A 53,057-nucleotide genomic window follows, 5' to 3' on the forward strand; every position below is an offset into this window, starting at 1 on the left:
TCGTAAGCTCGCTATTCACCGTCGAGGCGGCGCGCAAGCGCGCCGCCTCGATCAGTGCCCGAATGTCGCCCAGCAGCGCCGCGGGCGCTGCGAGCGATGCTGCTGATGGCCGGCGCCCGTTCATGCCACCGCCTCCGCAAGCTGCCGCGCGCCCGTGATGGCTTGGCGGCGGCTGGCCACCAGCTCGGCCGCCTCGCGCACCGGCTTGTCCTCGGTGTGGACGTAGTGCATGAACATCGCCACGGTCTTGTGGCCCGTCAGCTTCATTCCCACTTTGGTCGGCACACCGGAATTGGCAATGTCGGTGGTCGAGCGATGACGGATGCCGTGCGTGCCTACGTGCGGCACGCTGGCGGCCTTGAGCGTCCGGCACCAGCCGCCATAGTGCTCGCCAAAGGTCAGGTGCTTGGCCGGGTCGTTCGGCGACGGCAGGACGTAAGGGCAGCCTTCCAGACGCGGCGCCGTCGAAAGCAGCCGATAGGCTTCCTCGCTCATGGGCTTGGAAATGCCGCCAACCTTGCTGTCGGGCCACACCACGCGCCGGTTCTCGAAGTCCAGCCAGCTCCATTCGAGCGGGCAGATTTCGGAGCGCCGCGCCGCAAACTCGAATTGCAGCCGGATCGCCAACGGGATGACGTAGTTCTCCAGCCCCTCCGCCTCCAGTTTCTCCAACTGGCGGAAGATCCGCACCATTTCCTCGTCCACGATGAGCCGGGTTTCCTTGCCCGGCGGGTACATCGGGACGTGGCGGCACGGATTCGTGCCGTCCGGGCGGAAGCCCCAGACTTCGGCCAAGTTGAACATCTTGCGCAGCACGCCGAAGGTCTTGTTGGCCTCGGTCGGCTTGTAGGCCAGCTTTTCCATGAGCCCCGCAATGTCGGGCCGCTTCACGTCATGCACCTTCTTGCGGCCCAGCAGCGGGATGATGTTGCGGTCGATGACGCCCTGGTAGCCGTCCTGCGTGCTGACCTTGTTGCGCTTCTTGGAGTAGTCCTCCATGAACTTTTTGCACAACTCGGCCATCGTGGGCGCCTTGCGCGCCTCGGCCTTGGCACCGCCGGGATCACCACCCCGGCGAACCTCGGCCAGCCAGTCCTGCGCTTTGACCCGCGCCTGTTCGACGGTTAGCTCCCCGTAGAGTCCCAGCGAGGGCTTGCGGGGCTGGCCAGAGTTCGTGCGGTACTGGAGCATGAACACCCGGCGTCCCGTCGAGGTAATCTTGCAAAGGAAGCCGGGCACGACGGTATCCCGTAGTTCGATGTCCTTCGCCTGGGGTTGCGCCGACTCTACGGCGGTCTTGGTGAGCTTGATCTTTGCCATGATGACTCCTTGGAACGACCCGGATTCCAGGAGCCAGATAGGAGCGGCGCGAGGGAGAACCGGGTCAAGTTTCAGAAAGCACCGGCATATGATGGAAGCGCGTAAGCTATTGATAAACCTGCTGTATCGGGCTACGTCGCAGTCCAGCGAACTACCGGGCTGGAGTCATCGTGAAACAAAAAACCCGGCTCGGTGGCCGGGTCTTTTTGGAGCTGATCTCGGCAGCGCGCACGGATCAGATGATGGTGGTGAATTTCGCTCATCCGCTCACAGTCGTCAACCCCTCTGCGAACAGATGAGCGAAGGCCGCTAGATCAACTGCTCGCGTTCGAGGATCTCGGTCACCCTCACTACGGCCTGCTCCTCCAGGGCGTCGAGAGACTTCCAGATACCGCGGCGCCACCGGCTGCGGGTCGAGTCCGGTCTCGCATCCATGTCCCACGTGTTGATGTCGTAGAACTCGTCAGGCAGGCGCAGCACATGCGTGGAGCGCTTGCCGTCCTTTCCTTTCAGCTTCGGGATTGCCCATGTGTAGACGGCCTTGGTCAGGAACAGGTGAGGGCACGGCGCGGATATCTTCGGGATGAGCCGATTGATTGCGTCGAGCCGGCGGCGGTCATGGGTTGAGTACTTGGCATAGAGCACGTCCCACTCCGCCGAAGTGAGCTCACGGTGCAGCAAGGCGTGCAGGATGCAGTCGAAGTCGAACTGATCCCTGGCGCCCAGCAGGGCGCGAAACCCTCCATCCACTTTACGCTCGATCAGCTTCTGCCAGCTTTGCCTGGCGGTGCTGTCCATGGTGTCGGCAGCAATCACCCGCACGATGGCGGGCATCACGTCGCGATAGACCGTCATGCGACCTCCAGCAGCTGCTTGTGCACGCTGTAGATGTCGGCGCCCTCATGCATGGCGGGGCGGTGCGCGACCTGGATCACCTCGCCAGTGCGCATGGCGAGCTCCAGGGTGGCGCCAGCGGACGAGTGCCGGATACGCATACTGCTCAGGTCGGCCGGATTGATGGCCAGGCCGGAAGCCTTCTCCAGAAGAATCATGGTCATGCCGCCCTCCGTGGGTCGGGTTCGTTATTGAGGCCGAAGAGGTCGCGCAGCAGTGCGTCTGCCGCCGGATGCCGGGCATTGCCCTCGGCAACCCAGCCTCGGCCGTATTCGTGAAAGGGCTTCCCGGTGCGGTCGCCGTGCCAGGAGGCGACCAGATCCAGCAGGGCAGCCAAGGCCTGGGTTCCGCCTGGCTTGGTGCTGGCCAACTCATCGGCGGCCAGCTTCAGGAAGCGGCGCTCGATCTCGGTCATCACCTTGCGAGGCAGGGCGAAGGGGGATGGCTTGTCGGTCATCACAACCACCCCTCGGGGGCTTCCTTCCCCCTCCTATGGGTAGGTGGCGGAATCGCCGTATCTAGCCCGCTGCTGCTGGCCTCATCACTATTTTGCGAATCGGCGCTACTCGCCTCTGTCTTGCCGTGGATGGCATCGAAACCGCGCTCATCCAGCCATGCGCACCACAACTCCAAGGCCTCGCGCTGCAGTCGACGGGCATGGGTCTTGATGTAGGTGGTGGCCATGTCCGGCAGTGCGTGGTTCACCAGCAGTTCGCCCACCAGGTAGTCGACGCCGAGTTCGGTCCAACTGGTCCTGGCCACCTTGCGCAGGTCGTGGCTGGTCCACTCCCCGCTGCTGATCTCGCGGAACAGTGCCGAGGCCTGGCGGGCGGACAGGGGTTGTCCATTGGCGCCGGGGAAGAGGTAGTCCTGCTGGCCCAGGGTGCGGCGCTGGTGTTCCTGGTAGCGCTTGAGCAGCGCCACCACCTGGCGGGTAAGTGGAAGCTCGTGCTGGACGCCCGTCTTCGTGTTCTGGCCCGGAATCAGCCAGATGCTCTCCGTGAAGCTGAAGTGCCGCCAGCGCGCTTTTCGGGTCTCCCCTATGCGGGTGCCATGGGTCAGCATCAAAAGCGCAAGCATCGCGCTCCTGGGTGCCTTCCTGAAGGTATCGCAGAGGTCGGCGAGGAGCTTCTGCACCAGCATGGCGTGCAGGCGGGCTGCCTTCGGCTTGATCCGCTTGGCCACGAAGTCGGAGAACTTCACCCCATCCAGCGGGTTGGCGAGCAGCAGCTTGAGCTTCACCGCCTGGCGCAGGGCGGCCAGCAGCACGCGCAGGATCTGGCGCACGTAGGCCGGAGACAGGCTCTCCATCAGCGGCCAGATCAGCTGGCGGTCCACCGCGTCGGAGTTGAGGTCCAGCAGCACCACCTCGCCAAGGGCTGGCAGCAGGTGGCGCTCGAGGGCGGTGCCCACGTCATCGCGGCGCTTGGCGGTGATGCTTCGGTCGCCGGCGACGCGGTTGCCGTACCAGGTGAGCAGGTCGCCTACAGTGCGCCAGGCGGAGGACGCCACCGCGGCCTTGCGGTCCACGGCCAGGCGTTCCAGCGCCAGCGGCAAGGCGTTCAGGGCTGCCTTCGCCGTAAGGCCGGGCCACCGGCCAAGCCGCGACCAGTCGTCAGCGATTACCACCCACCAGGTGCCGCTCTGGCGGTCCTGGCTGAAGCGGAAGCGCAGGGCTGGGTGCCGCATGTCGCGCAGCTCGCGCACATCCAGCTGGTCAGCGGCTGCGCGGAGAGCTGCGTCGGTGAACGTCGTCCGTTCGGTGCGCGCAGTCATGCATCACCTCCCGGCTGACTGTCGACGAAATTCGTCGGCGGTTGCAGGGTGGCAACAGCCACGCACCGGGAGAACACTTCTGGCGACACGTGCTGGCGGAGGGCCTCGATCAACAGCTTGTCGCGGCTGGTCTCCGTCGCGGCGCGCGATGCCTTGCGGAGCATGGCCATGTGGTCCTGCAGCCGCTGACGATCGCGGTTCATCCAGCGGAGCGCGGTGGTAGCCCTGACGAACCACTGCGGGTCCGAATAGCGGCCGGTGGCCTTCTGGGTCGCCTTGGCGGCGTCCACCTGCATGCGGATGTTGGTGCAGTCGAAGCTCAGGCGCTCCATCACGGAGGCGCACTCCTCCAGGGTCGCCGGCAACACCAGCGGCCCACGCTTTTCGTTGGTCATTCGTCGTCTCCCTGGGAGTACTGGCGGCCGCGGTAGGGGCGGCCCATTTCGACTTCGTCTTGGCTGTAGTCGCGGGTGAAGAGGTCGGTGAAGCGCGCGTACTGGCCTTCCTGCTGGACGTGGCAGCTGCCGAGCTTGGCCTGTCGGCCCTTGTCCAGGATCAGCTCGGTTACACCCGCTTGCCCCTCGTCGCTCTCCATGTCGCGATGCACGAGCAGAACCATGTCAGCGTCCTGCTCGATCTGCCCGGAGTCGCGCAGCTCGCTGGCCTGGGGTTTCTTGGCGGCGCCGGCCCGCTTGGTGGACTCGCGATTGAGCTGAGCCAGCACCAGGAGCGGGATATCAAGCTCCTTGGCCAGGCTCTTGAGGGCGGTGGAGATGGTCGCGATACGCTCGGTACGATTGGCGCCCTCTCCGGCAATCAGACCGATGTAGTCCACCACCAGTGCAGCCAGTCCGCGCTGTCGCTGCACCTTGCGAGCCTCGGAGCGAATGCGCGCCACACTGAGCGATGAGCGATCGCAGAGGTACAGCGGCGCGTCGGCGAGCTGCGCGACCGCATGGGTCAGCTTCGGCCAGTCCTCGTCCTGCATCTTCGTCGCGTCATCCAGCCGCTGCAGGGGTACACCCCCGACAGAGGCAAGAGCCCGCTGGACGAGTTCCTCCTTGGGCATCTCCAGGGAGAACACCAGCGCGACGCCAGCGGCTCGAATCGCCACGTTCTGGGCGATCTGAAGGCCAAGAGTCGTCTTGCCCGAGCCAGGCCGCCCAGCGATGACATACATCGCCTTCTTCCGCAGGCCTCCTCCCAGCAGCTCGTCGAGCGCGGCCAGCCCGGTGGACAGCTTGGGGACGATCTGGCCATTGAAGCCCGCGTCGATGCGGTCAACCTCGGCGGGCAGTAGCTCACCGATGCGCACGACGTCAGGCTCCGCGCCGTCGATATCGCGCAGATCGGCAACAGCCTGCTGCGCCTTTGCAACCACTTCCGCCAGGGCGCCGCCAGCGGTGGCAGCCTCCTGCACAGCCCGGCCGGCGTCGACGACCTGGCGCAGCACGGTCAGCTTGCGGAGATGGTCGGCGTAAGCCTTCCAGTTCGCTGCCGATGGCACGTCCCGGGTGATCTCGGAGGCATAGGCCATAGTCAGCTCGCCGTCAGGGAGCGTGCGGGTGGTGATCCCCACCGTGACCGGGTCCAAGGGCATGCCCTGGGCGTGGGTTTCGCGCAAGGCCTCGAGCAGCGCGGCGTTGTTCTCGAAGGCGAACTCCTGGGGGGTAACTGCGTCGAGAGCCTGCTCGACCAGCTGCTGGTCACCCTGCAGGCTGGCCAGCATGATCGCGCCCAGCACGCCGTGCTCAGCCTCCAGGCTGTAGAGATTCGGGCTCATGAATTCGCTCATGCGTCACCTCGGGCAGAAGTCCAGGTGAACCGAACCATGCGGCTGGAGCCCTGGCGCAGTCGATCCAATGCGCGATCGCCGATGAAGCGCGGCAACTCCTCGACGGTCATGTTGCTGACCAGGATCGTCGGCAGAACCTGCTGGTACCGGCGATCAATCACCTCGTGCAGCAGGCCGGGGCCGAAGTCTCCGGTGCTGACCTGGACGCCGACCTCGTCGATCACCAGCAGGTCGACGCTGGCCAGCTCGTCGAGTACGTCGCGCTCACTGGTCTTGGATGATTTGGCGAACGTCGCCTTGACCGCGCGAGCAATCTCGCTGGCCGTCGTGACGATGGCCGTGGCGGCGTGCTGACGGATAACGGCCTGCACGATTGCGGTGGCCAGGTGGGTCTTGCCGGTGCCGAGGTTGCCCAGCAGCAGCTGAGACCGCCCCTCACGCACCACCGCGTCGAAGTCCTCGGCGTAGCGGCGGCAAGACTCCAAAGCGGTGCGCTTGGCTTGGTCGCCGCCCACCTCGAAGTTGTCGAAGCTGCAGCCGCGGAAGCGGGGCGTAATCCCGCTCTCGATCAGTCGCTGGTTCACCAACTCGGCGCGCTTGGCTTCTCGGGCGGCTTCACGGGTGGCTTCGGCGACGTGCTGCCAGTTCAGGGCCTGCCAGCGGCACTGCTGGCAGGCGTTCGCCTTCCAGCTGCCGTCGAACTGCTCGACCAGCCAGGACTCGAACTGGCCGTGCTCCGGGCAGCGATCGAACATCGGTTCCCCGCGCTTCTTCGCCGGGGGCTTCAGGAAACTAGAATCGGCCATCGAAGTTCTCCGGGCTGGGTGCGTGCGTAGGGAGGTTGGTCAGGGTGCCGGTGGACGCAGGGAGCAAACCGGCGTTCCTGAACCACGACACCTCAAGCCCGGTCCAGGCTCGCTCAATCGCCTTGCTCAGCGCGTCGTCAGGAGTAACCCGGAGGCGAGCCAATTCGTGCAGGGTCTTGGATATGCCCTTCCAGGCTCGGTCGGTGAGCTTCGCTCGCTTGGTGCGGCGCATGGCCAGATAGTCCTTGGCCACCCCCAGCGTTAGGCCTGGCATCGAGTCGACCATAGCCTCCGCTGATACCCATTCAGGTGCGGCGTCACCCTTGGGGTGGCGTATAGCTTTTCGGTTTACTGACGGATCAATGACGGATTGGGTGCAGCTGGTGCACCCCGTTCCGTCTTCATTTGCACCCCGTTCCGTCTTCATTTGCACCCCGTCCACCTCTACGGGGTGCAGCTGGTGCACCCGGCTCATTACGATGTCGTAGACAACCGGGCGACGGTCAGAGCGGTCGATATAGGCGGCAGCGATAGCCTGGTTTCCTCGGCGAATCACCCCCAGCTTTTCAAGTGCGTCGAGCTTGTAGCGGACCGTCCGCTCCGACAGTCCGGTGTCCTCGGAAAGGCTCGAGGCGGAAGGGAAAGAGCCCCTCCCATCCTTGTCGGCGTAGTTGGCCAGGCAGAGAAGAACGTGGCGCGTGGTGGCGTCGGTAACGACCCGCTGCTCGAGCGCCCAGGTCATGGACTGGATGCTCATTTGGCGCGCCCCAGTGCACGAACTGCGCTCTCCAGGCGGCGACGAGCGTTGTAGACCTTCTGGCGCGCTCCGCTCCGGCGATCATTCGCGGCGGCCGTGAACTGGACGACACCCTGGAAGGCTTCGCTATAGGGGTTGAAATCACCTTCCGGCCGGCCGTGTGCGCGGAAGTAGGTGGCGTACATGGCGCGAATCTCGGCGCGCGCTTGCCGGAGGCCGCGCTCAGCCTCAATCAGATCGACGCCGGCGCGAGCTACGCGCTCCATGAGCTGCTTGGTCTTATCGGAATTTTTCATCAGATGGTTTCCCCGGTGTGTTTCGCCTGCGTGAAGCGGCCATCCCATGTGGATTTCATGGCCAGCTTTTGCTGCATGTAGAGCTGGTGCAGGCGCTGGGCGCCGGCCAGGAGCAGCTGCAGGTCGTACTTGATGAAGGCGTCACCACCCTCCGGCGAGATCTTCCGGGGGCGTTCGGTGAGGTACTTGTCGCGGACACGGCTGGCCACGCGGTAGCGAGGGGAGCCGTTCTCCCCACGGTTCTCGTCGTAGAGCCACCCGATGTCGAGGAGCGTGCTGTTCACCCTGGAGCAGTTCACGCCGTTCAGGCGCTTGCAGAACTGGGTAGGCGTCTCGCCGGAGAGGAACAGCGACTCGAGGCTGGCGATAGCCTCCGCCTGCTGCTGGTTCTCCAGTTGCAGGGCTTGGCGCTGCTCATACTGCTCGGCCCATGCTCTGGCCGCGTCGGCGGGGCTGGAAAAATCAGGGAGGAGGCCCTGCCCTGCCTGGCGCTCCAGTTCTTGCCAACGATCAACCAGTGCCGCGGTAAACTCAGGGCTGAGTTGGGCGACCACCACGAAGCTATCGCGCTTGCACACCAGGTAGACCGAGACAGCCTGGCCTAGGTGGTTTCTAACTACCCCCAATGGGGGAAGTTGAATGGCTGCACGTTCAGCCAGACGCTCAATGCTTTGCTTGACCTTGTCGTGGCGCGACCCAACAAGATCAGCGATCTGTTGCGAAGACATGGTGAGTGCGGTGCTGGACATCAGGTTCATACCCACCTCCCGCCGCCCTGATTGGAGGTTTCCACCATTGGTGAAAACCTGAGAGGGCCCTTATCACTGAGGTAGGACATGGCCGTCAGGCAGGACTCGCGCTTCGGGAAGCGGTAGCACTGTTGCTCGCGGTTGCGGCTGTCTCGATAGATGCCGGAAAAATTTCCTGCATTAACGCCCAGCACCTCAACGACCTTCTTCATGAAGTCGGCGTGCTCGAGCTTTGCGAAACCCTTCGACGGGAACTGCTGTCCAGCGGACTCGGCCTGGTGCTGGCGGTGAGAGTTGATGAAGTCCACCAGTTCGAGACTGGTCATCGTTGCGGCGCTCACGTTGATGATGTTCATGCATCACCTCCGGCGACCAGAGCATCAAGTCGCGATGTTAGCCGCTCGCGCTCGCAGTCGAGGATGTTGTGCCAGTCATCAGCGCTGTATGCCGCCAATGCTGCGACCTCGGCGAGATGCTCGAAGTCTGTGCTTTGCTTGAGTTGCCCCTTGATCACATGCAGGGAGGCGGAAAGCATCCTGATTCGCTCGAGACTGCACTCGATCTGCGAGATGGCATCGCTGACCACCTCGCGAACTACGTTGGCGGTGTTCATGCGGGCACCTGCAGGTCGTCCAGCAGGGCAATCAGGTCTTCCTGAGCGCACCTGGAGATAGTGAGAATTGCGAAGTGGATTGAAGCCTGGCCGTCTGGCGTGAGCCTCGGGCCTGGCTTACAACCCTCGTAAGCGATGTCTTCGGAGAGGACCCGGGCAAGCGAGCCGATGGAGTGGAGGCTTTCTTGCAGTCGATCTGCCTTGGCTTGCGAGTTGCTGCGGACGGCGTGACTAGCCATGAGCCACCTCCTCACAATCAGTGGCTACTGCCTCGACCTGAAGCTGTCCGAGCTGGACGTTGAACACGTCAGCCATGGCTTCCAGGCCTTCGCACACGTACTCGGCGGCCTTCATTCCAGCCCGGCAGAGCTGGCGAATGTGTTGCGTCGAGTCCATGTCGCGGTCGATTGCGCGGAGAACAGAGATCAGCTCGCGGGCGCTGAGCAACTCGAGCCTCATGCACTCGACAGCGTCGTACGCGACCTCAAGGGCCGACTGAGGAGCCTGCTCCTCTTGCGTGTCGGTGGTTTCCTTGGTAACTTCGGGATGTGACATTTCCTCGCTCCTTACTAGCGATGAAGTACAACCACTCGCGGCAACGAGTGGGGGAAAGAACCCGCCCGGCAAGGCGGGTTTTTTTATGGCCGATCAGAAATCAGCCATAAACTGAAAATGGTTGTCAGGTCATGGGATGCTGGCCGCCACTGTATGAATAAACAGCAGTTTCTTTTGTCTGCCCTGACCCGTCGTCGCCTGTTAGGATTTCTTCACGGTCGGCAGAGCTATCGCTCAATGCAGACCATGGGAAGTGAGGGCACAGATCGAAGCGAGTTACGGCACTGCCTGTAAGGCGCTCGATTTCAAGGGCTCTTGCAACGGGGATCGGCCTGACACCAGTGCACCACTGGCTTACCGTTGGCTTCTTCACCAGAAGCCTCCGCGCCAACTCGGCCTTGCTGCCAAGCAGCTCTGCCGCTTTGCACGCGGCAACTGAAGGTGTCATGAGGTAACTCCAGGTTGACTCTCGCGACACAATAAGGCAGTGGTTAACCTCTTTCAAGCCAATACCTAAATTATTTGGCAAAGGCTTAATAAACAGATGCTTACTGGACAAGATCTCGGGAAAGCCATTGAAGCCGCACGCCTGAAGAAGGGCGTCACCAAGAGCGCCATGGCGGCAACCTTTCAGGTGACCTCGCCCTCCATCCAGGGGTGGGTGAACACCGGCCGGATTGATAAGACAAAGCTGATCGAGGTGATTCGTTACTTCTCTGACGTGGTTGGCCCTGAGCATTGGGGGCTAACACAGGAAGACGGGTTTCTGCTGCAGCCGCTCGGCGAAAGCCAGGCCTCAGAGCCTCAGACTGCCGCGGAGATGGTCAGAGCAATGCTGGCGACCAGAGCAGGAAGAGCTCTTGGAGAGGAGGCGAAGAGGAGGCTGCTAGAACTTGCTGATGAGCAGCTGCAGTCAAAGCCGGCGGCGGAAGGGGTAGTCGTAACTGATATCCACAAAGCTCAGCCCAAGGGCGACGAAATTCACCTAGCTCATTACGACGTTCGAGGAGCTATGGGCGGTGGAAGGGTGGTTCAGGATTATCCCGAACTATTCCGTGACGTGACCGTCAGTCAGACCTATTTGCGTGAGCTGGGGGTCAGCTATAAAGACCCTTCACACCTCAAGATCATCACTGGCGACGGCCAGTCTATGGCGCCAAAGATTCAGCACTTGGACCCAATGATCGGCGATGTCAGCATTCGGGAATTCACTGGTGACGGCATATACGCGTTTGTCTGGCAGCACCACTTCTACATCAAGAGCCTACAGATCGAGGACGACGAACATTACCTGATGGTTTCCGCTGATAGAGACCTCTATCCCCCAAAGAAAATCAGGATCGACGACACCTATATACAGGCCAGGATTCTTCTCGTCTGGACAGCGAAAAGGGTCTGAGCGGCCAGCTCAAACCCGTGCAGAGCTGCGGAACCTGTCGAGCCTAGAGCGGCAAAGGTACTTCTGCATGCCCCAAGAAGGAATGCTCCCCCTCATCCGCTGAGTCAGATTGGAGCTGCAGCCATCCTAGTGTCACCGTGCCGTCGTCGTTGAAAGTCATCTCCAGACCATCCGTCTCAGCCAGAAGCTCCATAACCTCCTCCCACGCCTGATCCTCATCCGTGTCCAGGCGGTGGATCGTCACGCGCCGATTCAGCTGAGCAGAAGGCGAATTGATCATCTCCGACACCCTCAAGCCCAGGCGCTCGCGGCTGGTCATCACGCGGCGTTCGGTCTGCTTCTGCTGGTTCTGCTTGGCCATTGGCTTACTCCTCACTACTGGATATGCACACAGTATTTAACGGACCAGCAATCTTCAAGAGAGCCTACGCCTAAAATAATTAGGCAAAGCCTATATACAAAATTAAGGCATCACCATATATTTGCCTAACCGAGCAAACACTGGTGAGCAGCCGAAATGGAAACCATCACAGCACATGGATATGTAGGTCACCTTGGCCGCGGCGCGGCACACCGCGAGTTGGAATGCTTGCTGGCCGTTGCCGGCGGCCTTACCAGCAAAGAGGCAGCCAAGGATCTTGGGGTTACTCCCGGAACCATCGAGAAGCGCCTTCTCGCGCTCAGCACCAAGCTCGGCGTGACCCGGCGTGCGGCCTTGGTTGCTGAGGCATTCAAGCGCGGTGTGATCGTTCCGGCGGCATGCGTCATTCTGGCCCTGCTCGTCGGCCTGCAGCAGAACCCCAACACCATTCGCCGTCCCGCTGGCCCTCGCCGGGTCGAGACCTTCACCTCTGTTCGCCGCATCGAAGCGGCCTGGGTGGCCTGACATGGGCTGGGATCGCAATGACCCGATCAACGTCTGGGCGCTCAAGCTGCACGAAGAGATGCACGACTTCAGCGGCTTCTTCACCGGCTGGAACCTCAGCGCCGAGCGCGCCTTCGCTGAACACATCCGCAGCCTCGGCAAGGAGATCGACGAGCTCACCGTGGCCGACCTCAAGGCGGCCGCTGCGCACGCCAGTTCCATATCGCGCGACCTGATCCGGCGGGGTGTCATCTGATGGCCAAGTGCATCCTCGCCGCCCTGGTGCTTGCCTGCTGGATCGCCTGCACCTCCTTCGCCCTCTTCTACTTGGCTCCGGTCATGTTCTTCAGCGCGAGGCCTGAGATGGTTCTGATCGCCTTTCTGGTGCCGGCTCTGTGGATGATCTGCAGCGTTCTGGCGTTCATCGCCTGGGCTGATGCCGGCTGGCCGCCGGAACCCCGCTCAGCTGTTCAAATCCCCAAATCGCGCACGCGCCTCCATTACAAGGAGCTCAACGCATGAATCACCAACCCAGCAAGCACAGTACTGCGCAGGAGCAGAAGGCGCGCCAGCTCAGCGCCGAACATCTTGGCGAGTGCGCAGCCCTGAAAGCCATTTACTCCATCAAGAAGGATGAACTCGGCCTTACCCAGGAAAAGCTCGCGAAGCGGCTCGGGATGAGGCAAGGCTCCCTCAGCCACTACCTGAACGGCAGAAACTCCATCGGCCTCAACTTCGCAATTGAAGTCGCTCGCGAACTTGGGGTTAGGGTCGGCGACTTCAGCCCCCGCTTGGCCGGCCAGCTCAGCCGACTGTCCGAAGATGGCAGCGAGATGTTCGGCGACATGGATTTGGCTCATAACACGAGCCGAATCCAAGACCTGGATGAGACTCTTCACCAGGATGGCTGGTCCTGCGAACTCTCCGTCGACATGCTGCAGATGTTCATGAGCGGATGGGAGAAGGCGAGGCGGGCCGGTCTTTTGCCCGAGGTTACACAGCGTCCGGCCGGAATAGTTGAGGGAGGCAGCCAGATCGGCGCCGCAGTTGACCTGAATGCCAGCGCCCTCAAGGATTTCACTGGTGGCGGTATGGTCCATGCGCCAGCGCGTCGAGCCGGCGTTTCGCGCCACGGTAGCGATGACTCCGAATCCGTAGCGCGCCACGCCAAAACCCTGCTGGACTACTTCCAGCAGTTCCCAGGCTGGGAGGGCTTCCTGGGCGCTATGGGCGAGGCCTTCATGCGCGAGTACAGCGCGCGGACTGACGAACAGGCCGGACACTATGCAGGCATGGTGGCTGCTTTGTCTGTTCCCCTCGCTCCTCAGCTGAAAGGCGTCCTGAGCGGCGAGCAGCGAAAAGGCTTGATGCGCGTAACCATCACAACAGCCGACTTCGTGATGCGCCAACTCACCGTAAGCGTAACCGGTGACATGCCCTGCACCGATGGCCAGTATCTGCTGATCCCGGAGGCCACCGATGGCCAGTGAGCACAAGCCGGGAACCCCCAACCTGCTGATGTGGATGCTCTACCTGCTCACGATCGCCTTCCTGGTGCTCGGCGTTGCCTTCTTCTACTGCTCCATCCAGCAGCAGAAGGAAGGCCCGCGCATTGTCCGTGGCCATGACGTGACTTGCGTACTCATGGGGCAGGCTTTGCAGTGCTGGCCCGAAGTAAGCGTTACCGACCTTCCAGACCTGCCAGAGCCTCAGCGCCAGGGGCTACAGCTATGAGCGCGCATCGCGTCAAGCCAGTTGCGGCCAGCGATATCCCCGCCCTGGGCCAGGCTATGCTCGGCGGCCACTTCGGAGGCATCTACCACCTCAACGGCGAGGAGCGGGCGCTGGTGGTTGCACCCCGCGAAATTGAGTTCCCTGCCCAGTGGTGGGATCGACCCGGGGCGCGGGCCAATGTTCGGGCCGCCAAGAGCTATATCGACGGTATGGCCAACACGAAGGCGATGGCCGAGGCCGGCAGCGCGGTCGCTGCTCGCGTGCTGGGGATGCTCATCGGCGGCCAGACCGGATGGCACATACCGGCACGGGACGAGCTGCTGGTCCTGCAGGTCAACCTGTTGCAGGTGGAGCGCTTCCAGCGCTTCGGCGAGCAAGCCTTCAGTGGGGCGAGCTGCTCGGCGGAGTACTGGTCGAGCACGCAGAAGGCGTCCGGGAATGCCTGGTGCCTGCATCTGCTCCCCTGGTGCACGCCATCCACGAACTGGACTTTCAAAGAGAAGTGGGTGCGGCCGGTCAAGTCCGTCCCGATCATCCGTGAGCCCAACGCGAAGGACGTGGCCGGCAGCGGCAACATTGTCGGGCACATCCCTGTCGTGCGGCATGCCGCCGATCAGCTGCAAGCGATCCTTGAGCGCTTCATCAACGAGGACTCCGGGCGCTTCTACGGGCGCACCTCTGATCTCGCGATTGAGCTGGCCAGGGCTCAGGCGGGAGGTGCCGCATGCTGAACGCCGAGAGCCGCACCAAGCGACTGCTGGAGATATATACCGATCCGGGAATCTCGGAGCTGACGGCCCTGATCGTCCTTCGTCGAATCGTCCGCACCTTGATTCGCGAGCGCGACCGGATGTCGCTGGAGTGCGTGCAGAAGATCAGGGAGCTTCGCAAGGGGCTGCCATTTACCGAGGCGCGCATTGAGCGGATATCCCTGGCGAACAGGGGTATGCGTCGCACCTATCGGGACCAGCTCATGCTGATCGGTGAGTACATCGTCCGCGCCGATATGGCGGGCCTGGGAAACACCGACTTCGGACTGATCGCCGACGTGCTGTGCATCAACCCAGCCCATCGAGAGAAGGCCGCAATCCGCTACGAGGAAGGCGGCCTGGTTGGACTGCTCTTCACGGACCGCTACGAAGACAGCGCCACCTATCGTCAAGCGGCCGACAGAAGCGGCTACTGGTTCGAGATGGGGCCTCTCTCGGCGGTCGTCATGATCTACATGACGGACTGGATGGCGAAGAACAACGACAAGCTCCCTGACCCATTCGGGCCAGGCGGGCCATTACATGGCGTGCCCATCCACTGGACTCAGCCTGACGGCACCATTCTTCGCCAGGCACCTGCGCTGGTGGTGCATGGCCATGACGGGTCCAGCAAGGTCGTTGAGCGCAAGCCGGAGGTGATGAAATGAACGAGCCCACCCTTCTCCCGTGCCCACACTGCGGCGACGAACCTCGGGAGCTCCAGCACGACTGCAGGCTCTGCCTTCAGCGCAAGAAATGCTGCGGGGCCGACGGACAGACCTGTGCCCAAGCCCCGGCTGCATCCGAACAGCAGCAGGCGATCAGCGTTGAGGAGGCTATCAAGATTCTGCTGTCAGGTGGAACGCTGGTGTTTCGAATCCCGCTTTCGGCCAAGGGCGAGGAGGTGTGACGTGGAGGAGAAAACCAAGCCATGCACACTCACCACTCTCCTCCTGTGCCCGCACTGTGGTGGCGAGCCGCAAGAGCTCCAGCACGACTGCCAGTTCTGGATCCAGTGCACGAAGTGCCACGGGTCAGACGCGCAGACTAGCGTGCACACGTCCCAGGCGGACGCCGTCGCAGCATGGAACAAGCGCTGCACCTGTGTAGCGGGTAGCCCGGAGAGCTGGAGCGACGCCCAGGTTCTTGAGTTCCTCGCCGTGGCATTACGTCACGTGACCGTTTCCGGAACCCTTGCTCCGCAGGACATTAGAGACGGCTTCCGCTTCATGTCATCGAAAGACCAGAGCGATGATACTGCCCAGCCAGGAGGTTACTGGGTCGCCGTGCCGTGGCAGATAACCACGGACATGACGGTCGCATTCGCCGACACCTGGTACCGCAAGCGGCGCTCCTTCGACGACCCTGAAATGGATGATGCCTACACAGCCATGCTTCAGGCCGCTCCACCACTGCCATTACCGAATCAGGTCTCCCGCATTCCTGCTGGGTTGTACCGTGAGCTTGCCGCTCTTCGAGAGCTTCGCGATCAGTTCAAGTCCTACTCTCGACGCTTCCTGCGCGACGAAATGGAGGACCAAGACAGCTGCATAAGTGCGGACCAACACGCGATGGCCTCGGGACTGGCGCAAGCCCTGGCGGAGGCATTCGATAAGGAGTGGAAGGGGTCAGCACATGCTGATCATGGAGAGAGCTCAGTCTCCCTGGAGGGTGAACGATGAGCGACGTGAAGCGGTACGCGTTCCAGTGCCATCGCCGGCCTTTTGGCATGGAGACGGTCACGTTCGGGAACTACGTGCACCATGAAGACTACGCAGCCCTGCGGGTCGATCGTGACCAACTCCGAGACAAGCTCGCACTGATCAAGGGGCGGGAACCGTTCAAGTCGGCCGGCGCGGCCTGGCTCAACAGCCAGCAGCGCTCCAAGTATGGCGACGAAAGCGAAGCCGAGGAGGCATTCCTGGCGGGGTATATGGCCGCGCTCTCTGCAGCGGAGGCTCTCAATGAAGGTCGCTGAAATGATCGTTTGGATGTTCGGCCTGCTGTGCGGCGCCGTAGTCCTCTGCTCTCCGGCGGCATGCGTTGCGAACCGTCACATCCAGGTCGAGAAGGCGATTGCGGCAGGAGCAGACCCGCTTGAAGCCAAGTGCGCGATAGAGGGCATGAACGACCAGTCGCAGATTTGCCTGGTGTTGGCAGCGCGCGCAGGAGCAGGAGGCGGCAAGCAATGACCATCATCTTGCGACCCATGACCAAGCGGAACGAAGCGCAGCGGAAGAAGGCTGCAGCCATGAAGGAGGCCGCTCGGTCGAGAGTTCTCGAGCTGCACCGCAGCGGCGTAACGGCTCACCACAAGATCGCCAAGCAGCTGAAGGTGAGCCTGAGGATTGTGCGTGATGTGCTCGTGGAAGCGGGCCTTCACGAAATCAAGGAAAGGGGCTGGTGATGGAAGTCCAAGGCTACCGATTCTTCGCATGGCTGTTCGGCATTTCCTTCTGGATCATGTTCGCCATATCCATGGTCAGCCTTAACCAGCGCGACGAAGCGAGGCGCGCCGCCACTACAGATAATGGCGCCGGGGAGCGCGTGGTCATGGAGTGCGTGCCGGTCAGCCGAGGGGGATCGAGATGAACCCTATCGCAACTGCAGCGCTGGAGCGGGCGCTAGCCAGGCGGGCCGTAAGGCTGGAGAAGGTGGGCGAAGAAGCGTCTGCCGACTCCGGTCATGGCGACCAGGCCCTGGCGGGGGATCCACCTGTCGCCAGGCAGCGGCATATCCCGCTGCCTGATGAGGCGATGAGGGTGGACCTGGTTCTGCGGATTGAGGGTAGGCGTGAAGCTCTGGGGATTGTTGACCGGAGCAGGCTGATGATCCGCGGGACTGGCGACCTGTCCATCCTGCAGGACCAGCTAGAGCGAGCCGCTCATGGGCGCCCCTACAGCTACGCGGTGGGCGTCTTGGATGTAGCGAGCCTTGTTCATCAACTAATTGATAGACCTAAGCGGCGGGAAGACAGCGCCGCGCCACGAATCACGCGGACTGTTGATGTAGCGCGCCACGAGGATATAACCCCATGAGCAACGCACAGATTCTTGAGTTCGAGGACCTGCAGCGCATCACCGGATACTCCCGTCGCTCCGACGTGGAGCGGACCATGCGCGCGCAGGGCATCAAGCTCTTCCTTGGTCGCAAGGGCCCCTGGACTACCATCGACCTGGTGAACAGCGCCGGCGGCATCCAGCAGACCCAGCAGCCCGATAGCTACAGCCCGGACATCCTTGGATGAAGAGCGGAAGGAAGCGGCAGCACAACCCGCGTATACCGGGTCACATCGACCAGAGCGCGCTCCCGAACGGCGTCTACTTCGACCATCGAGGCAGCGGCACCTGGTACATGCTTTCCTTCAACGAGGCTGGCCGGCGGCAGCGCAAGAACCTGTGCGGCGCTGATGTCACGCTGTCCGAGCTCCACAAGCTGGTCGAGGACATTCACGGAGTGGACCGCGACAGCCTGCGCTACCTCTGCGAGCAGTTCCGGATCAGCGACAAGTTCACCAGGCTGCAGAAGAGCAGCCAGGACGACTACGACTACTGCCGCGACGTGCTGTTGAGCCTGCCGACGAAGATCCCAGGTAAGACCCTGGGCCACCTGGCCGTGCGCAAGTTCACGCCGCCACTGATCCAGCGCCTGGTGGACAAGATCGCCCAGGAAGGCACGCCGTCGAAGGCCGCCCACGTCCTGCGCTACCTGCGCAGGGTCATGCAGTGGGGAAGGAACAGGGGGTATGTCGACGTCAACCCGGCCCAGGGGATCGAGGCGCCGAAGGAGCGCAAGCGGCGGAGACTTCCTACCCCGGTGGTTATGGCCAGGCTGATCCAACGCGCGCAGGAGCTCGGCAAGCTCAAGCGAGGCCAGAAGGGCGCCTGCTCGCCATACCTCTGGTACGTGATGGAGATCAGCTACCTGTGCCGCCTGCGCGGAATCGAAACGGTGACGCTCACGGATGCGAACGAGACCGAAGAGGGATTGGTGACCAACCGGAGGAAGGGAAGCCGGGACAACGTCGTCAGGTGGACGCCAAGGCTGAGAGCGGCATGGGATGCCGCGAAAGAGTACAGGGCATCGATCTGGAAGGCGAAGGCCATGCCGGTGCCGATCCAGGCAGAGCAAAGGCGCCTGATCGTGGCCGCCCACGGCGGTGCTCTGCAGAAAAGCAGCCTGGACTCGGCCTGGTGGCGCTTCATTGATAGCGCCATGGAGGAAGGGATTCTTACGGAGGAGGAGCGCTTCGGCATGCACGACCTGAAGCGGAGGGGCATCACCGACACGGCCGGCACGCGAGGGGAGAAGCAGCAGGCCAGCGGGCACCGAAGCGAGGCGATGCTGGACGTGTACGACCTGAGCCTGCCGGTGGTGAACCCTTCGGCAGATTGAGTTATCCACAGGGAGCCTGCCGATTTCTCGGCGTACAATCAGACCGTAACCCATTGAAGTGCTTGCCTTTGCGGTCTGTTTGGGGCGTACAATGTTGCAACCTAAGTGATTGATTTATAGTCTAGAAGGGCTTGACTTGTAATCAGTAGGTCCCGGGTTCGACTCCTGGTGCCGGCACCAAAACATGAAAAAGCCCCGCAGAGATGCGGGGCTTTTTTGTTTTCGGGGCTTTCTGTCACCAGGGCACAATAACTTCATACCGAACATCTGTTGCTTCAAAAGCAAACTCAATTTCCGTAGCGACCGACGGCAGATATCATCACCCTTATTTAGTCGAGGTTCAGGGATGCGCATTCTCATCACCGGCGGAGCCGGCTTCATCGGTTCCGCACTCGTCCGGCACCTGCTGAACGAAACAGACCACGAGGTTCTCAACCTCGACAAGCTGACCTACGCCGGCAACCTCGAATCCCTGGCCAGCGTGGCGAACAGCCCCCGCTACCAGTTCCTCCAGGCCGACATCGCCGACAGCGACGCCGTCAACGACGCCCTGCAGCGCTTCCAGCCCGACGCAATCATGCACCTGGCAGCCGAGTCCCATGTCGACCGCTCCATCGACGGCCCGGCCGAATTCATCCAGACCAACATCGTCGGTACCTATGCGCTGCTGGAAAGCACCCGCGCTTACTGGTCCGGACTGGATGCCGAGAGCAAGGCCGCCTTCCGCTTCCATCACATCTCCACCGACGAGGTGTATGGCGACCTGCATGGCGTGGACGACCTGTTCACCGAGACCACGCCCTATGCGCCCAGCTCGCCCTACTCGGCGAGCAAGGCGGCGTCCGATCACCTCGTCCGCGCCTGGAACCGCACCTACGGCCTGCCGGTGCTGCTGACCAACTGCTCCAACAACTACGGCCCCTATCACTTCCCCGAGAAGCTGATCCCGCTGATGATCCTCAACGCCCTCGAAGGCAAGCCGCTGCCGGTCTATGGCGACGGCCTGCAGGTACGCGACTGGCTGTTCGTCGAGGACCACGCCCGCGCCCTGGTCGAAGTCGTCACCCGTGGAGTGGTCGGCGAGACCTACAACGTCGGCGGCCATAACGAGCAGAAGAACATCGATGTGGTGCGCGGCATCTGTGCGCTGCTGGAAGAGCTCGCACCCGCCAAGCCCCAGGGCGTCTCCCGCTTCGAGGAGCTGATCACCCATGTGAAAGACCGCCCGGGGCACGACCTGCGCTACGCCATCGACGCCGGCAAGATCGAACGCGAGCTGGGTTGGAGGCCTCAAGAAACCTTCGAGACCGGCCTTCGCAAGACGGTGCAGTGGTACCTCGACAATCTGGAGTGGTGCCGCCGCGTACAGGACGGCAGCTACCAACGCGAACGCCTGGGAGCCCAAGCATGAAAGGCATCATCCTCGCCGGGGGCTCCGGCACCCGCCTGCACCCCATCACCCTCGGCGTGTCCAAGCAGCTGCTGCCGATCTACGACAAGCCGATGATCTACTACCCCATCTCCGTGCTGATGCTCGCCGGCATCCGCGAGATCCTGATCATCTCAACCCCCCAGGACCTGCCCCAGTACCGCAACCTGCTGGGTGACGGCAGCCAGTTCGGCGTGCGCTTCAGCTATGCCGAACAGCCTTCGCCGGACGGGCTGGCCCAAGCCTTCCTGATCGGCGAGGAGTTCATCGGCAGCGATTCGGTCTGCCTGATCCTCGGCGACAACATCTTCCACGGCCAGCACTTCACCGAGAAGCTCAAGCGCGCGGCCGAAGGCAATAAAGGCGCCACCGTGTTCGGCTACTGGGTCAACGACCCGGAGCGCTTCGGCGTCATCGAGTTCGACGAGCAGGGCCAGGCCATCTCCATCGAAGAGAAGCCCGCCAAGCCCAAGTCCAGCTATGCCGTCACCGGCCTGTACTTCTACGACAACGACGTGATCGAGATTGCCAAGGCGGTGAAGCCTTCCCACCGTGGCGAGCTGGAGATCACCGACGTCAACAACGCCTATCTGAAGCGCGGTGACCTGCGTGTCGAGAAGCTCGGCCGCGGCTTCGCCTGGCTCGACACCGGCACCCACGACAGCCTGCTGGAGGCCTCCCAGTACGTGCAGACCATCGAGCACCGCCAGGGCCTCAAGGTCGCCTGCCTGGAAGAGATCGCCTTCCAGAACGGCTGGATCGACAAGGCATTGCTGCTGGAGCGGGCCAAGGCTTTCGGCAAGACCGGCTATGGCCAATACCTCTACAAGCTGGCAGGAGAGCAGGCATGAAGGCCATCGCCACCGAACTGCCGGAAGTGCTGATCCTCGAACCCCGCGTGTTCGGCGATGAGCGCGGTTTCTTCTTCGAGAGTTTCAACGCCCGCGCCTTCGAAGAGGCCACCGGCCTCAAGCGTGAGTTCGTCCAGGACAACCATTCGCGCTCGCAAAAGGGCGTGCTGCGCGGCCTGCACTACCAGCTGCAACAGGCCCAGGGGAAATTGGTACGGGTCACCGCCGGCGAGGTGCTCGACGTCGCCGTCGACGTCCGCCGCAGCTCGCCGAACTTCGGCCGCTGGGTCGCCGTGCACCTGTCTGCCGAGAACAAGCGCCAGCTCTGGGTTCCGGAAGGCTTCGCCCATGGCTTCGTGGTGCTCAGCGAGTTCGCCGAGTTCCTCTACAAGACCACCGACTACTACGCCCCGGCCCACGAGCGTTGCATCCGCTGGGATGACCCGACCCTGGCCATCGACTGGCAGCTCAGCGAAGCGCCCCAGCTTTCCGCCAAGGACCAGGCCGGCCTGAGCCTCGAAGAGGCCGACGTATTCCCATGAAGATCCTCATCACCGGCCACAGCGGCCAGGTCGCCCGCGAACTGCGCCTGGCCCTGGCCGACCAGGCCGAGCTGCTCGCCCTCGGTCGCGACCGCCTGGACCTGGCTGACAGCGACGCCATCCGCCGCCTGGTACGCGCCGAGCGCCCCGCACTGATCATCAACGCTGCCGCCCACACCGCCGTGGACCAGGCCGAAAGCGAGCCCGAGGCCGCCTTCGCCCTCAACGCCACCGCCCCCGGCGTGCTGGCCGAGGAAGCCGCCGCCCTGGGCGCACCGCTGATCCACTACTCCACCGACTACGTCTTCGACGGCAGCAAGAACGCGCCCTACACCGAGGACGACCCGCCCAACCCGCTGGGCGTCTACGGTCGCAGCAAGCTGGCCGGGGAAGCGGCGATCCGCGCGGTCGGCGCTGCGCACCTGATCCTGCGCACCAGCTGGGTCTACTCCCTGCACGGCCGCAACTTCCTGCTCACCATGCAGCGCCTGCTGCAGGAGCGCGATCACCTGCGTGTGGTGGCCGACCAGATCGGCGCGCCCACCTGGGCCGGCAGCATCGCCACAGCCACCGCCGCATTGGTCCAGCGTTGGCAGGACGGCCGCCAGGCCTGGGGCACCTACCACTTCAGCGCCGGCGGCGAGACCTCCTGGTTCGGCTTCGCCAGTGCCATAGCCGATACGCTCAAGGCCGAAGGCAAGCCCTGCGCCAGCCTGGAGCCCATCCCCAGCAGCGCCTATCCCACGCCTGCCCAACGCCCGCTCAACTCGCGGATGGACGGCGGCAAGCTGCTACGCGACTGGGACGTCGCCCTGCCCGACTGGCGCCTGGGCCTGGACGAGTGCCTGCGTCACCCTCGCTGAGCCCGCCGGTGTCATAATGCGCCGCATCCCCGGCGCATTCCGACACCCATGACCGCCAACGCCCTACCCTATCGTCCCCGCTGGCGCAGCCTCGTCCTGCTGGCCCTGGTCCTGGCGCCCTTGCTGTGGCCGGCCCACCACCTGGCCGAGCGTTATTACAACCAGGCCCTGGCCGAGCAGAACCGGCAGACCCTCGACCTCTACGTCGCCAACCTGCTGGGCACCCTGCGTCGCTTCGAGGTGCTGCCGCCGATCCTCGCCGACCTGCCGGCCCTGCGCAGCCAACTGGCGGACCCGAAGGACCCGGCCCGCCTGGAAGCCGCCAACCGCCTGCTGGCCGAAGTGCGCGACGAAACCGGCGCCGACGTCATCTACCTGATGAACCCCCAGGGCACCACCCTCAGCTCCTCCAACTGGGACAAGACGGACAGCTTCGTCGGCCGCGACTTCGCCTTCCGCCCCTACTACCGCGAGGCGCTCATGGGCCGCCAGGGCCGCTTCTTCGGGCTCGGCACCACCTCCGGCAAGCGCGGCTATTTCTATGCCAGCCCGGTGCGCGACGGCCAGGCGGTGATCGGCATTCTGGTGGTCAAGGTCGACCTGGACGACGCCGAATCCCTCTGGGGCAACACCCCCGAGCAGTTGCTGGTGACCGACTCCAACGGCGTGGCGATCATCACCTCGCGCCCGCAATGGCGCTTCCACGCCACCCGCGAGCTGGACAACGCCGAGCGCGCCGCCATCTCCGCCAACCAGCCCTATCCGACCCAATCCCCCGAGCCCATCCGCCTGCGTCCGGGCGAGTGGATCACCCAGAGCCGTGAGCTGCGCGAGACGGGCTGGACGGTCAGCATCCTCGCCCCGCAGGTGCTGGTGGACCGCCAGGTGCGCACCACCGACGCCATCGCCGCTGCCACCCTGCTCGCCCTGCTGCTGCTGCTCGGCCTGATGATGCAGCGCCGTCGCCACTACCTCGACCGCATCGCCCTCGATGCCCGCGCCCGGCGCGAGCTGGAGCTGCGCGTGCAAGAGCGCACCCAGGACCTCGAAGCCCTCAACAGTCGCCTCAAGGTGGAAGTACTGGAGCGCGAGCAGGCCCAGCAGGAACTGGTCCGCGCCCAGGACGAAGTGGTCCAGGCCGGCAAGCTCTCCGCCCTCGGCACCATGTCCGCCAGCATCAGCCATGAGCTCAACCAGCCCCTGGCCGCCATCCGCAGCTACGCCGACAACGCCGGCGTGCTGCTGGACCACGAACGCTACGACGACGCCCGCGGCAACCTGCGGCAGATCAGCGAGCTCACCGGGCGCATGGCCTCGATCATCGCCCACCTGCGCGCCTTCGCCCGCCGCGACCGCCACGCCCCGGAAAGCGTCGCCCTGCAACCGGCGCTGGACGATGCCCTGTCGCTGCTGGCCAAGCGCCGCCGGGCGATGGACGTGGAGCTGATCCGCGACATGCCCGAAGCCCAGCTCTGGGTCCAGGCCGGCGAAACCCGCCTGCGCCAGGTACTCGGCAACCTGCTGGCCAATGCCCTCGACGCCCTGGGCGAGAAACCCCATCCCCGGCGCATCTGGCTCAGCGCCGAGACCCACGCCGAAGGCGTGACCCTGACCCTGCGCGACAACGGCCCCGGTTTCAGCCGCGAGGCCCTGCAGCGCGCGCGCGAACCCTTCTTCACCACCAAGACCAGCGCCCAGGGCCTCGGCCTCGGGCTGGCCATCTGCGACAGCCTGATCCGCGCCCTCGGCGGCGAACTGCTGCTGGCCAACCACCCCGAAGGCGGCGCCCTGCTGACCCTGCGCCTGCGCTCCGCCATCCCCGGCGCCAACCCCCTCTCACCCGAGGACCACTCCGCATGACCCAGCCCATCGAAGCCGGCATCCAAGTCCTGCTGGTCGACGACGACCCGCACCTGCGCCAGGCCCTGAGCCAGACACTCGACCTTGCCGGCCTCAAGGTCCTCACCCTGGGCGATGCCAATGGCCTGGCCGACCGTCTGCCCGCCGACTGGCCAGGTGTGGTGGTCAGCGATATCCGCATGCCCGGCGTCGACGGACTCGAGCTGCTGCGCCAGCTCCACGAGCGCGACGCCCAGTTGCCCGTACTGCTGATCACCGGCCACGGCGACGTCCCCCTGGCGGTGCAGGCCATGCGCGCCGGTGCCTACGACTTCCTGGAAAAACCCTTCGCCAGCGAAGACCTGATCGACAGCGTGCGCCGCGCCCTCGACCTGCGCCGCCTGGTGCTGGAGAACCGCAGCCTGCGCCTGGCCCTTTCCGATCGCCAGCAGCTCAGCGGCCGCCTGGTAGGCCAATCGCCAGCAGCTCAGCGCCTGCGCGAGCAGATCGGCGCCCTCGCCGGCACCAGCGCCGATGTGCTGATCCTCGGTGAGACCGGCGCCGGCAAGGAAGTGGTCGCCCGCGCCCTGCACGACCTCTCCGCACGCCGCGACGGCCCCTTCGTCGCCATCAATGCCGGTGCCCTGGCGGAGTCGGTGGTGGAAAGCGAGCTGTTCGGCCATGAGCAGGGCGCCTTCACCGGCGCGCAGAAACGCCGCATCGGCAAGTTCGAATACGCCAATGGCGGCACCGTGTTCCTCGACGAGATCGAGAGCATGAGCCCGGACGTGCAGGTCAAGCTGCTGCGCCTGCTGCAGGAGCGCGTGGTCGAACGCCTCGGCGCCAATCAGTTGATCCCCCTCGACATCCGCGTCATCGCCGCCACCAAGGAAGACCTGCGCCAGGCCGCCGACCAGGGCCGCTTCCGCGCCGACCTTTATTACCGCCTCAACGTCGCCAGCCTGCGCATCCCGCCGCTGCGCGAGCGCGGCGAAGACATCCTGTTGCTGTTCCAGCACTTCGCCGAAGCGGCGGCCACCCGTCACGGCAGCCCGCAACGTACGCTGGACAGCTCCCAGCGCGCCCTGCTGCTGACCCATGACTGGCCAGGCAACGTCCGTGAACTGCAGAACGCCGGGGAGCGCTTCGCCCTCGGCCTCGACCTGGCGCTGGACAATGGCACGCCAGACCTGCCCGCCAGCAACGGCGGCGGCCTGAGCGAGCAGGTGGAAGCCTTCGAGCGGGCGCTGATCCTGGCCGAGCTGGGCAACCCGCACAATTCGATGCGCAGCCTGGCCGAAGCCCTGGGCCTGCCGCGCAAGACGCTCTCGGACAAGCTGCGCAAGCACAACATCAGCTTTGGCGGCGGAAATCCCGCAGAAGAACAGGACTGATCGGCGACTTTCCGCTCAAAGAAAGCAGCTGCCCACCGCCCGCGCCAGCAATGGCGGGCCTCCGGGGCGCTGGCACAGGCCTTGCTCCATGCACCGCATCTCAACGCTTAGGCGTTGACCAGGGCCCCCTCCCCGGGATGCCCGCCCGCAACGGCCACAAGCCGCCACCGGGTTTCTTTCCCCAGCGCAGCCTCGGTCCTCCCCGGCCCTGGCGGCAGGCGACGGTCCATCAGCCCATCGCCTTCCACGTCGAACCCGGCCTCGCGCCGGGTTCGTCGTTTCTGTCTCGCGGAAATCCGTCTTCCCTAGGGTCGCTCCAGCAGAAAGCGCTCCAGATCAACCGGTGTACCCGGCTCGGCGTGCAATTTCTCCCGGAGGTCGGCGAACACCCGTTCGTAGTCCCGGTGCCCAGCCAGGGGCACCATCAGGTGCGGCTCAAGGCCGTGGTGGCGCAGACGCCGGCAGGCGCTCTGCAGAAAGTTGTAGGCAACGTCGCGGTGCAACTCGAAGCACTCCTGGAAGGAACGACCGCTGATATCGCCCCTGAGATCGAAGCACACGTAAGTCCCCCAGTCGCGCTGCTCGACCTCATAGTCCAGATCGATGTGATAACCAGGCCAAGGGCCTACAGGGTCCCTGACTATTTCAAGGTGTCCTGGGCGAAACATATTCAACCTCCTGTGGAAAGTTGAAGTAAGAAACTGTCTACCTCGCTGACTTATATCCGTTCGGAATCAACTCAATCCCTGACAATTCCCATATAAGCAAATGGCATTTCGCCATGTTTCTTACAACAAATACTTACAACTTGAACTGTCACGAAAACCAACTAGTTTGAACGGGGCGCCGCCTGGGATGGCCTGCCGACCCCTCTAATTTGCTCGCTCCGAGCATGCCTCCGAAGCCGCCACGCTCCCTCCGAACTCTGTAAGGAAATTGTCCCGCGCGGATTGATAGCTAGCTATTGACCTACGTCATAACTCTTCTCCGAAAGGAAGAGCCAACTAAGCACAGTTCCTACTCCTACTGGAGGTGCAAGATGTCAGACACCACCCAAAAACTCCGACTTGGCGCACTGGTTGCGCTCGTGGTCGGTTCAATGGTCGGCGGCGGGATCTTCTCGCTGCCGCAGAACATGGCAGCCAGCGCCGATGTCGGCGCCATCCTCATCGGCTGGGGCATCACTGCCGTCGGCATGCTCACCCTGGCCTTCGTGTTCCAGACCCTGGCCAACCGCAAACCCAACCTCGATGGCGGCGTGTACGCCTACGCCAAGGCCGGCTTCGGCGACTACATGGGCTTCTCCTCGGCCTGGGGCTACTGGATCAGCGCCTGGCTGGGCAACGTCGGCTACTTCGTCCTGCTGTTCAGCACCCTCGGCTACTTCTTCCCGATCTTCGGCGAAGGCAACACCCCGGCGGCCATCATCGGCGCCTCGGTGGTGCTCTGGGCCGTGCACTTCCTGGTGCTGCGCGGAATCAAGGAAGCGGCCTTCATCAACCTGGTGACCACGGTCGCCAAGATCGTGCCGCTGTTCCTGTTCATCCTGATCTGCCTGTTCGCCTTCAAGCTGGACATCTTCACCGCCGACATCTGGGGCTCGATGAACCCCGACCTCGGCAGCGTGATGAACCAGGTGCGCAACATGATGCTGGTCACCGTCTGGGTGTTCATCGGCATCGAGGGCGCGAGCATCTTCTCCGCCCGTGCCGAGAAGCGCAGCGACGTCGGCAAGGCCACCATCATCGGCTTCGTCACCGTGCTGCTGTTGCTGGTGCTGGTGAACGTGCTGTCCCTCGGCATCATGACTCAGCCGGAACTGGCCAAGCTGCAGAACCCGTCCATGGCGGCGGTGCTGGAGCATGTGGTCGGCCACTGGGGCGCGGTGCTGATCAGCGTCGGCCTGATCATCTCCCTGGTCGGTGCCCTGCTGTCCTGGGTGCTGCTGTGCGCGGAGATCCTCTTCGCCGCCGCCAAGGACCACACGATGCCGGAGTTCCTCCGCCGCGAGAACGCCAACCACGTGCCGGCCAACGCCCTGTGGCTGACCAACGCCATGGTGCAGCTGTTCCTCATCGTCACCCTGTTCAGCGCCAGCACCTACCTCTCGCTGATCTACCTGGCCACCTCGATGATCCTGGTGCCCTACTTCTGGTCTGCCGCCTACGCCCTGCTCCTGCCCATCCGTGGCGAGACCTACGAGCAGGACGGCCGTGACCGCAACAAGGACCTCGCCATCGCCGGCGTCGCCCTGGTCTACGCGGTCTGGCTGCTCTACGCCGGCGGCGTGAAGTACCTGCTGCTTTCGGCCCTGCTCTACGCCCCCGGCGCGATCCTCTTCGCCAAGGCCAAGCACGAGCTCGGCCAACCCATCTTCACCAACGTTGAGAAGCTGATCTTCGCCGCCGTGGTCATCGGCGCGCTCGCGGCGGCCTACGGCCTCTACGACGGCTTCCTGACTCTGTAACTCGTAAGGAGACCTGCCATGTCCAAAGTCAAACTCGGCGTTCATTCGGAAGCCGGCAAACTGCATAAGGTGATGGTCTGCTCGCCGGGTCTGGCCCATATGCGCCTGACCCCCAACAACTGCGACGAGCTGCTGTTCGATGACGTCATCTGGGTCAACCAGGCCAAGCGCGACCACTTCGACTTCGTCACCAAGATGCGCGAACGCGGCATCGAAGTGATGGAGATGCACAACCTGCTCACCGACATCGTGCAGAACCCCGAAGCCCTGAAGTGGATCCTCGACCGCAAGATCACCGCCAACCAGGTCGGTGTCGGCCTGACCAACGAAGTGCGCTCCTGGCTCGAAGGCCTGGAGCCGCGCAAACTCGCCGAGTTCCTCATCGGCGGTGTCGCCGGCTCCGACCTGCCGGACAGCGAAGGCGTCAGCGCGATCAAGATGTACCGCGACTACCTGGGCCACTCCAGCTTCATCCTGCCGCCGCTGCCCAACACCCAGTTCACCCGCGACACCACCTGCTGGATCTATGGCGGTGTGACGCTCAACCCCATGTACTGGCCGGCGCGACGTCAGGAAACCCTGCTCACCACCGCCATCTACAAGTTCCACCCCGAGTTCACCAACGCCGAATTCGAAGTCTGGTACGGCGACCCCGACAAGGACCACGGCAGCGCCACCCTCGAAGGCGGTGACGTCATGCCCATCGGCAACGGCGTGGTGCTCATCGGCATGGGCGAGCGCACCTCGCGCCAGGCCATCGGCCAACTGGCCCAATCGCTGTTCGCCAAGGGCGCGGTAGAGAAGGTGATAGTCGCCGGCCTGCCGAAATCCCGCGCGGCCATGCACCTGGACACCGTCTTCACCTTCTGCGACCGCGACCTGGTCACGGTCTTCCCGGAAGTGGTCAAGGAGATCGTCCCCTTCATCCTCCGCCCGGACGAAAGCCGCCCCTACGGCATCGACATCCGCCGCGAGGAGAAGAGCTTCATCGACGTGGTCGCCGAGTCCCTCGGGCTCAAGCAACTGCGCGTGGTGCAGACCGGCGGTGACAGCTTCGAGGCCGAGCGCGAACAGTGGGACGACGGCAACAACGTCGTCTGCCTGGAGCCCGGCGTGGTGGTCGGCTACGACCGCAACACCTACACCAACACCCAGCTGCGCAAGGCCGGTGTCGAGGTGGTGACCATCAGCGCCAGCGAACTCGGCCGCGGCCGTGGCGGTGGCCACTGCATGACCTGCCCGATCCTGCGCGACCCGATCGACTATTGATTCAAAAAGCCGAACCCCGGCGGCCGCTACCCGCGGCCGCCCTTCCCGCCAGCCACGAGCTGTTCTGACGGGAACCGGATTCCGACCTGCCCAAAAGGAGAAAGACCATGGCTTTCAACATGCACAACCGCAACCTGCTCAGCCTCATGCATCACAGCACCCGTGAGCTGCGGTACCTGCTGGACCTCTCCCGCGACCTGAAACGCGCCAAGTACACCGGCACCGAGCAGCAGCACCTGAAACGCAAGAACATCGCACTGATCTTCGAGAAGACCTCCACCCGCACCCGCTGCGCCTTCGAGGTCGCCGCCTATGACCAGGGCGCCAACGTCACCTACATCGACCCCAACTCCTCGCAGATCGGCCACAAGGAGACCATGAAGGACACAGCCCGCGTGCTCGGGCGCATGTACGACGCCATCGAGTACCGCGGCTTCAAGCAGGAGATCGTCGAAGAACTGGCCAAGTTCGCCGGCGTCCCGGTGTTCAACGGCCTGACCGACGAATACCACCCCACCCAGATGCTCGCCGACGTGCTGACCATGCGTGAGCACAGCGACAAGCCGCTGCACGACATCAGCTACGCCTACCTGGGCGACGCCCGTAACAACATGGGCAACTCGCTGCTGCTGATCGGCGCCAAGCTGGGCATGGACGTGCGCATCGCCGCGCCCAAGGCGCTGTGGCCGGAAGAAGAGTTCATCGCCCAGTGCAAGAAATTCGCCGAGGAAAGCGGCGCGCGCATCACCGTCACCGAAGATGCCAAGGCGGCGGTCAAGGGCGTCGACTTCATCCACACCGACGTCTGGGTCTCCATGGGCGAGCCGGTGGAAGCCTGGGGCGAGCGCATCAAGCAACTGCTGCCCTACCAGGTCAACGCCGAGATGATGAAAGCCTCCGGCACCGCACGGACCAAGTTCATGCACTGCCTGCCGGCCTTCCACAACAGCGAGACCAAGGTCGGCAAGCAGATCGCCGAGCAGTACCCGCACCTGGCCAACGGCATCGAAGTGACCGACGACGTGTTCGAGTCCCCGGCCTGCATCGCCTTCGAGCAAGCGGAGAACCGCATGCACACGATCAAGGCGATTCTGGTCTCGACCCTCGCCGACGTCTGATTCCAGAAATCCACGGGGGCGCTGGCTTTGTCGGCGGCACCGCGCGGCTCCTCACCGTACCGGGGTACGGGTCGTCGCAGCTTGCTTGCCTTCACGCCACCATCCCCTGTGGCTTCCTGGAATATCCGAGATTCGGAGAAGGAGCGGGAAACCGCCCCCTCTCCACCGCAACAGGAGAACAATCATGCGAATAGTCGTCGCATTGGGCGGTAACGCCCTGCTGCGCCGTGGCGAACCCATGACGGCGGAGAACCAGCGCGAGAACGTGCGCATCGCCGCCGAGCAGATCGCCAAGATCCAGCCCGGCAACGAGCTGGTGGTCGCCCACGGCAACGGCCCACAGGTCGGCCTGCTGGCCCTCCAGGGCGCTGCCTACACGGCGGTCAGCACCTACCCGCTGGACGTCCTCGGCGCCGAGACCGAGGGCATGATCGGCTACATGATCGAACAGGAACTGGGCAACCTGCTGCCCTTCGAAGTGCCCTTCGCCACCCTGCTCACCCAGGTGGAAGTGGACGCCAAGGACCCCGCCTTCCAGAAGCCCACCAAACCCATCGGCCCGGTGTACTCCCGGGAAGAGGCCGAGCGCCTCGCCGAGGAAAAGGGCTGGACCATCGCCCCCGACGGCGACAAGTTCCGCCGCGTGGTGGCCAGCCCCCGGCCCAAGCAGATCTTCGAGATCCGCCCGGTCAAATGGCTGTTGGAAAAAGGCTCGGTGGTGATCTGCGCCGGCGGCGGCGGCATCCCCACGCTCTATGACGACAACGGCAAGCTCAAGGGCGTCGAGGCGGTGATCGACAAGGACCTCTGCTCCGCGCTGCTCGCCGAGCAACTGGAGAGCGATATCCTGGTGATCGCCACCGACGTCGACGCGGCCTACATCGACTGGGGCAAGCCGACCCAGAAGGCCATCGCCGAAGCCCACCCCGACGAACTCGAGCGCCTCGGCTTCGCTGCCGGCTCCATGGGGCCCAAGGTCCAGGCTGCCAGCGAGTTCGCCCGCAACACCGGCCGTGCGGCGGTGATCGGCTCCCTCGCTGATATCGAAGCCATCGTCCAGGGCAAGGCCGGCACCCGCGTCAGCACCGCCAACCCCGGCATCAGCTACCGCTGAGGCCCCTCACCCACGGAGCCGCGCCAGCGGCTCCGGCTCCTCCTACCCGGCCTCGCGACCGCGCCTGCAATTCATGCACACGGGCAGTACCGATCAATCCTCAAGTGACTCGACAGTCAGCTGCCGCGTCAGGTTAGGCATTCGAATCTTTCGAGCTGCCACCGGGTTCGTCCCCGGTGGCCGGATATCCCCGACGCGTTCTCTGGCCAGCCGCACCCGCGGCCTTCACGGCCCCTCTTCACCGCGCTCGGCCCGGCCTCGGCAGGCAATGGTCTATTTGAGGAGTTTCCGAGTCATGTCACGACTTCCGGTCATCGTTGGTTTCGGCGGTTACAACGCAGCGGGCCGCAGCTCGTTCCACCACGGCTTCCGCCGCACCGTGATCGAGTCCGTCGACGCCGCCACGCGTCAGGAAACCCTGGCCGTGCTGGCGGTGATGACCAAACTGGTGACCGTGGTCGACGGCCAGTACCTGGACGCCGACGGCAACCCGCTGACCCTCGCCGACATCGAGTCGCGCTTCGGCGAGCGCATCCTCGCCTCCACCCTGGTGCGCCGCATCGAGAAGCAGCACCTGGATGTCGACGCCGCCCCCTGGCAGAAGAACATCGGTGTCGCCGCCGAGCCCGGCACCCGCATCAGCTTCATCACCTCGCGCAAGCAGCTGCCCGAGCCGCTGCCGGCCAGTTGGTCGGTGGAGCCGCTGGAATCCGGCGAGGTGCGCGTCACCCTGAATGACGCCACCGAGTTCAAGGTCGAGAGCTTCCGCGCCCTGCCGGTGAAATCCGCCGGCCAGCTGCCCACCGGCTTCGAGCCGGGCGAGCTGTACAACTCGCGCTTCCACCCGCGCGGCCTGCAGATGTCCGTGGTCGCCGCCACCGACGCCATCCGCTCCATCGGCCTGCCCTGGCAGCGCATCGTCGACCATGTGCAGCCCGACGAAGTCGCGGTGTTCTCCGGCAGCATCATGAGCCAGCTCGACGAGAACGGTTTCGGCGGCCTCATGCAGTCGCGCCTCAAGGGCGGCCGCGTCACCGCCAAGCAGTTGCCCCTGGGCCTCAACACCATGCCCGCCGACTTCATCAACGCCTACGTGCTGGGCAGCGTCGGCACCACCGGCAGCGTCACCGGTGCCTGCGCCACCTTCCTCTACAACCTGCAGAAGGCCATCGAGATGATCGGCTCCGGCCGCGCGCGGGTCGCCCTGGTGGGCAACGCCGAAGCGCCGATCAACCAGGAATGCATCGACGGCTACGGCGCCATGGGCGCCCTGGCCACCGAAGACGGCCTGCGCCAGGTCGGCGGCCGCGAGGACGTGGACTTCCGCCGCGCCAGCCGTCCCTTCGGCGAGAACTGCGGCTTCACCCTGGCCGAATCCAGCCAGTACGTGGTGCTGATGGACGACGCCCTGGCCCTGGAGCTGGGCGCCGATATCCACGGCGCGGTCACCGATGTCTTCATCAACGCCGACGGCTTCAAGAAATCCATCTCCGCGCCCGGCCCGGGCAACTACCTGACCCTGGCCAAGGCCGTGGCCAGCGCCACCCAGATGTTCGGCAGCGAGACGGTGCGCCAGCACAGCTTCGTCCACGCCCACGGCTCCAGCACCCCGGCCAACCGCGTCACCGAATCCGAACTGCTGGACCGCGTCGCCAGCGCCTTCGGCATCGAGTCCTGGCCCATCACCGCGGTCAAGGCCTTCGTCGGCCACAGCCTGGCCACCGCCAGCGGGGATCAGGTGGTCTCGGCCCTCGGCACCTTCCGCTACGGCATCCTGCCGGGCATCAAGACCATCGACCGGGTCGCCGACGACGTGCACCAGCAGCACCTGTCCATCGCCACCCGCGACCAGCGCCTGGATCAGCGCAGCCTGGACATCTGCTTCATCAACTCCAAGGGCTTCGGCGGCAACAACGCCAGCGGTGTGGTGATTTCCCCGCGCCTGACCGAGAACATGCTGCGCAAGCGCCACGGCGAGAAGGCCTTCGCCGCCTACAGCGAAAAGCGCGAAGCCACCCGCGCCGCCGCCCGCCAGTACGACGAGCGCGCGCTCAAGGGTGAGCTGGACATCATCTACAACTTCGGCAACGACCTGATCGACGACAAGGCCCTGGAAGTCACCGCCCAGGGCATCAAGGTCCCCGGCTTCGCCCAGCCGCTGCTCTACGGCAAGGACGAACGCTTCAAGGACATGCTCGACTGATCGTCACGAGGTAAATGGGGCGGATCGAAGCCCGCCCCACCCTGCGCGATAGCCCGACAGGCGCGCTCCGGATCAATCCAGGGCGCGCGCCAGCTCCAGCAACTCGCCACGCCACGCGGCAGCCGCCGGCAGGGCCAGGAAGGACGGGTTGAGGAAGGATTCGCGGGCCGCGTAGCCCAGCGGTTCGCCGGCCAGGTCGAGCACCTCGCCACCGGCGCCTTCCAGCACGCCCTGCGCGGCAGCGGTGTCCCACTGCGAAGTGGGCGCCAGGCGCGGGTAGCAATCCGCGGCCCCTTCGGCCAGCAGGCAGAACTTCAGCGAGCTGCCGATATTGGCCAGCTGCAATTCTCCGAAGCGTTCACCCAACCCGGCCAGCAGGCGTTCCTGCGCGGGGCTCGAATGGCGCTTGCTGGCCACCAGGGTGAAGGCCTGAGCCGGCGCCACGCGCACCGCGATGGCTTCACGTTGGCCCGCCTCGATGCGCCAGGCACCTAGGCCTGCACCACCGAGGTAGCAGCGGCCGGTGACCGGCACGCCGACGACACCGAAGACCACGCGCCCGCGCTCGATCAGCGCAACGTTGACGGTGAACTCCTCGGAGCCGGAAATGAATTCCTTGGTGCCATCCAGCGGGTCCACCAGCCACCAGCGCTCCCAACCGGCGCGCTCGGCAAGGGAGATATCCGCCGCTTCCTCGGACAACACCGGGATGCTGGCATCCAGTGCCTCCAACCCATCGGCGAGGATGCGATGGGCGGCCAGGTCGGCGGCAGTGACGGGGGACGCATCGGCCTTCTCGACCACGGCGACGTCCGCGCGCCAGAACGGCAGGATGGCCTGGCCGGCGAGGCCGACCAGTTCGATCACGGCAGGCAGCAACGGGTGGCTCATGCGGGGAACTCCCCACGCTGGCTCAGCAGGTCACGAGCCAGGTAGAGCGCCGCCAGGGCACGCCCCTCGCTGAACTGCGGGTGCTGCACCAGGCTGGATATCTCGCGCAGGCTGACCTTCTCCACGCCCAGCGGCTCGGGCTCATCGCCCGGCAGGCGTTCCTCGTAGAGGTCGCGGGCCAGCACCACCTGGATCTTCTGGCTCATGTAGCCCGGCGACAGCGACAGCTCGGTCAGCAACTCCAGCTTGCGTGCGCCGTATCCCGCCTCTTCCTTGAGTTCGCGGTCCGCCGCCACCAGCACGTCTTCGCCCGGCTCGATCAGCCCCTTGGGCAGCGACAGCTGGTAGTCGTCGGTGCCGGCGCAGTACTCCTCCACCAGCAGCACGTGCTCGGCGTCCACCAGCGCCACCACCATCACCGCGCCATAGCCGGAGCCCTTGCCCACCAGGCGTTCATAGGTACGCTCGACGCCGTTGGAGAAACGCAGCTGCAGCTCCTCGACACGGAACAGACGGCTGCTGGCGACAATCTCGCGAGCGAGCACGGTGGGCTTCTGACGCATAACGGAACTCCTTGGCATGACCGGCGGGTTATCATACCCCGGCTTTTCCGATTATCTGCGTAGGAGATTGCACGCCGACGACCGTCCGCGATGCAATCGCGACAGCCCTCCCACCTACAGCCCCGGACACGCATGCCACAGCTCAACTGGTCCGCCATCGACACCGTCCTGCTGGACATGGATGGCACCCTCCTCGACCTGCACTTCGACAACCATTTCTGGCTGGACTACCTGCCCCAGCGCTATGCCGAACACCATGGCATCAGCCGCGAACTGGCCGACGCCGAGCTGGTGCCGCTGTTCAAGCGCCATGCCGGCCAGCTCAACTGGTACTGCACGGACTTCTGGAGCCGCGAGCTGAAGCTGTCGATCCGCGACCTCAAGCGCGAAGTGGCCGACCTGATCGCCCTGCGCCCCGACGCCGACTACTTCCTCGCCGCCCTGCGCCGCGCCGGCAAGCGCGTGGTGCTGATCACCAACGCCCACCGTGATTCGCTGTCGCTGAAGATGGAGCGGGTCGAACTGGCGCCCTGGTTCGATCGCCTGATCAGCTCCCACGACTACGGCTTCCCCAAGGAAGACCAGCAGTTCTGGCACGCCCTGCAGGCGGATTCGCCCTTCGATCCGGCGCGCGCGCTGTTCATCGACGACAGCCTGCCGATCCTGCGCAGCGCCCGCACCTACGGTGTCGCCCACCTGCTGGCGGTGCTGCAGCCCGACAGCCGGGGCGCACTCAAGGACACCGAGGAATTCGCCGCTGTCGATGGCTACCGCGAACTGGCAGAAGGGCTCTAGCCCGGCGGGTGCATCCATGGACATCAAGCAGCTCAAGTTCCTCGTCGCCCTGGACGAGACCCGCCACTTCGGCCAGGCCGCCGCGCGCTGCCACGTCACCCAGCCCACACTGTCCATGCGCCTGCGCAGTCTGGAAGAAGAACTGGGCCTGGAGCTGGTGCAGCGCGGCCAGCGTTTCGAAGGCTTCACCGATGCCGGCCAGCGCGTGCTCGCCTGGGCCCGCACCCTGCTCGCCGCCCATGACGGCCTGCACGCCGAGGCCGCCGCCTGTCGCGGCCACCTGGTGGGCACCCTGCGCCTGGGCGTGGTGCCCCTGGCGGGCTATGACCCCATGCGCCTGGTGCAAGCCTTCGCCGAGCAGCACCCTGACCTGCGCTTCCAGCTGTTCGCCCTTAGCTCCGAGCAGATCCTCGAACGCCTGGCGCGCAACCAGCTCGACCTCGGCCTCTCCTACCTCGACCGCCTGGATCGCGAGCACTTCGACAGCCTGGAGATCGCCGACACGCGCATGGGCCTGCTGTACGACCGTCGCCACTTCACCTTCGAAGCCCCGCAGCTGGCCTGGGAAGCCCTCGCCGGCCTGCCCCTGGGCCTACTCTCCAGCGGCATGCACTTCCGCCAGTCCATCGACCACGGCTTCCGCAGCCGGGGCCTGGCGCCGCAGCCGCGCCTGGAGACCGACGCCGTGCACCAGCTGCTGCAGGCGGTCAACGTCGGCCTGTGCTGCGCCATCATGCCGTTGGCCAGCGGCCTCGACGAACTCACCGAGCACCTGGCCCTGCTGCCCATCGAGCAGGCCCACACCCTGGCCCCACTGGGGCTCATCCAGCGCCGAGGGCAGACCCGCTCGGCCCTGGCGGATGCCTGCTTCGAAGAGGCCCGCCGGCTGTTCGAACCCGCCTTGATAGATGGCGTCGATCACAGTATCGGCAATAGCGATTAGACGGACCCCGGCACCAGCGCCTAGGCTGCCTGTGTCAATCCGTCGCAGGGGCGCCACCCGTGCCACGCCAGCTTTCCACTCCCGCTTTCAACGACACCGAGCCGGTCACCCAGGCGCGGGGCTATGCCTATGCCGAACTGGGCGGTGCCGCTGCGTCCGGCGAGGGCCTGCTGGCCGAGGAATGCGCCTTGGCTATCGCCTACAACGGCATCAGCCACGCGGTGATGATGGTTTCGCCCGCCGATCTGGAAGACTTCCTCGTCGGCTTCAGCCTCAGCGCCGGCATCGTCGACTCGATCGATGACATCTATGACAGCCGCCTCGGTGGCTGCGACGACGCCCGCCAGGCCGAGGTGGAAATCGCCAACCGCGCCTTCTGGGCCCTGAAGGACCAGCGCCGCCAACTGGCCGGCACCACCGGCTGCGGCCTCTGCGGCGTGGAAGCCCTGGAACAGGCGCTGCCCGCCCTCAAGGTCCTGCAGCCCCAATCGCTGCCCCCGGCCGAACACCTGGCCGACCTGCGCCAGCGCATCGCCGCCAAGCAGGACCTGGCCCGCCGCAGCGGCGCCCTGCACGCGGCGCTCTTCGTCGACGCAGAAGGCGAACTGGTGCTGTGCCGCGAAGACATCGGCCGCCATAACGCCCTCGACAAACTCATCGGCGCCGTCCTGCGGCAGAAGCTCGACCCGCGCGCCGGTTTCGCCGTGGTCACCAGCCGCTGCAGCCTCGAACTTATCCACAAGGCGGTGCGTGCCGGCCTCGGCACCCTGGTCAGCCTCTCGGCCCCCACTGCGCTCACCGTGCAATGGGCGCGCCGGCACAACCTGAACCTGATCCACCTGCCCCATCACAGCGCGCCCCGGGTCTACAGCCCGGCGCCACGAACAGAAGAAGTACAGCCATGAGCCTGCAACCCGTGCATCCCCGCTACAAGCCCTACAACGGCGCCGCCGCCGGCTGGGGCGCGCTGAAGAGCGTCGCGCACTTCTGGCTGGACAGTAAGCAGCCGTTCAAGAACCTGCGTGCCCTGCTCAAGACCAACCAGAACGGCGGCTTCGACTGCCCCGGCTGCGCCTGGGGCGACTCCCCCGAAGACGGCCGCATCAAGTTCTGCGAGAACGGCGCCAAGGCGGTGAACTGGGAAGCCACCAAGCGCCGGGTCGACGCCGCCTTCTTCGCCCGCTACAGCGTCAGCCAGCTGCGCGAGCAGAGCGACTACTGGCTCGAATACCAGGGCCGCCTGACCCAGCCGATGCGCTACGACGCTGCCAGCGACCGCTACCTGCCCACCAGCTGGGACGACGCCTTCGCCCTGATCGCCAGCCACCTCAAGCGCCTGCCCGACCCGAACCAGGCCGAGTTCTACACCTCCGGCCGCGCCAGCAACGAGGCCGCGTTCCTCTACCAGCTGTTCGTCCGCGCCTATGGCACCAACAACTTCCCCGACTGCTCGAACATGTGCCACGAGGCCAGCGGCGTGGCCCTGGGCCAGAGCGTGGGCGTCGGCAAGGGCAGCGTGACCTTCGCCGACTTCGAGCATGCGGACGCCATCTTCGTCCTCGGCCAGAACCCCGGCACCAACCACCCGCGCATGCTCGAACCGCTGCGCGAAGCGGTGAAGCGCGGCGCCCAGGTGGTCGCTTTCAACCCGCTCAAGGAGCGCGGCCTGGAACGCTTCCAGCATCCCCAGCACGCCCTGGAGATGCTCACCAACGGCTCCGCCCCGCTCAACACCGCGTTCTTCCGCCCGGCCCTGGGCGGCGACATGGCCGCCCTCCGCGGCATCGCCAAGTTCCTCCTGCAGTGGGAGCGTGAAGCCCAGGCCGCCGGCCAGCCGGCGGTGTTCGACCACGCCTTCATCGCCGAGCACACCGATGGCGTAGACGCTTACCTGGCCGAGCTGGACGCCACCACCTGGGAACACCTCGAGCGCCAATCCGGCCTGACCCTCGCCGAGATCGAGCAGGCCGCGCGCATGTACCGCCGCGCCGAGCGCGTGATCATCTGCTGGGCCATGGGCATCACCCAGCACCACCACTCGGTGCCGACCATCCAGGAAATCGTCAACCTGCAACTGCTGCGCGGCAACCTCGGCCGCCCCGGCGCCGGCCTATGCCCGGTGCGCGGCCATAGCAACGTGCAGGGCGACCGCACCATGGGCATCAACGACCGCCCGCCGGTGGCCCTGCTCGACGCGCTGGAGAAGCGCTTCCAGTTCAAGGTGCCCCGCGAGAACGGCCACAACACCGTGGAAGCCATCAACGCCATGCTCGACGGCGAGGCCCGCGTCTTCATCGGCCTCGGCGGCAACTTCGCCCAGGCCACGCCGGACAGCCCGCGCACCCACCAGGCGCTGATGAACTGCGACCTCACCGTGCAGATCAGCACCAAGCTCAACCGCAGCCACCTCACCGTCGGCCGCGACGCGCTGATCCTGCCCTGCCTCGGCCGCACCGACATCGACCACCAGGCCCACGGCCCGCAGGCGGTGACGGTGGAAGACTCCTTCAGCATGATCCACGCCTCCAACGGCCAGCTGTCACCGCTGTCCCGCGAGATGCGCTCGGAGCCGGCCATCGTCGCCGGCATCGCCAAGGCCACCCTGGGCAACCACCCGGTGGACTGGGACGCGATGATCGCCAACTACGACCGCATCCGCGACCTGATCGCCGACACCATCCCCGGCTTCGCCGACTTCAACCAGCGCGTGCAGCACCCGGGCGGCTTCTACCTGGGCAACAGCGCCGGGGCCCGCACCTGGAAGACCGCCAGCGGCCGCGCCAACTTCAAGGCCAACCCGCTGCCGGAAACCCTGATCCACGAACGCATCCGCGCCAGCGGCATCAAGCCCGACCTGATCCTGCAGACCCTGCGCTCCCACGACCAGTACAACACCACCATCTACGGCCTCGACGATCGCTACCGCGGCGTACGCGGCCAGCGCCAGGTGGTGTTCGCCAACGAGGCCGACATCCAGCGCCTGGGCTACCAGAGCGGGCAGAAGGTGGACATGGTCTCGCTCTGGGACGACGGCATCGAACGCAAGGTAGAAGGCTTCACCCTGCTGGCCTTCGACATCCCCGCCGGCCAGGCCGCCGCCTACTACCCGGAAACCAACCCCCTGGTGCCCCTGGACAGCTTCGGCGTCGGCAGCCACACGCCCACCTCCAAGTTCATTGCCATACGCATCCAGGCAGCGCAGGAAAGCGGGCGCATTCTCTGACGGCTCGCTGCCCATCACCCTACGGCGGGCACGGAGCCTCCCGTAGGGTGTGCCACTCGCACGCAGGGTCAGGTACTCGACTGAAATGACATGAGCAACAGGAACGGTGCGCACCGATCACGCGCATCGAAAGGCCAGGAAAAAATTGGAATCACCCCCCCTGAAGGGGTGCAGGAAGAAGGCGCAATGCCATCAGGAAATGGCCTGAAAAAGGCCCGAAACAAGGGACTGGAATAAGGCTCTGACATCGCCAAAACAGTCAAAGTTCTCCAGCAAAAACAATTATTTAGAGAATGTGAAAAACCCTGTGCAATTCGTCGGGAGGCGCTTGTACAGGGCCGTTCCGCTGGCAACTATCGCCTCGTCCAAACAACAGAGGCTCTCCCCTCCATGAAGCAATCCTCGATCCTCCTTCTGTCTTTCTGCCTCGTCAGTGGCGGCGCCTTCGCCGGCGGCACCACCGAAGCCGGGGTGGGTGGCGCGCTGGGCGGGGTACTGGGCTCGGTCGTCGGTCAATCCATCGGTGGCAACACCGGCGCGGCCATCGGTGCCGGTGTCGGCGGTGCCGCGGGCGGCGCCGTGGGTGCCGACCGGCGCAACCGCACCGAAGCGGCCCTGGGCGGCGCACTGGGCGCGGCCGGCGGCAACGTCATCGGTCGCCAGGTCGGTGGCAACACCGGCAGCCTGATCGGTGCAGCGGCCGGCGGTGGCGCCGGTGGCGCACTGGGCAACTACATGGGTAACGAGAGCCGTCGCGACGACGACCGTGACGATCGTCGCTACTACGATCGCCGTGGCGATCGCCACGAGCATGGTCGTGGCCACGGCTGGGGCCACCGCAAGCACAAGCATCGCCACCACCACGACTGGGATGATTGATCGCGACCGTTAGTCGCCAATCCCGGTCGATCGGCCCCCCTCACAGAACTCCCGTCACATTCACAGCCTCTTAATCTTCGAGGGCCATCTGCAGTGCAGGTGGCCCTCGTGACCTTGCCTGGAGAAACACCCGATGCGCCTCACTCTTCCCGCCCTGGCCCTGAGCCTGCTCGCGACCCAAGCCGTGGTCGCCGGCGAAACCACCAAGAACGCCCTCGGCGGCGGTCTTGGCGGTGCGCTGGGCAACGTCGTCGGCCAATCCATCGGTGGCAGCACCGGTGCGGCCATCGGTGCCGGCCTCGGCGGTGCAGCCGGTGGCGCCATCACCGCGCGTGACGGCAACAAGACCGGCGCTGCACTGGGCGGTGGCCTGGGTGCCGCCGGCGGTTCGGTGGTGGGCAACAAGCTCGGTGGCAACACCGGAGCCGCCATCGGCGCCGGCCTTGGCGGTGCGGCAGGCGGCGCCATCGCCAGCGAGCTGAACAAGGACAGCGGCGGCAAGAAGCACCGCAAGCACAGGCACCGCGATTGAGCATCATGGAGCCACACGCCCAGCCTCCGCGTTGCACGCTGCGGGGGCCGGTGCTGCCGGTGGCTTACGAGAGTCCCCTGCCCCACCTGCAGCGCTGGCTGCGTGGCGACGCCCAGCGCCTGCTGGCCCTGCGCTGCGTCGCCAGCCTGGGCCTGCGCGATGCCTGGCTGGCTGCCGGCTTCGTCCGCAACCTCGCCTGGGACCGCCTGCACGGCTACCGCGACGCCACGCCGCTGGCCGATCTCGACCTGATCCACTTCAACCCCGATGACCTCGACCCCGAAGCCGACCTGCGCATCGAGCAGGCCCTGCGGCGCATGGCCGGGCACCTGCCCTGGTCGGTGAAGAACCAGGCGCGCATGCACCTGCGCAACGGCGACGAACCCTACCGCGACAGCCGCGACTCCATGAGCCACTGGCCGGAAGTGCAGACCGCCATCGGCGTGCGCCTGCGCCCGGGTGGCGGCATCGAGATCGCCACGCCCTTCGTGCAGTCCGGGCTGCTCGACCTGCGCATCACGCCCAACCCGCTGCACCCGCGTCAGGAAGTGTTCACTGAACGCCTGCAGGCCAAGGATTGGCTGCAACGCTGGCCGCGCCTGCAAGTCGATACCGCTCCCCTGGGTTGCCTGCTGCTCACCAGCCACTTCGACGAGGCTTGAAGGCGCGCGTCCCTGCGCGCCCTTTCACGTCAGGCCGAGCGCCTGCCCAGCTGCTCACGCAGCGCCATCGCCAGCGGCTCCGGACGCAGCTCCACGCGGCGGTACTCGCGACCGTCCGGCGTACGCACCAGCCAGCCGGCATCCACCATTTCCCGGCGTAACAGCACGTGGTCGCCCAGGCTCGCGACCTCGCGGATATGCCCGTCCACCTCGCGTTCGCTCATCGCGGCACGGGGCGGCAGGGCCATCCAGGTCATCCACAGGCAGGGGCGTCGGTGGCTGTGCTTGCCGGGCCAGGTACGCAGGCGGCCCTGCTCGTCGAAGTAACGCAGCAGGCGGCGCACCAGCACGTAGTCCACCGCATCGCCGGCTGGCGGCTGGCTCAGCTGGCGTTCGGCCGTCTGGCTCGCGCGCAGGGCCTGGAAGCTGCGAAAGCCCCGGGCGCGGGCCAGCAGGTTGAGCATCTCCACATGGCCGGGCGGCCGTTCGCGCTCCTCGAGCTGGCGGACCAGCGAGCGGGCGAGTGCAGACATGTCATCGGTAGCGAAAGGGATAAGCGTCTTGGACACAGTTCGTTCCTCGTGTGTGCCAAGTCCTCGGAAGAGGATGTCGGGGGTCGCCGGGTTCCGACGCGGCACGGGGACGAGTGTCGGTCGAGGGTTGAGCCTGGGGCTCGTGGCAGGTTTAGCTGCCCGAATGGGCACCGGTGACGCCTGGGTGAACTGCCGACCGCGAGCCAGAATAGCGCCGGGTGTCGTGATGCTCAACAGCCAGCGGGCGAAGCGTCTGAGAAGACTGTAATCTTCTGTCATTACTCTGCTGGCGCATGCACGCCGGTCGCCGTGGACACGCCATGGGTTTCATCCGCTACGCCGTACCCTTGCTCTGCCTCTTCACCCTGTTCCCGGCCGCCTTCGCCGGGCAGCAACTGCGCGTCTGCCAGCAAAGCCCGGTCACCTACGCCTACCGCATCGAACTGGCCAACCTCATCCTCGCCCGCACCGCCGAGCGCTACGGCGAAGCCAGCATCGTCACCAGCCAGGCGCCGGACCCGTCCCAGGAACGCTGCCTGGCCATGCTCAAGGCCGGCCTGGTGGACCTCGCCTACGTGCCGCCGAACCGCGAGCGCCTGGCCGACTTCCGCATGCTGCCCATCGACATGCACCAGGGCCTGCTCGGCTACCGCGTGCTGATCATCCGCAAGGATCGCCAGGCCGATTTCGCCGGCATCGAGAACCTCGACGGCCTGCGCCGCCTCACCGGCGGTTTCGGCAGCCAGTGGAGCGACTTCCCGCTGTTCGCCCGCAACCACCTGCCGGTGCTGGGCATGGCCAACCCCGGCAACCTGCTGCCGATGCTGGAGCAACGCCGCTTCGACTACTTCCACCGCGGCCTCAGCGAAGCCTGGGCCGAAGTGGACGCCAACCGCGCCGCGCTGCCGGACCTGACGGTGGAGCAGCACCTGGCGCTGAAGTACCCGATGCCGGTGTACTTCACCTTCGCCAAGGGCAACGCGCTGCTGGTGAAGCGCTTCACCGAGGGCTTCGAGCAGATACGCGCGGACGGCTCGTTCCAGGCGCTGTTCCTGCGCCACCACGGCTACCTGATCGACAAGGCGGGGATGCCCGGGCGGCGGGTCATCGAACTGGAGTCCGACCTGCCGGGGCAGTTCCCGGACAGCGGCGACTGGTTCGCCGAACCCGCCACCGCCGGAAAGGACGGCGCCGCGCCCTGAGGCGCGCGCCGGAGGGGATCAGCCGAGGTTTGTTTCAGCCGGCTCGTCGATATCACCGCTGGCCATGCAGGCCGCTGCGGTGAAGAGCACGTCGGTGGAGGAGTTCAGCGCGGTTTCGGCGGCGTCCTGGAGGATGCCGATGATGAAGCCCACCGCCACCACCTGCATCGCCACCTCGCTGGGAATGCCGAACAGGCTGCACGCCAGCGGGATCAGCAGCAGCGAACCACCGGCCACACCCGAGGCGCCACAGGCGCAGATGGACGCCACCAGGCTGAGCAGGATGGCTGTGGGGATGTCCACCGCGATGCCCAGGGTCTTCACCGCCGCCAGGGTCAGCACGGTGATGGTGATCGCCGCGCCGGCCATGTTGATGGTCGCGCCCAGGGGGATGGACACCGAATAGGTGTCCTCGTGCAGGCCGAGTTTCTTCGACAGCTCCAGGTTCACCGGGATGTTGGCCGCCGAGCTGCGGGTGAAGAAGGCGGTGATGCCGCTCTCGCGCAGGCAGGTCAGCACCAGCGGGTAGGGGTTGCGACGGATCTTCCAGAACACGATCAGCGGGTTCACCACGAAGGCCACGAACAGCATGCAGCCCAGCAGTACCGCCAGCAGGTGGGCGTAGTCGGCCAGCACCTTGAGGCCGTTCTCCGCCAGGGTCGAGGCCACCAGGCCGAAGATGCCCAGCGGGGCGAAGGCGATCACCACGCGCACGATCAGCGACACGCCGTGGGACAGGTCGCTGAACACCGCGCGGGTGGTCTCGCTGCCCTGGCGGATGGCGATGCCCAGGCCCACGGCCCAGACCAGGATGCCGATGAAGTTGGCCTGCATCAGCGCCGTCACCGGGTTGGCCACCGCGCTGCCCAGCAGGCTCAGCAGCACCTCGGAGATATTGCCGGGCGGCGCCAGGTCATTGGCCGCCGCACTCAGGTGCAGGGTCGAGGGGAACAGGCTGGAGGCCAGCACCGCCACCACTGCGGCGGAGAAGGTGCCGATCAGGTAGAGGAACAGGATCGGGCGGATATGGGTGCGCTCGCCCGGCTTGTGGTTGCCGATGGCGGCGATCACCAGGACAAACACCAGTACCGGCGCCACGGCCTTCAGCGCGGCGACGAAGAGCTTGCCGAGCAGGCCCACGGCCTGGGCCGCCGCCGGCAGGAACACCGCCAGCAGGACACCGGCCACCAGGCCGATGAGGATGCGCGTGACCAGGCTGGTGCCCTTCACGCGCTGGAGCATGGAGCGTTTTTCAGAAGTCATGGCAGATTCACTGAACAGGGGCCGCAAACACGGCCGATACCCAAGATGCCCCGTCGCGCCACCCCGGCCCGGCAGGATGGAGAAAGCACCAGGCCGCAAGGTCTCTGCCCTGCAGTCAGTGGAAGCGCAACGGATTTGCCGCGCATTCTGCGGGCAGAATGCCCATTTAGGGTAGAGCGACCGGTCAGCGCACCCCGCCGATGTCGCCATTCCGGTCGTTCGGAGTCGATCTGGTGAAAAAAACCTGCTCCAGCGGGTTAAAAACCACAGACAGCCGAACAGGCGAGGATTAGGCTTTCGCAGCCTCTCGACCGCGCAAGGAAGCGTCCGATGACCCGCTGTTTCCCCCTGCTCGCCTGCCTGCTGCTCTCCCCCACTCTGACCCTTGCCCAAGAACTGCCTCGCCCGTCGTTTCTCGGCGAGCGCCTGTTCGCCAACCGGCAGAACATCGACAGCCTGGCACCTTCCTCCTACGAGCGTGAGCAAAGCCAGGCGGCCAGCCAGGAGCTCTGGCGCCGAGTGCTCATCGACCACCAACTGTTCGATGCGTCGTCCAGCAACTCTGTGAGCATCTATGCGGGTTGCAGGTACGACACTGCCCTGCAAGTGCTGCAGCAGCTGCGCGCTGAGCTCGGCCCCGGTACGGCTTACGAAACCCATTGGATGGCCAATCAGCAAAGGGTGCTGAAGGCCTGTGGGGGATGGAGCAAGGCGGATGAAAAGCCCGTTCAATACACAGGGGCGGACGCACCATCGAGAGCGGCGAGCGATTACGGCTACCAGCTCGCGGCCTGGACCTTCTACCGGGGTGACTTCGTCGAGGCCCGCAAGCTGTTCGACGAGCAGGCGCAACGCTCGGGTGCCTCGATGCAGGCCTATGCACGCTACATGACACTGCGCAGCCTCGGCAGGTCGGGCGAGGTGCAGCAAGCCTACGAAGAAGCCGAGCGCCTGGAGAACGACCCGGCCTTCAAGGCATTGCAGCCGCTGGCGAGCGAGCTCCGCTTCATCCTCACCAACCCAAGCAGCCCTTACAGCCGGGACTGGGCGGCGGAATCGGTGGAAGCCAGCGAACACCACCTGCGCTGGCTGGCCGGTCTGTTGCGGGGTTCGCCGGAAAAAAGCGCCGACGTCAGTCGTTCGGTGGCGCAGTACCAGTCCGCGCTGTTGCAGATGCGTGGCTACCTGAACCCCTGGGGGCCGACGGACTGGTGGTGGAATGAACGGTCGACGTCCAATACCCGCTACGAGGCCCTGCGCAGGGTCGCCCGCGACGACGTGCTGATCGACTGGATGCACGCCGACCAGGCCTACAACATCTTCGATATCGACTGGCTATGGGCCCTGCATCAGCCCGAATCGCGTTACTGGGAACACAACCGTCAGCTGGTGGCCCATGCCCTGGAACGCTGGCGACACGGCGATGGCGCCGAATGGCTGGCCATTGCACTGTCCCGCGTTCACCCACAGGACCCGCAGGCAGACGAGCTGCTCGCCCAGGCGGCGCCCTATCTCGAACGGGCCTGGGAGGGCGAGACGCCGGAATACCTGCAATGGCTGCGGCAGCTATGGCTCCACAGCGTGCGGGTGACCCTGGCCAACCAGGGCGTGAAGCCCACGCTCGCCCTGTTCGACGCCCATCAGGACCTTGGGGGCATGCGTCCACGGAACAGCTATCAGGATGGCGACCCGCGTCCCGGTGCCTATGCGCAGGCATTGCGTTGGCTGATGTATCAGGGACGCCAGGACGAAGCCCGGCAGGTGCTGACCTCGGGCCTCGCCACATTGCGCGAGGAAGGATTCAACCACTGGCGCCTGCTCTTGGCCGAAACCTGGGATCAGGCCTACAACGCGGGCGTGTACCCGCCCCGCTACAACGGGCCTCCGCCACTCTGGGAGCGCATGCTCGACCTGCTGCCCGCCCGCACGCTGCACCAGGTCGCCCAGGAAGAACGCCTGGGCGCCGACGCCCGCCTGCTACTCTCACGCACCGCCCTGACCCGGGCGATGCTGCTGGATGACCCGGCGGAGCGCATCGACACCTATGCGCTCGACCTGTCGAAGCGCGACCCGGACATGCGCGACCTGCTGCTCCGCAAGACCGCGGCCCACCGGCGCGACGACTACATCGACCTGCTGCTCCAGGCACCGCGCCTGCGTATCACACCCAACCTGAACCTGCTGAGCCACCGCTTCCGCTCCGAAGATGTGCAGGACCGCTGGAGCCGCATCGACCCCTACAACCACAACGACAACAACTGGTGGTGCAGCCTGGACATCGGCGCGCAGGAGCAGCAGGTCATGGAGGCCGCGACCCTCCGCCCGGTCGAGGTCAGCCTCCGGGCGCCCTTCAAATCCCTGCGTGACGACGAACAGTCACAGGCCTTTATCGCCAAGCAGCAGGCGCTGTTCCGCCAGCACCCGTTCTGGCAGGCGCTGGATCGTGGCGAGCTGGAACGCCTGGCGGCCATCCCTGCGGCGCCGCGTTACCTGAGCGAAGCAGTCGCCAGCCGTGAATACCTGGGGCGGCTCACCCGCTTCGCCTTCTGGCGCGGCGAGGAGGACATGGACGAACGTGCGGCCAACCTGAACCGCGCCATCCGCACCACCCGCTACGGCTGCCAGCGGGACGGCTCCCACGAGGCGTACTCGAAACGTGCCTTCCAGTTGCTGCACCAGGGCTACCGCGACAACCTCTGGGCCAAGGCCACGCCTTATTGGTTCGGCTGCAGCCACTTCCGTGGCGGCTGCCCGAAACCGCCCGAGGAAAGCACCTCACCGTAGGATGGGTAGAGCGAAGCGAAACCCATGCTGTAACGGGATACCCCGCATCGATGGGTTTCGTACCTCGCGGAACGCCGCCCGACCCATCCTACGAATTGAAGAACCGTAGCCCGGGCTTCAGCCCGGGAATGGTTGTGCCGGCACTGCGATCAGCCCGCGACCACCAGCTCCGCCAGGGCGGCGCGCAGGCGTTCGGGGATGGGCACGGGGCGGTTGCTGGTGCGGTCGACGAAGACGTGGACGAAGCGGCCAGCGGCGCAGGCTTCGTCTTCGCCGGCCTTGAAGATGGCCAGTTCGTACTGCACCGAGCTGTTGCCCAGCTTGCCGACCCGCAGGCCCACCTCGATGCGCTCAGGGAAGGCGATGGAGGCGAAGTAGTCGCAGGCGGAGCTGACCACGAAGCCGACGACGTCGCCGTCGTGGATGTCCAGGCCGCCCACTTCGATCAGGTAGGTGTTCACCGCCGTGTCGAAGAAGCCGTAGTAGACGACGTTGTTCACGTGGCCATACACGTCGTTGTCGTGCCAGCGGGTGGTGATCGGCTGGAAGTGGCGGTAGTCGCTGCGCAGGTGCTGGGGTTGGTTCATGACGCGTCGTCTCAGTAGGCGGCTTGGTAGATCGCCAGCGCATCGCGCTCGCTGACATCGCGCGGATTATTCACCAGCAGGCGCTGTTGCAACATGGCGTCCTTCGCCAGCTGCGGCAGCATCGCCTCGGCCACGCCGGCATCGCGCAGGCGCGTGGGCAGGCCGCTGCGCTCGCTGCAATCGGCCAGCTCGACGATGAGTTGCTCGGTGAGGTGCAGCGCGCTGCCCGGCTGCAGCTTGCGGCCCAGCACCAGCGGCGCCAGTTCGGCGTAGAGCGGCGCGGCCACCTCGGCGTTGAAGCCCAGTACGTGGGGCAGCACCAGCGCATTCGAGAGCCCGTGGGGGATGTGGTAGTGCCCGCCCAGGGGATAGGCCAGGGCGTGCACCGCCGCCACCGGGGCATTGGCGAAGGCCTGCCCGGCGAGGCAGGCGCCCAGCAGCATGGCCTGGCGCGCCTCGCGGTTGCGGCCGTTGTGCACCGCCTCGTCGAGGTGGGCGCAGAGCAGGCGCAGGGCCTCGCGGGCGAGCAGGTCGGACAGCGGGTTCTTCTTGTGGCGGCTGGTGTAGGCCTCGATGGCGTGGACCATGGCGTCGATGCCGGTGGCGGCGGTGACGGCAGCGGGCAGCCCGAGGGTGAGGTCGGCGTCCAGCAGCGCCAGGTCAGGCAGCAGCAGCGGCGACACCACGCCCAGCTTGGTGGTCTCGCCGGTGGTGACGATGGCGATGGGGGTGACCTCCGAGCCGGTGCCGGCGGTGGTCGGCACCTGGATCAGCGGCAGCCGCCGGCCCCGGGCGTTGCCGACGCCGTAGATGTCCTGGAGCCCCTGCCCGCACGCCGGGTGGGCCAGCAGCGCCACCAGCTTGGCCACGTCCATGGAGCTGCCGCCACCGAAGCCGATCACCAGTTCGGCGCGCAAGGCCTTCGCCTGTTCCACGGCCTGCAGCACCACCGCCTCAGGCGGGTCGGCCTGCACCTGGTCGAAGATCTCCACCGCCACGCCGGCGGCGGCGAAGCCCGGGAGGATGGGGTCGAGCATGTTCAGCCGGGTGATGCCCGGGTCGGTGACGATCAGCACGCGATGGGCATCGCGCTCGCGGCACAGCTCGGCCAGGCGGAGGGCGGAGCCGGATTCGCAGAGGATCTGCGCGGTGGTGGCGAAGCTGAAGGGCTGCATGGGGTGGCCTCTTGTTGTTGTGCTGTCGGGTTTGGCTGGGCGGGTGCTGCACAGGCGGGGTGACGGCCTTGACCGCCCTCCCCGCCGGTTGGACTCCATCAGAACGCGAAATGCGCCTCCGGCAGGGCCATCAGGCAGTCCGCGCCGCCCAGCAGCGACTCGCGGTGGCCACTGGCGCGGGGCAGCAGGCGGCGCACGTAGAAGCGCGCGCTGTGCAGCTTGGCCTGGTAGAAGTCCGCCTCGCCGGTGCCGCCGTCCAGGGCGTCCTGGGCGCGGGCGGCAGCCTGCAACCAGAGCCCGGCCAACAACACATAGGCCGAGTACTGGAGGAAGTCCACCGAGCAGGCGCCGATTTCCTGTGGGTCGTGGCGGGCGCGGTCGAGCACGGTGGCGGTGAGGTCGCGCCATTCCTTGAGGCGCGCCAGCACGGCGCCGGCCAGTTCCGCCAGTTCGGCGCGGCCGGCCTGGGCCTCGGCCATGGCGGCCAGTTCGTCCTGCAGGGCGTATAGCTCGGCGCCGCCGTCGCCCATCAGCTTGCGACGGATCAGGTCGAGGGCCTGGATGCCGTTGGTGCCTTCGTAGATCTGGGTGATGCGGCTGTCGCGCATCAGCTGCTCCATGCCCCATTCGCGGATGTAGCCGTGGCCGCCATACACCTGCACGCCGAGGCTGGCCACTTCCTGGCCCATGTCGGTGAAGAAGGATTTGACGATGGGGATCAGCAGCGCCGCGCGCTTGCCGGCGGCCTTGCGCGCCGCCGCGTCGGGGTGGCCATGTTCCAGGTCCAGCTGACGCCCGCAGTAGGCGGCGAGCAGGCGGCTGCCTTCCACCAGGGTCTTCTGGGTCAGCAGCATGCGCCGCACATCGGGGTGGTGGATGATCGGGTCGGCGGCCTTGTCGGGCTCGGCGGCGCCGGTCAAAGCGCGGGATTGCAGGCGCTCGCGGGCGTAGGCCAGCGCACCCTGGAAGGCGCGTTCGGCGATGCCCAGGCCCTGCAGGCCGACCTGGAAACGCGCGTCGTTCATCATGGTGAACATGCAGGCCAGGCCCTGGTTGGCCTCGCCTATCAGCCAGCCGGTGGCGCCGTCGAAGTTCATCACGCAGGTGGCGGCGCCCTTGATGCCCATCTTGTGCTCGATGGCGCCGCAGGACAGGGCGTTGCGCGCGCCGGGCGTGCCGTCGGCGTTGGCGACGAACTTGGGCACCAGGAACAGCGAGATGCCCTTCACCCCGGCCGGTGCGTCAGGCAGGCGCGCCAGCACCAGGTGGACGATGTTGTCCGAGAAATCCTGCTCGCCGCCGCTGATGAAGATCTTGCTGCCGCTGATCCTGTAGCTGCCGTCCGCCTGGGGCTCGGCGCGGCTGCGCAGCAGCGCCAGGTCGGTGCCGGCCTGGGGCTCGGTGAGGCACATGGTGCCGGTCCAGGTGCCGCCGACCATCTTGTCCAGATAGCCCTGCTTGAGCGCCTCGCTGCCGTGCTTGTAGAGCGCCAGCACGGCGCCTTCGGTGAGGCCGGAATAGACGCGGAAGGACAGGCTGGCGGCCATCAGCATCTCGTGGAAGCTGGCGGCGACCATCTGCGGGAAACCCTGGCCGCCGTGCTCCACCGGGCCGGTCATGCTGGCCCAGCCGTTGTCGCAATACTGCTTGTAGGCCTCGCGGAAGCCCTTGGGCGTGGTCACGGCGCCGCCTTCGAGGGTCACGCCCTCTTCGTCGCTGGCGCGGTTCAGCGGGGCGATCACTTCGCCGGCATAGCGCGCGCCTTCTTCCAGCACGCCGTCGATGAGTTCGCGGTCCAGGCCGTTGCCCAGCAGCTCGCAATGGCCGGCGACGTCGAAGACCTCATGGAGCACGAAGCGCATGTCGCGCAGGGGGGCGGTGTAGCTCATCTCAGGCTTCCTCTTGAAAATCGGCGAAGCGGCGGCCTTCGGCTGCCAGGCGCTGGATCAGGGCGGCGGGTTGCCAGTGCAGGCCGAAGCGGCCGGCGAGGTATTCCAGGCGCTCACGGATGGCTTCCAGGCCCTGGCCATCGGCCCAGCTCATGGGGCCGCCCTTGTCGGCAGGGAAGCCGTAGCCGTTGAGGTAGACGGTGTCGATATCGGCACTGGACGCGGCGATGCCCTCTTCGAGGATCTTCGCGCCTTCGTTGACCAGGGCCAGCAGGCAGCGCTCGAGGATTTCCTCCTGGCCGATGCTGCGGCGCTCGAAGCCAAGCTGCTCGGACACCTGCAGCACCAGCGCGTCCACTTCCGGGTCGTGCTCGGCCTGGCGGCTGCCTTCGGCGTAGCGGTAATAGCCCATGCGCGACTTCTGGCCAAAGCGGCCGAGGGCGCAGAGGCGGTTGTCCACCTGCACCGCCGGGTCGTCCTGGCCCTGGCCGGAGAGCTCGCGGGCGCGCCATTCCAGGTCGATGCCGACCACGTCGTACATGCGGAACGGGCCCATGGCGAAGCCGAAGCCCTGCAGGGCGGCGTCCACCTGATGGGGGTAGGCGCCTTCGAGCAGCATCATCCGCGCCTCGCGCACATAGGTAGCAAGCATGCGGTTGCCGATGAAGCCGTCGCAGTTGCCGGCGATGACGCTGACCTTGCCCATGCGCTTGCCCAGCACCAGGGCAGCATCCAGCACCGACTTGGCGGTCTTGGCGCCGCGCACGATCTCCAGCAGCTTCATGATGTGCGCGGGGCTGAAGAAGTGCAGGCCGAGCACCTGTTCCGGGCGTGCGGTGACGGCGGCGATGGCGTCGATATTCAGCGCCGAGGTGTTGCTGGCGAGGATCGCCGACGGCTTCAGCCGGGCGTCCAGCTCGCGGAAGATCTGCTGCTTGAGTTCGAGGTTCTCGTACACCGCCTCGATCACCAGGTCGACATCGGCCAGGGCGTCGTAGTCGGCCACCTGGGTGATGCAGGCGCGGCGGGCGGCGGCCTGGGCCTCGTCGATACGACCCTGGCGCACGTTGTGGGCGTAGGTGTCGGCGACCACGCCCAGCGCCTGCACCAGCATCTGCGGGTTGTTGTCCAGCCACAGCACCTGCACGCCGGCGTTGGCCAGGCTCATGACGATGCCCCGGCCCATGGTGCCGGCACCGATCACGGCGGCTTGTCGAATGTCGTTGGGGCTCTGGGTCATCGCATCGTCCTCTTGTTGTTCTGACAGGGCGCGGGCCTGCGCGCGGGGAAACGAAAATCGCCAGACACCTTAAGGAAGCCGGTACTATTTTTGAAATTTAGTCT

64 protein-coding genes (1 of these 64 only partly in view) are annotated in these 53,057 nt (G+C 65.5%); 37 read left to right on the plus strand and 27 right to left on the minus strand.

Annotation, left to right across the window (positions count from 1 at the left end; genetic code table 11):
- Positions 1-124, minus strand: partial view of a YhcG family protein gene (locus RTW82_RS27895; RefSeq protein ID WP_003092331.1) — the start only. Its footprint begins 941 nt before the window's first position; 124 of the gene's 1,065 nt are visible here — the first part of the coding sequence; its start codon is at positions 122-124; the stop codon falls past the left edge of the window.
- Positions 121-1,320 (minus strand): tyrosine-type recombinase/integrase, encoded by a 1,200-nt coding sequence (locus RTW82_RS27900; protein ID WP_001062689.1) that lies wholly within the window; start codon positions 1,318-1,320, stop codon positions 121-123. Before RTW82_RS27900 ends, RTW82_RS27895 begins: the two co-directional genes overlap by 4 nt.
- A gap of 170 nt (positions 1,321-1,490) precedes the next feature.
- Here RTW82_RS27900 and RTW82_RS27905 point away from each other — a divergent pair, with 170 nt between their 5' ends.
- Positions 1,491-1,619: a hypothetical protein gene (locus RTW82_RS27905; RefSeq protein WP_316927096.1), complete on the plus strand. Its 129-nt coding sequence runs from the start codon at positions 1,491-1,493 to the stop codon at positions 1,617-1,619.
- Positions 1,620-1,629: 10 nt separating this feature from the next.
- On the opposite strand, the gene RTW82_RS27910 is transcribed toward RTW82_RS27905, so the two are convergent.
- From RTW82_RS27910 to RTW82_RS27980, 15 genes are all read right to left on the minus strand, one after another.
- Positions 1,630-2,175: a hypothetical protein gene (locus tag RTW82_RS27910; RefSeq protein WP_236234686.1), complete on the minus strand. Its 546-nt coding sequence runs from the start codon at positions 2,173-2,175 to the stop codon at positions 1,630-1,632.
- A complete protein-coding gene (locus RTW82_RS27915) occupies positions 2,172-2,378 on the minus strand; it encodes a hypothetical protein (protein WP_316927097.1) in 207 nt (68 codons plus the stop codon). The genes RTW82_RS27910 and RTW82_RS27915 overlap by 4 nt, the downstream gene beginning before the upstream one ends.
- A complete protein-coding gene (locus RTW82_RS27920) occupies positions 2,375-2,671 on the minus strand; it encodes a hypothetical protein (RefSeq protein ID WP_316927098.1) in 297 nt (98 codons plus the stop codon). Before RTW82_RS27920 ends, RTW82_RS27915 begins: the two co-directional genes overlap by 4 nt.
- Positions 2,671-3,990, minus strand: coding sequence for a site-specific integrase (locus RTW82_RS27925; RefSeq protein ID WP_316927099.1), 1,320 nt, complete (start codon positions 3,988-3,990; stop codon positions 2,671-2,673). The genes RTW82_RS27920 and RTW82_RS27925 overlap by 1 nt, the downstream gene beginning before the upstream one ends.
- Positions 3,987-4,385, minus strand: coding sequence for a hypothetical protein (locus RTW82_RS27930; protein ID WP_316927100.1), 399 nt, complete (start codon positions 4,383-4,385; stop codon positions 3,987-3,989). Before RTW82_RS27930 ends, RTW82_RS27925 begins: the two co-directional genes overlap by 4 nt.
- Positions 4,382-5,785, minus strand: a complete 1,404-nt coding sequence (locus tag RTW82_RS27935; RefSeq protein ID WP_316927101.1) for a replicative DNA helicase — start codon at positions 5,783-5,785, stop codon at positions 4,382-4,384. Before RTW82_RS27935 ends, RTW82_RS27930 begins: the two co-directional genes overlap by 4 nt.
- Positions 5,782-6,591 carry an ATP-binding protein gene (locus RTW82_RS27940; RefSeq protein WP_316927102.1) on the minus strand — a complete coding sequence of 270 codons (810 nt, stop codon included), beginning with the start codon at positions 6,589-6,591 and terminating at the stop codon, positions 5,782-5,784. The genes RTW82_RS27935 and RTW82_RS27940 overlap by 4 nt, the downstream gene beginning before the upstream one ends.
- Entirely contained in the window at positions 6,578-7,348 is a 771-nt protein-coding gene (locus RTW82_RS27945; RefSeq protein WP_316927103.1) for a helix-turn-helix domain-containing protein, read from the minus strand. Before RTW82_RS27945 ends, RTW82_RS27940 begins: the two co-directional genes overlap by 14 nt.
- The gene (locus tag RTW82_RS27950) at positions 7,345-7,644 is read right to left on the minus strand and encodes a hypothetical protein (RefSeq protein WP_236234678.1); all 300 of its coding nucleotides are present in this window, start codon (positions 7,642-7,644) and stop codon (positions 7,345-7,347) included. Before RTW82_RS27950 ends, RTW82_RS27945 begins: the two co-directional genes overlap by 4 nt.
- Positions 7,644-8,402, minus strand: a complete 759-nt coding sequence (locus RTW82_RS27955) for a Rha family transcriptional regulator (protein WP_236234677.1) — start codon at positions 8,400-8,402, stop codon at positions 7,644-7,646. Before RTW82_RS27955 ends, RTW82_RS27950 begins: the two co-directional genes overlap by 1 nt.
- Positions 8,399-8,749 (minus strand): hypothetical protein, encoded by a 351-nt coding sequence (locus RTW82_RS27960; RefSeq protein ID WP_316927104.1) that lies wholly within the window; start codon positions 8,747-8,749, stop codon positions 8,399-8,401. The genes RTW82_RS27955 and RTW82_RS27960 overlap by 4 nt, the downstream gene beginning before the upstream one ends.
- On the minus strand, positions 8,746-9,006 hold the full coding sequence (locus RTW82_RS27965) for a hypothetical protein (RefSeq protein WP_316927105.1): 261 nt from the start codon (positions 9,004-9,006) through the stop codon (positions 8,746-8,748). The genes RTW82_RS27960 and RTW82_RS27965 overlap by 4 nt, the downstream gene beginning before the upstream one ends.
- A complete protein-coding gene (locus RTW82_RS27970; RefSeq protein ID WP_316927106.1) occupies positions 9,003-9,245 on the minus strand; it encodes a hypothetical protein in 243 nt (80 codons plus the stop codon). The genes RTW82_RS27965 and RTW82_RS27970 overlap by 4 nt, the downstream gene beginning before the upstream one ends.
- Complete coding sequence (locus RTW82_RS27975; RefSeq protein ID WP_236234673.1) at positions 9,238-9,561, minus strand: hypothetical protein; 324 nt, start codon at positions 9,559-9,561, stop codon at positions 9,238-9,240. Before RTW82_RS27975 ends, RTW82_RS27970 begins: the two co-directional genes overlap by 8 nt.
- Positions 9,562-9,685: 124 nt before the next feature.
- Positions 9,686-10,009, minus strand: a complete 324-nt coding sequence (locus tag RTW82_RS27980; protein ID WP_236234691.1) for a transcriptional regulator — start codon at positions 10,007-10,009, stop codon at positions 9,686-9,688.
- 96 nt (positions 10,010-10,105) lie between these two features.
- Here RTW82_RS27980 and RTW82_RS27985 point away from each other — a divergent pair, with 96 nt between their 5' ends.
- The gene (locus RTW82_RS27985) at positions 10,106-10,960 is read left to right on the plus strand and encodes a S24 family peptidase (RefSeq protein ID WP_316927107.1); all 855 of its coding nucleotides are present in this window, start codon (positions 10,106-10,108) and stop codon (positions 10,958-10,960) included.
- 43 nt (positions 10,961-11,003) lie between these two features.
- On the opposite strand, the gene RTW82_RS27990 is transcribed toward RTW82_RS27985, so the two are convergent.
- Positions 11,004-11,321 carry a DUF1654 domain-containing protein gene (locus RTW82_RS27990; protein WP_316927108.1) on the minus strand — a complete coding sequence of 106 codons (318 nt, stop codon included), beginning with the start codon at positions 11,319-11,321 and terminating at the stop codon, positions 11,004-11,006.
- A gap of 156 nt (positions 11,322-11,477) precedes the next feature.
- Between RTW82_RS27990 and RTW82_RS27995 the strand changes: the two genes are divergently transcribed.
- From RTW82_RS27995 to RTW82_RS28095, 21 genes are all read left to right on the plus strand, one after another.
- Positions 11,478-11,846, plus strand: a complete 369-nt coding sequence (locus tag RTW82_RS27995) for a response regulator transcription factor (RefSeq protein ID WP_236234670.1) — start codon at positions 11,478-11,480, stop codon at positions 11,844-11,846.
- Between the two features lies 1 nt (position 11,847).
- Positions 11,848-12,081, plus strand: a complete 234-nt coding sequence (locus RTW82_RS28000) for a hypothetical protein (protein WP_236234669.1) — start codon at positions 11,848-11,850, stop codon at positions 12,079-12,081.
- A complete protein-coding gene (locus RTW82_RS28005) occupies positions 12,081-12,347 on the plus strand; it encodes a hypothetical protein (protein WP_236234668.1) in 267 nt (88 codons plus the stop codon). Before RTW82_RS28000 ends, RTW82_RS28005 begins: the two co-directional genes overlap by 1 nt.
- Positions 12,344-13,315, plus strand: coding sequence for a helix-turn-helix transcriptional regulator (locus RTW82_RS28010; RefSeq protein ID WP_316927109.1), 972 nt, complete (start codon positions 12,344-12,346; stop codon positions 13,313-13,315). Before RTW82_RS28005 ends, RTW82_RS28010 begins: the two co-directional genes overlap by 4 nt.
- Entirely contained in the window at positions 13,305-13,559 is a 255-nt protein-coding gene (locus RTW82_RS28015) for a hypothetical protein (RefSeq protein ID WP_316927110.1), read from the plus strand. Before RTW82_RS28010 ends, RTW82_RS28015 begins: the two co-directional genes overlap by 11 nt.
- A complete protein-coding gene (locus tag RTW82_RS28020) occupies positions 13,556-14,290 on the plus strand; it encodes a hypothetical protein (protein WP_316927111.1) in 735 nt (244 codons plus the stop codon). The genes RTW82_RS28015 and RTW82_RS28020 overlap by 4 nt, the downstream gene beginning before the upstream one ends.
- A complete protein-coding gene (locus RTW82_RS28025) occupies positions 14,284-14,976 on the plus strand; it encodes a hypothetical protein (RefSeq protein WP_316927112.1) in 693 nt (230 codons plus the stop codon). Before RTW82_RS28020 ends, RTW82_RS28025 begins: the two co-directional genes overlap by 7 nt.
- The gene (locus RTW82_RS28030; RefSeq protein ID WP_316927113.1) at positions 14,973-15,218 is read left to right on the plus strand and encodes a hypothetical protein; all 246 of its coding nucleotides are present in this window, start codon (positions 14,973-14,975) and stop codon (positions 15,216-15,218) included. The genes RTW82_RS28025 and RTW82_RS28030 overlap by 4 nt, the downstream gene beginning before the upstream one ends.
- A 1-nt stretch (position 15,219) precedes the next feature.
- Positions 15,220-15,990: a Lar family restriction alleviation protein gene (locus RTW82_RS28035; RefSeq protein ID WP_316927114.1), complete on the plus strand. Its 771-nt coding sequence runs from the start codon at positions 15,220-15,222 to the stop codon at positions 15,988-15,990.
- Positions 15,987-16,286: a hypothetical protein gene (locus RTW82_RS28040; RefSeq protein ID WP_316927115.1), complete on the plus strand. Its 300-nt coding sequence runs from the start codon at positions 15,987-15,989 to the stop codon at positions 16,284-16,286. The genes RTW82_RS28035 and RTW82_RS28040 overlap by 4 nt, the downstream gene beginning before the upstream one ends.
- Positions 16,273-16,500 carry a hypothetical protein gene (locus tag RTW82_RS28045; protein ID WP_316927116.1) on the plus strand — a complete coding sequence of 76 codons (228 nt, stop codon included), beginning with the start codon at positions 16,273-16,275 and terminating at the stop codon, positions 16,498-16,500. Before RTW82_RS28040 ends, RTW82_RS28045 begins: the two co-directional genes overlap by 14 nt.
- Positions 16,497-16,715, plus strand: coding sequence for a hypothetical protein (locus tag RTW82_RS28050; RefSeq protein ID WP_316927117.1), 219 nt, complete (start codon positions 16,497-16,499; stop codon positions 16,713-16,715). The genes RTW82_RS28045 and RTW82_RS28050 overlap by 4 nt, the downstream gene beginning before the upstream one ends.
- Complete coding sequence (locus RTW82_RS28055; protein ID WP_316927118.1) at positions 16,712-16,900, plus strand: hypothetical protein; 189 nt, start codon at positions 16,712-16,714, stop codon at positions 16,898-16,900. Before RTW82_RS28050 ends, RTW82_RS28055 begins: the two co-directional genes overlap by 4 nt.
- A 442-nt stretch (positions 16,901-17,342) precedes the next feature.
- Entirely contained in the window at positions 17,343-17,555 is a 213-nt protein-coding gene (locus RTW82_RS28060) for a hypothetical protein (protein ID WP_316927119.1), read from the plus strand.
- Entirely contained in the window at positions 17,552-18,703 is a 1,152-nt protein-coding gene (gene xerC, locus RTW82_RS28065; protein WP_316927120.1) for an integrase, read from the plus strand. The genes RTW82_RS28060 and xerC overlap by 4 nt, the downstream gene beginning before the upstream one ends.
- Positions 18,704-19,049: 346 nt before the next feature.
- Complete coding sequence (gene rfbB / locus RTW82_RS28070) at positions 19,050-20,114, plus strand: dTDP-glucose 4,6-dehydratase (RefSeq protein WP_316927121.1); 1,065 nt, start codon at positions 19,050-19,052, stop codon at positions 20,112-20,114.
- Complete coding sequence (gene rfbA, locus RTW82_RS28075; protein ID WP_316927122.1) at positions 20,111-20,983, plus strand: glucose-1-phosphate thymidylyltransferase RfbA; 873 nt, start codon at positions 20,111-20,113, stop codon at positions 20,981-20,983. The genes rfbB and rfbA overlap by 4 nt, the downstream gene beginning before the upstream one ends.
- Positions 20,980-21,525, plus strand: coding sequence for a dTDP-4-dehydrorhamnose 3,5-epimerase (rfbC, locus tag RTW82_RS28080; protein ID WP_316927123.1), 546 nt, complete (start codon positions 20,980-20,982; stop codon positions 21,523-21,525). Before rfbA ends, rfbC begins: the two co-directional genes overlap by 4 nt.
- Positions 21,522-22,388 (plus strand): dTDP-4-dehydrorhamnose reductase, encoded by an 867-nt coding sequence (gene rfbD / locus RTW82_RS28085; RefSeq protein ID WP_316927124.1) that lies wholly within the window; start codon positions 21,522-21,524, stop codon positions 22,386-22,388. Before rfbC ends, rfbD begins: the two co-directional genes overlap by 4 nt.
- A gap of 48 nt (positions 22,389-22,436) precedes the next feature.
- Positions 22,437-24,248 (plus strand): sensor histidine kinase, encoded by a 1,812-nt coding sequence (locus RTW82_RS28090; RefSeq protein ID WP_316927125.1) that lies wholly within the window; start codon positions 22,437-22,439, stop codon positions 24,246-24,248.
- Complete coding sequence (locus tag RTW82_RS28095) at positions 24,245-25,621, plus strand: sigma-54-dependent transcriptional regulator (RefSeq protein WP_271659320.1); 1,377 nt, start codon at positions 24,245-24,247, stop codon at positions 25,619-25,621. The genes RTW82_RS28090 and RTW82_RS28095 overlap by 4 nt, the downstream gene beginning before the upstream one ends.
- Positions 25,622-25,926: 305 nt before the next feature.
- Here RTW82_RS28095 and RTW82_RS28100 read toward each other — a convergent pair whose 3' ends face one another.
- Positions 25,927-26,289: a DUF5064 family protein gene (locus RTW82_RS28100; protein ID WP_316927126.1), complete on the minus strand. Its 363-nt coding sequence runs from the start codon at positions 26,287-26,289 to the stop codon at positions 25,927-25,929.
- 371 nt (positions 26,290-26,660) lie between these two features.
- On the opposite strand from RTW82_RS28100, the gene arcD reads away from it, so the two are divergent.
- From arcD to RTW82_RS28125, 5 genes are all read left to right on the plus strand, one after another.
- On the plus strand, positions 26,661-28,088 hold the full coding sequence (arcD, locus tag RTW82_RS28105; protein WP_316927127.1) for an arginine-ornithine antiporter: 1,428 nt from the start codon (positions 26,661-26,663) through the stop codon (positions 28,086-28,088).
- An 18-nt stretch (positions 28,089-28,106) separates the two neighbouring features.
- Positions 28,107-29,357 carry an arginine deiminase gene (gene arcA / locus RTW82_RS28110; protein WP_021218636.1) on the plus strand — a complete coding sequence of 417 codons (1,251 nt, stop codon included), beginning with the start codon at positions 28,107-28,109 and terminating at the stop codon, positions 29,355-29,357.
- Positions 29,358-29,464: 107 nt separating this feature from the next.
- Positions 29,465-30,475: an ornithine carbamoyltransferase gene (locus tag RTW82_RS28115; RefSeq protein ID WP_263400984.1), complete on the plus strand. Its 1,011-nt coding sequence runs from the start codon at positions 29,465-29,467 to the stop codon at positions 30,473-30,475.
- A 184-nt stretch (positions 30,476-30,659) separates the two neighbouring features.
- Complete coding sequence (arcC, locus tag RTW82_RS28120) at positions 30,660-31,589, plus strand: carbamate kinase (RefSeq protein WP_031287432.1); 930 nt, start codon at positions 30,660-30,662, stop codon at positions 31,587-31,589.
- A 295-nt stretch (positions 31,590-31,884) separates the two neighbouring features.
- On the plus strand, positions 31,885-33,792 hold the full coding sequence (locus tag RTW82_RS28125; RefSeq protein WP_316927128.1) for a beta-ketoacyl synthase: 1,908 nt from the start codon (positions 31,885-31,887) through the stop codon (positions 33,790-33,792).
- 72 nt (positions 33,793-33,864) lie between these two features.
- Here the strand turns inward: RTW82_RS28125 and cysQ are convergent, their stop codons facing one another.
- Together cysQ and nudE are read right to left on the minus strand one after the other, a co-directional pair.
- Positions 33,865-34,683 (minus strand): 3'(2'),5'-bisphosphate nucleotidase CysQ, encoded by an 819-nt coding sequence (gene cysQ, locus RTW82_RS28130; protein ID WP_316927129.1) that lies wholly within the window; start codon positions 34,681-34,683, stop codon positions 33,865-33,867.
- On the minus strand, positions 34,680-35,246 hold the full coding sequence (gene nudE / locus RTW82_RS28135; protein ID WP_263400987.1) for an ADP compounds hydrolase NudE: 567 nt from the start codon (positions 35,244-35,246) through the stop codon (positions 34,680-34,682). Before nudE ends, cysQ begins: the two co-directional genes overlap by 4 nt.
- Positions 35,247-35,378: 132 nt before the next feature.
- Here nudE and yrfG point away from each other — a divergent pair, with 132 nt between their 5' ends.
- The 7 genes from yrfG to RTW82_RS28170 all read left to right on the plus strand — a co-directional run bounded on the left by yrfG (position 35,379) and on the right by RTW82_RS28170 (position 42,280).
- On the plus strand, positions 35,379-36,041 hold the full coding sequence (gene yrfG, locus RTW82_RS28140; protein ID WP_316927130.1) for a GMP/IMP nucleotidase: 663 nt from the start codon (positions 35,379-35,381) through the stop codon (positions 36,039-36,041).
- 16 nt (positions 36,042-36,057) lie between these two features.
- Complete coding sequence (locus RTW82_RS28145; protein ID WP_316927131.1) at positions 36,058-36,984, plus strand: LysR family transcriptional regulator; 927 nt, start codon at positions 36,058-36,060, stop codon at positions 36,982-36,984.
- 59 nt (positions 36,985-37,043) lie between these two features.
- Complete coding sequence (fdhD, locus tag RTW82_RS28150; protein ID WP_410478866.1) at positions 37,044-37,889, plus strand: formate dehydrogenase accessory sulfurtransferase FdhD; 846 nt, start codon at positions 37,044-37,046, stop codon at positions 37,887-37,889.
- Positions 37,886-40,207: an FdhF/YdeP family oxidoreductase gene (locus RTW82_RS28155; protein ID WP_316927132.1), complete on the plus strand. Its 2,322-nt coding sequence runs from the start codon at positions 37,886-37,888 to the stop codon at positions 40,205-40,207. Before fdhD ends, RTW82_RS28155 begins: the two co-directional genes overlap by 4 nt.
- A gap of 390 nt (positions 40,208-40,597) precedes the next feature.
- Positions 40,598-41,086, plus strand: a complete 489-nt coding sequence (locus RTW82_RS28160) for a YMGG-like glycine zipper-containing protein (RefSeq protein WP_263400991.1) — start codon at positions 40,598-40,600, stop codon at positions 41,084-41,086.
- Positions 41,087-41,219: 133 nt separating this feature from the next.
- Entirely contained in the window at positions 41,220-41,618 is a 399-nt protein-coding gene (locus tag RTW82_RS28165) for a hypothetical protein (RefSeq protein WP_263400992.1), read from the plus strand.
- A 59-nt stretch (positions 41,619-41,677) separates the two neighbouring features.
- A complete protein-coding gene (locus RTW82_RS28170) occupies positions 41,678-42,280 on the plus strand; it encodes a nucleotidyltransferase family protein (protein ID WP_316927133.1) in 603 nt (200 codons plus the stop codon).
- A 29-nt stretch (positions 42,281-42,309) separates the two neighbouring features.
- Here RTW82_RS28170 and RTW82_RS28175 read toward each other — a convergent pair whose 3' ends face one another.
- Positions 42,310-42,849, minus strand: a complete 540-nt coding sequence (locus RTW82_RS28175; RefSeq protein WP_316927134.1) for a DUF2087 domain-containing protein — start codon at positions 42,847-42,849, stop codon at positions 42,310-42,312.
- A gap of 284 nt (positions 42,850-43,133) precedes the next feature.
- Between RTW82_RS28175 and RTW82_RS28180 the strand changes: the two genes are divergently transcribed.
- Positions 43,134-44,015: a hypothetical protein gene (locus tag RTW82_RS28180; protein WP_316927135.1), complete on the plus strand. Its 882-nt coding sequence runs from the start codon at positions 43,134-43,136 to the stop codon at positions 44,013-44,015.
- A gap of 18 nt (positions 44,016-44,033) precedes the next feature.
- On the opposite strand, the gene sstT is transcribed toward RTW82_RS28180, so the two are convergent.
- Entirely contained in the window at positions 44,034-45,278 is a 1,245-nt protein-coding gene (gene sstT, locus RTW82_RS28185) for a serine/threonine transporter SstT (protein ID WP_316927136.1), read from the minus strand.
- A 330-nt stretch (positions 45,279-45,608) separates the two neighbouring features.
- Here sstT and RTW82_RS28190 point away from each other — a divergent pair, with 330 nt between their 5' ends.
- Positions 45,609-48,062, plus strand: coding sequence for a hypothetical protein (locus RTW82_RS28190; RefSeq protein ID WP_316927137.1), 2,454 nt, complete (start codon positions 45,609-45,611; stop codon positions 48,060-48,062).
- A 149-nt stretch (positions 48,063-48,211) separates the two neighbouring features.
- Here the strand turns inward: RTW82_RS28190 and RTW82_RS28195 are convergent, their stop codons facing one another.
- From RTW82_RS28195 to RTW82_RS28210, 4 genes are all read right to left on the minus strand, one after another.
- Entirely contained in the window at positions 48,212-48,649 is a 438-nt protein-coding gene (locus RTW82_RS28195) for a thioesterase family protein (RefSeq protein WP_316927138.1), read from the minus strand.
- 11 nt (positions 48,650-48,660) lie between these two features.
- Positions 48,661-49,824, minus strand: a complete 1,164-nt coding sequence (locus tag RTW82_RS28200; protein WP_316927139.1) for an iron-containing alcohol dehydrogenase — start codon at positions 49,822-49,824, stop codon at positions 48,661-48,663.
- Between the two features lie 98 nt (positions 49,825-49,922).
- The gene (locus tag RTW82_RS28205) at positions 49,923-51,713 is read right to left on the minus strand and encodes an acyl-CoA dehydrogenase C-terminal domain-containing protein (protein WP_316927140.1); all 1,791 of its coding nucleotides are present in this window, start codon (positions 51,711-51,713) and stop codon (positions 49,923-49,925) included.
- A gap of 1 nt (position 51,714) precedes the next feature.
- Entirely contained in the window at positions 51,715-52,953 is a 1,239-nt protein-coding gene (locus tag RTW82_RS28210) for a 3-hydroxyacyl-CoA dehydrogenase (protein ID WP_316927141.1), read from the minus strand.
- Between the last annotated feature and the right edge of the window lie 104 nt (positions 52,954-53,057).

Source organism: Pseudomonas sp. zfem005 (genome assembly GCF_032621735.1).
Classification (GTDB): Bacteria; Pseudomonadota; Gammaproteobacteria; order Pseudomonadales; family Pseudomonadaceae; genus Metapseudomonas; species Metapseudomonas solani.

What these genes read in the sequence shown, in the direction of transcription:
- RTW82_RS27900 (WP_001062689.1), bottom strand. Translation starts at nt 1,320, where the DNA reads ATGGCAAAGATCAAGCTCACCAAGACCGCCGTAGAGTCGGCGCAACCC.
- RTW82_RS27910 (WP_236234686.1), bottom strand. Translation starts at nt 2,175, where the DNA reads ATGACGGTCTATCGCGACGTGATGCCCGCCATCGTGCGGGTGATTGCT.
- RTW82_RS27915 (WP_316927097.1), bottom strand. Translation starts at nt 2,378, where the DNA reads ATGACCATGATTCTTCTGGAGAAGGCTTCCGGCCTGGCCATCAATCCG.
- RTW82_RS27920 (WP_316927098.1), bottom strand. Translation starts at nt 2,671, where the DNA reads ATGACCGACAAGCCATCCCCCTTCGCCCTGCCTCGCAAGGTGATGACC.
- RTW82_RS27925 (WP_316927099.1), bottom strand. Translation starts at nt 3,990, where the DNA reads ATGACTGCGCGCACCGAACGGACGACGTTCACCGACGCAGCTCTCCGC.
- RTW82_RS27930 (WP_316927100.1), bottom strand. Translation starts at nt 4,385, where the DNA reads ATGACCAACGAAAAGCGTGGGCCGCTGGTGTTGCCGGCGACCCTGGAG.
- RTW82_RS27935 (WP_316927101.1), bottom strand. Translation starts at nt 5,785, where the DNA reads ATGAGCGAATTCATGAGCCCGAATCTCTACAGCCTGGAGGCTGAGCAC.
- RTW82_RS27940 (WP_316927102.1), bottom strand. Translation starts at nt 6,591, where the DNA reads ATGGCCGATTCTAGTTTCCTGAAGCCCCCGGCGAAGAAGCGCGGGGAA.
- RTW82_RS27945 (WP_316927103.1), bottom strand. Translation starts at nt 7,348, where the DNA reads ATGAGCATCCAGTCCATGACCTGGGCGCTCGAGCAGCGGGTCGTTACC.
- RTW82_RS27950 (WP_236234678.1), bottom strand. Translation starts at nt 7,644, where the DNA reads ATGAAAAATTCCGATAAGACCAAGCAGCTCATGGAGCGCGTAGCTCGC.
- RTW82_RS27955 (WP_236234677.1), bottom strand. Translation starts at nt 8,402, where the DNA reads ATGAACCTGATGTCCAGCACCGCACTCACCATGTCTTCGCAACAGATC.
- RTW82_RS27960 (WP_316927104.1), bottom strand. Translation starts at nt 8,749, where the DNA reads ATGAACATCATCAACGTGAGCGCCGCAACGATGACCAGTCTCGAACTG.
- RTW82_RS27965 (WP_316927105.1), bottom strand. Translation starts at nt 9,006, where the DNA reads ATGAACACCGCCAACGTAGTTCGCGAGGTGGTCAGCGATGCCATCTCG.
- RTW82_RS27970 (WP_316927106.1), bottom strand. Translation starts at nt 9,245, where the DNA reads ATGGCTAGTCACGCCGTCCGCAGCAACTCGCAAGCCAAGGCAGATCGA.
- RTW82_RS27975 (WP_236234673.1), bottom strand. Translation starts at nt 9,561, where the DNA reads ATGTCACATCCCGAAGTTACCAAGGAAACCACCGACACGCAAGAGGAG.
- RTW82_RS27980 (WP_236234691.1), bottom strand. Translation starts at nt 10,009, where the DNA reads ATGACACCTTCAGTTGCCGCGTGCAAAGCGGCAGAGCTGCTTGGCAGC.
- RTW82_RS27985 (WP_316927107.1), top strand. Translation starts at nt 10,106, where the DNA reads ATGCTTACTGGACAAGATCTCGGGAAAGCCATTGAAGCCGCACGCCTG.
- RTW82_RS27990 (WP_316927108.1), bottom strand. Translation starts at nt 11,321, where the DNA reads ATGGCCAAGCAGAACCAGCAGAAGCAGACCGAACGCCGCGTGATGACC.
- RTW82_RS27995 (WP_236234670.1), top strand. Translation starts at nt 11,478, where the DNA reads ATGGAAACCATCACAGCACATGGATATGTAGGTCACCTTGGCCGCGGC.
- RTW82_RS28000 (WP_236234669.1), top strand. Translation starts at nt 11,848, where the DNA reads ATGGGCTGGGATCGCAATGACCCGATCAACGTCTGGGCGCTCAAGCTG.
- RTW82_RS28005 (WP_236234668.1), top strand. Translation starts at nt 12,081, where the DNA reads ATGGCCAAGTGCATCCTCGCCGCCCTGGTGCTTGCCTGCTGGATCGCC.
- RTW82_RS28010 (WP_316927109.1), top strand. Translation starts at nt 12,344, where the DNA reads ATGAATCACCAACCCAGCAAGCACAGTACTGCGCAGGAGCAGAAGGCG.
- RTW82_RS28015 (WP_316927110.1), top strand. Translation starts at nt 13,305, where the DNA reads ATGGCCAGTGAGCACAAGCCGGGAACCCCCAACCTGCTGATGTGGATG.
- RTW82_RS28020 (WP_316927111.1), top strand. Translation starts at nt 13,556, where the DNA reads ATGAGCGCGCATCGCGTCAAGCCAGTTGCGGCCAGCGATATCCCCGCC.
- RTW82_RS28025 (WP_316927112.1), top strand. Translation starts at nt 14,284, where the DNA reads ATGCTGAACGCCGAGAGCCGCACCAAGCGACTGCTGGAGATATATACC.
- RTW82_RS28030 (WP_316927113.1), top strand. Translation starts at nt 14,973, where the DNA reads ATGAACGAGCCCACCCTTCTCCCGTGCCCACACTGCGGCGACGAACCT.
- RTW82_RS28040 (WP_316927115.1), top strand. Translation starts at nt 15,987, where the DNA reads ATGAGCGACGTGAAGCGGTACGCGTTCCAGTGCCATCGCCGGCCTTTT.
- RTW82_RS28045 (WP_316927116.1), top strand. Translation starts at nt 16,273, where the DNA reads ATGAAGGTCGCTGAAATGATCGTTTGGATGTTCGGCCTGCTGTGCGGC.
- RTW82_RS28050 (WP_316927117.1), top strand. Translation starts at nt 16,497, where the DNA reads ATGACCATCATCTTGCGACCCATGACCAAGCGGAACGAAGCGCAGCGG.
- RTW82_RS28060 (WP_316927119.1), top strand. Translation starts at nt 17,343, where the DNA reads ATGAGCAACGCACAGATTCTTGAGTTCGAGGACCTGCAGCGCATCACC.
- xerC (WP_316927120.1), top strand. Translation starts at nt 17,552, where the DNA reads ATGAAGAGCGGAAGGAAGCGGCAGCACAACCCGCGTATACCGGGTCAC.
- rfbB (WP_316927121.1), top strand. Translation starts at nt 19,050, where the DNA reads ATGCGCATTCTCATCACCGGCGGAGCCGGCTTCATCGGTTCCGCACTC.
- rfbA (WP_316927122.1), top strand. Translation starts at nt 20,111, where the DNA reads ATGAAAGGCATCATCCTCGCCGGGGGCTCCGGCACCCGCCTGCACCCC.
- rfbC (WP_316927123.1), top strand. Translation starts at nt 20,980, where the DNA reads ATGAAGGCCATCGCCACCGAACTGCCGGAAGTGCTGATCCTCGAACCC.
- rfbD (WP_316927124.1), top strand. Translation starts at nt 21,522, where the DNA reads ATGAAGATCCTCATCACCGGCCACAGCGGCCAGGTCGCCCGCGAACTG.
- RTW82_RS28090 (WP_316927125.1), top strand. Translation starts at nt 22,437, where the DNA reads ATGACCGCCAACGCCCTACCCTATCGTCCCCGCTGGCGCAGCCTCGTC.
- RTW82_RS28095 (WP_271659320.1), top strand. Translation starts at nt 24,245, where the DNA reads ATGACCCAGCCCATCGAAGCCGGCATCCAAGTCCTGCTGGTCGACGAC.
- RTW82_RS28100 (WP_316927126.1), bottom strand. Translation starts at nt 26,289, where the DNA reads ATGTTTCGCCCAGGACACCTTGAAATAGTCAGGGACCCTGTAGGCCCT.
- arcD (WP_316927127.1), top strand. Translation starts at nt 26,661, where the DNA reads ATGTCAGACACCACCCAAAAACTCCGACTTGGCGCACTGGTTGCGCTC.
- arcA (WP_021218636.1), top strand. Translation starts at nt 28,107, where the DNA reads ATGTCCAAAGTCAAACTCGGCGTTCATTCGGAAGCCGGCAAACTGCAT.
- RTW82_RS28115 (WP_263400984.1), top strand. Translation starts at nt 29,465, where the DNA reads ATGGCTTTCAACATGCACAACCGCAACCTGCTCAGCCTCATGCATCAC.
- arcC (WP_031287432.1), top strand. Translation starts at nt 30,660, where the DNA reads ATGCGAATAGTCGTCGCATTGGGCGGTAACGCCCTGCTGCGCCGTGGC.
- RTW82_RS28125 (WP_316927128.1), top strand. Translation starts at nt 31,885, where the DNA reads ATGTCACGACTTCCGGTCATCGTTGGTTTCGGCGGTTACAACGCAGCG.
- cysQ (WP_316927129.1), bottom strand. Translation starts at nt 34,683, where the DNA reads ATGAGCCACCCGTTGCTGCCTGCCGTGATCGAACTGGTCGGCCTCGCC.
- nudE (WP_263400987.1), bottom strand. Translation starts at nt 35,246, where the DNA reads ATGCGTCAGAAGCCCACCGTGCTCGCTCGCGAGATTGTCGCCAGCAGC.
- yrfG (WP_316927130.1), top strand. Translation starts at nt 35,379, where the DNA reads ATGCCACAGCTCAACTGGTCCGCCATCGACACCGTCCTGCTGGACATG.
- RTW82_RS28145 (WP_316927131.1), top strand. Translation starts at nt 36,058, where the DNA reads ATGGACATCAAGCAGCTCAAGTTCCTCGTCGCCCTGGACGAGACCCGC.
- RTW82_RS28155 (WP_316927132.1), top strand. Translation starts at nt 37,886, where the DNA reads ATGAGCCTGCAACCCGTGCATCCCCGCTACAAGCCCTACAACGGCGCC.
- RTW82_RS28160 (WP_263400991.1), top strand. Translation starts at nt 40,598, where the DNA reads ATGAAGCAATCCTCGATCCTCCTTCTGTCTTTCTGCCTCGTCAGTGGC.
- RTW82_RS28165 (WP_263400992.1), top strand. Translation starts at nt 41,220, where the DNA reads ATGCGCCTCACTCTTCCCGCCCTGGCCCTGAGCCTGCTCGCGACCCAA.
- RTW82_RS28180 (WP_316927135.1), top strand. Translation starts at nt 43,134, where the DNA reads ATGGGTTTCATCCGCTACGCCGTACCCTTGCTCTGCCTCTTCACCCTG.
- sstT (WP_316927136.1), bottom strand. Translation starts at nt 45,278, where the DNA reads ATGACTTCTGAAAAACGCTCCATGCTCCAGCGCGTGAAGGGCACCAGC.
- RTW82_RS28190 (WP_316927137.1), top strand. Translation starts at nt 45,609, where the DNA reads ATGACCCGCTGTTTCCCCCTGCTCGCCTGCCTGCTGCTCTCCCCCACT.
- RTW82_RS28195 (WP_316927138.1), bottom strand. Translation starts at nt 48,649, where the DNA reads ATGAACCAACCCCAGCACCTGCGCAGCGACTACCGCCACTTCCAGCCG.
- RTW82_RS28200 (WP_316927139.1), bottom strand. Translation starts at nt 49,824, where the DNA reads ATGCAGCCCTTCAGCTTCGCCACCACCGCGCAGATCCTCTGCGAATCC.
- RTW82_RS28205 (WP_316927140.1), bottom strand. Translation starts at nt 51,713, where the DNA reads ATGAGCTACACCGCCCCCCTGCGCGACATGCGCTTCGTGCTCCATGAG.
- RTW82_RS28210 (WP_316927141.1), bottom strand. Translation starts at nt 52,953, where the DNA reads ATGACCCAGAGCCCCAACGACATTCGACAAGCCGCCGTGATCGGTGCC.